At 72.5% G+C, this 42,009-nt stretch carries 38 protein-coding genes; 28 read left to right on the forward strand and 10 right to left on the reverse strand.

Translation table 11 applies throughout. The features are described from left to right. Positions 1-396: 396 nt before the first annotated feature. Positions 397-1,527 (reverse strand): FAD-dependent oxidoreductase, encoded by a 1,131-nt coding sequence (locus tag ACFY3L_RS35225; RefSeq protein WP_389334213.1) that lies wholly within the window; start codon positions 1,525-1,527, stop codon positions 397-399. Between the two features lie 157 nt (positions 1,528-1,684). Here ACFY3L_RS35225 and ACFY3L_RS35230 point away from each other — a divergent pair, with 157 nt between their 5' ends. Both ACFY3L_RS35230 and ACFY3L_RS35235 read left to right on the forward strand, forming a co-directional pair. After that, positions 1,685-2,275, forward strand: a complete 591-nt coding sequence (locus ACFY3L_RS35230) for a TetR/AcrR family transcriptional regulator (protein WP_389334858.1) — start codon at positions 1,685-1,687, stop codon at positions 2,273-2,275. A gap of 56 nt (positions 2,276-2,331) precedes the next feature. Next, the gene (locus ACFY3L_RS35235) at positions 2,332-3,180 is read left to right on the forward strand and encodes an NAD-dependent epimerase/dehydratase family protein (protein ID WP_389334216.1); all 849 of its coding nucleotides are present in this window, start codon (positions 2,332-2,334) and stop codon (positions 3,178-3,180) included. Positions 3,181-3,269: 89 nt separating this feature from the next. On the opposite strand, the gene ACFY3L_RS35240 is transcribed toward ACFY3L_RS35235, so the two are convergent. After that, the gene (locus ACFY3L_RS35240; RefSeq protein ID WP_389334219.1) at positions 3,270-4,430 is read right to left on the reverse strand and encodes a hypothetical protein; all 1,161 of its coding nucleotides are present in this window, start codon (positions 4,428-4,430) and stop codon (positions 3,270-3,272) included. Positions 4,431-4,619: 189 nt separating this feature from the next. On the opposite strand from ACFY3L_RS35240, the gene ACFY3L_RS35245 reads away from it, so the two are divergent. From ACFY3L_RS35245 to ACFY3L_RS35310, 14 genes are all read left to right on the forward strand, one after another. Then, entirely contained in the window at positions 4,620-6,290 is a 1,671-nt protein-coding gene (locus ACFY3L_RS35245) for a GspE/PulE family protein (RefSeq protein WP_389334222.1), read from the forward strand. A gap of 46 nt (positions 6,291-6,336) precedes the next feature. Further along, on the forward strand, positions 6,337-7,422 hold the full coding sequence (locus tag ACFY3L_RS35250) for a type IV pilus twitching motility protein PilT (protein ID WP_389334861.1): 1,086 nt from the start codon (positions 6,337-6,339) through the stop codon (positions 7,420-7,422). 60 nt (positions 7,423-7,482) lie between these two features. After that, on the forward strand, positions 7,483-8,715 hold the full coding sequence (locus tag ACFY3L_RS35255) for a type II secretion system F family protein (protein ID WP_389334224.1): 1,233 nt from the start codon (positions 7,483-7,485) through the stop codon (positions 8,713-8,715). A gap of 87 nt (positions 8,716-8,802) precedes the next feature. Continuing rightward, on the forward strand, positions 8,803-9,318 hold the full coding sequence (locus tag ACFY3L_RS35260; protein ID WP_389334227.1) for a prepilin-type N-terminal cleavage/methylation domain-containing protein: 516 nt from the start codon (positions 8,803-8,805) through the stop codon (positions 9,316-9,318). 80 nt (positions 9,319-9,398) lie between these two features. Continuing rightward, positions 9,399-10,175 (forward strand): prepilin peptidase, encoded by a 777-nt coding sequence (locus ACFY3L_RS35265; RefSeq protein WP_389334230.1) that lies wholly within the window; start codon positions 9,399-9,401, stop codon positions 10,173-10,175. 20 nt (positions 10,176-10,195) lie between these two features. Continuing rightward, complete coding sequence (gene pilM, locus ACFY3L_RS35270; RefSeq protein ID WP_389334232.1) at positions 10,196-11,218, forward strand: type IV pilus assembly protein PilM; 1,023 nt, start codon at positions 10,196-10,198, stop codon at positions 11,216-11,218. After that, the gene (locus ACFY3L_RS35275) at positions 11,215-13,236 is read left to right on the forward strand and encodes a hypothetical protein (RefSeq protein ID WP_389334234.1); all 2,022 of its coding nucleotides are present in this window, start codon (positions 11,215-11,217) and stop codon (positions 13,234-13,236) included. Before pilM ends, ACFY3L_RS35275 begins: the two co-directional genes overlap by 4 nt. After that, on the forward strand, positions 13,236-13,781 hold the full coding sequence (gene pilO / locus ACFY3L_RS35280) for a type 4a pilus biogenesis protein PilO (protein WP_389334236.1): 546 nt from the start codon (positions 13,236-13,238) through the stop codon (positions 13,779-13,781). The genes ACFY3L_RS35275 and pilO overlap by 1 nt, the downstream gene beginning before the upstream one ends. An 8-nt stretch (positions 13,782-13,789) precedes the next feature. Further along, positions 13,790-15,520 carry a putative Ig domain-containing protein gene (locus ACFY3L_RS35285; RefSeq protein WP_389334238.1) on the forward strand — a complete coding sequence of 577 codons (1,731 nt, stop codon included), beginning with the start codon at positions 13,790-13,792 and terminating at the stop codon, positions 15,518-15,520. After that, positions 15,517-16,125 carry a hypothetical protein gene (locus ACFY3L_RS35290; protein WP_389334240.1) on the forward strand — a complete coding sequence of 203 codons (609 nt, stop codon included), beginning with the start codon at positions 15,517-15,519 and terminating at the stop codon, positions 16,123-16,125. The genes ACFY3L_RS35285 and ACFY3L_RS35290 overlap by 4 nt, the downstream gene beginning before the upstream one ends. Beyond that, complete coding sequence (locus ACFY3L_RS35295; RefSeq protein ID WP_389334243.1) at positions 16,122-17,687, forward strand: ricin-type beta-trefoil lectin domain protein; 1,566 nt, start codon at positions 16,122-16,124, stop codon at positions 17,685-17,687. Before ACFY3L_RS35290 ends, ACFY3L_RS35295 begins: the two co-directional genes overlap by 4 nt. Positions 17,688-17,792: 105 nt before the next feature. Beyond that, positions 17,793-18,542: a phosphatase PAP2 family protein gene (locus ACFY3L_RS35300; RefSeq protein WP_389334246.1), complete on the forward strand. Its 750-nt coding sequence runs from the start codon at positions 17,793-17,795 to the stop codon at positions 18,540-18,542. 16 nt (positions 18,543-18,558) lie between these two features. Further along, the gene (locus tag ACFY3L_RS35305; protein ID WP_389334249.1) at positions 18,559-19,461 is read left to right on the forward strand and encodes a methyltransferase domain-containing protein; all 903 of its coding nucleotides are present in this window, start codon (positions 18,559-18,561) and stop codon (positions 19,459-19,461) included. Next, complete coding sequence (locus ACFY3L_RS35310) at positions 19,458-20,006, forward strand: VanZ family protein (RefSeq protein ID WP_389334252.1); 549 nt, start codon at positions 19,458-19,460, stop codon at positions 20,004-20,006. The genes ACFY3L_RS35305 and ACFY3L_RS35310 overlap by 4 nt, the downstream gene beginning before the upstream one ends. Here the strand turns inward: ACFY3L_RS35310 and ACFY3L_RS35315 are convergent. Further along, positions 19,938-20,843: a hypothetical protein gene (locus ACFY3L_RS35315; protein WP_389334255.1), complete on the reverse strand. Its 906-nt coding sequence runs from the start codon at positions 20,841-20,843 to the stop codon at positions 19,938-19,940. The two genes, ACFY3L_RS35310 and ACFY3L_RS35315, sit on opposite strands and share 69 nt — an antisense overlap. After that, positions 20,840-21,352, reverse strand: coding sequence for a SigE family RNA polymerase sigma factor (locus tag ACFY3L_RS35320; RefSeq protein ID WP_389334258.1), 513 nt, complete (start codon positions 21,350-21,352; stop codon positions 20,840-20,842). Before ACFY3L_RS35320 ends, ACFY3L_RS35315 begins: the two co-directional genes overlap by 4 nt. Positions 21,353-21,427: 75 nt before the next feature. On the opposite strand from ACFY3L_RS35320, the gene ACFY3L_RS35325 reads away from it, so the two are divergent. The 5 genes from ACFY3L_RS35325 to ACFY3L_RS35345 all read left to right on the forward strand — a co-directional run bounded on the left by ACFY3L_RS35325 (position 21,428) and on the right by ACFY3L_RS35345 (position 26,407). Beyond that, positions 21,428-23,479, forward strand: a complete 2,052-nt coding sequence (locus ACFY3L_RS35325) for a M3 family metallopeptidase (RefSeq protein WP_389334261.1) — start codon at positions 21,428-21,430, stop codon at positions 23,477-23,479. 112 nt (positions 23,480-23,591) lie between these two features. Next, a complete protein-coding gene (locus tag ACFY3L_RS35330; protein WP_389334264.1) occupies positions 23,592-24,218 on the forward strand; it encodes a hypothetical protein in 627 nt (208 codons plus the stop codon). A 73-nt stretch (positions 24,219-24,291) separates the two neighbouring features. Next, positions 24,292-24,993 (forward strand): FadR/GntR family transcriptional regulator, encoded by a 702-nt coding sequence (locus ACFY3L_RS35335; RefSeq protein ID WP_389334268.1) that lies wholly within the window; start codon positions 24,292-24,294, stop codon positions 24,991-24,993. Further along, a complete protein-coding gene (locus tag ACFY3L_RS35340; protein ID WP_389334271.1) occupies positions 24,990-25,817 on the forward strand; it encodes a sterol desaturase family protein in 828 nt (275 codons plus the stop codon). Before ACFY3L_RS35335 ends, ACFY3L_RS35340 begins: the two co-directional genes overlap by 4 nt. Beyond that, on the forward strand, positions 25,814-26,407 hold the full coding sequence (locus ACFY3L_RS35345) for a lysoplasmalogenase (RefSeq protein WP_389334274.1): 594 nt from the start codon (positions 25,814-25,816) through the stop codon (positions 26,405-26,407). Before ACFY3L_RS35340 ends, ACFY3L_RS35345 begins: the two co-directional genes overlap by 4 nt. A gap of 15 nt (positions 26,408-26,422) precedes the next feature. Here the strand turns inward: ACFY3L_RS35345 and ACFY3L_RS35350 are convergent, their stop codons facing one another. Then, complete coding sequence (locus tag ACFY3L_RS35350; protein ID WP_389334277.1) at positions 26,423-26,614, reverse strand: hypothetical protein; 192 nt, start codon at positions 26,612-26,614, stop codon at positions 26,423-26,425. Between the two features lie 128 nt (positions 26,615-26,742). Here ACFY3L_RS35350 and ACFY3L_RS35355 point away from each other — a divergent pair, with 128 nt between their 5' ends. Together ACFY3L_RS35355 and ACFY3L_RS35360 are read left to right on the forward strand one after the other, a co-directional pair. Beyond that, positions 26,743-27,885, forward strand: coding sequence for a sensor histidine kinase (locus ACFY3L_RS35355; protein WP_389334280.1), 1,143 nt, complete (start codon positions 26,743-26,745; stop codon positions 27,883-27,885). Beyond that, positions 27,882-28,541, forward strand: coding sequence for a response regulator (locus ACFY3L_RS35360; protein ID WP_389334283.1), 660 nt, complete (start codon positions 27,882-27,884; stop codon positions 28,539-28,541). Before ACFY3L_RS35355 ends, ACFY3L_RS35360 begins: the two co-directional genes overlap by 4 nt. A 524-nt stretch (positions 28,542-29,065) precedes the next feature. Here the strand turns inward: ACFY3L_RS35360 and ACFY3L_RS35365 are convergent. From ACFY3L_RS35365 to ACFY3L_RS35375, 3 genes are all read right to left on the reverse strand, one after another. Continuing rightward, positions 29,066-29,869: a DUF1996 domain-containing protein gene (locus ACFY3L_RS35365; protein ID WP_389334286.1), complete on the reverse strand. Its 804-nt coding sequence runs from the start codon at positions 29,867-29,869 to the stop codon at positions 29,066-29,068. A 244-nt stretch (positions 29,870-30,113) separates the two neighbouring features. Continuing rightward, positions 30,114-32,099, reverse strand: a complete 1,986-nt coding sequence (locus ACFY3L_RS35370) for a LuxR C-terminal-related transcriptional regulator (RefSeq protein WP_389334289.1) — start codon at positions 32,097-32,099, stop codon at positions 30,114-30,116. Beyond that, on the reverse strand, positions 32,099-32,758 hold the full coding sequence (locus tag ACFY3L_RS35375) for a hypothetical protein (protein WP_389334292.1): 660 nt from the start codon (positions 32,756-32,758) through the stop codon (positions 32,099-32,101). The genes ACFY3L_RS35370 and ACFY3L_RS35375 overlap by 1 nt, the downstream gene beginning before the upstream one ends. Before the next feature lie 165 nt (positions 32,759-32,923). Here ACFY3L_RS35375 and argS point away from each other — a divergent pair, with 165 nt between their 5' ends. Beyond that, a complete protein-coding gene (gene argS, locus ACFY3L_RS35380; RefSeq protein WP_389334295.1) occupies positions 32,924-34,684 on the forward strand; it encodes an arginine--tRNA ligase in 1,761 nt (586 codons plus the stop codon). 253 nt (positions 34,685-34,937) lie between these two features. On the opposite strand, the gene ACFY3L_RS35385 is transcribed toward argS, so the two are convergent. Continuing rightward, complete coding sequence (locus ACFY3L_RS35385) at positions 34,938-36,464, reverse strand: glycosyltransferase (RefSeq protein WP_389334298.1); 1,527 nt, start codon at positions 36,462-36,464, stop codon at positions 34,938-34,940. Beyond that, positions 36,461-37,627 (reverse strand): glycosyltransferase family 4 protein, encoded by a 1,167-nt coding sequence (locus ACFY3L_RS35390; protein WP_389334301.1) that lies wholly within the window; start codon positions 37,625-37,627, stop codon positions 36,461-36,463. Before ACFY3L_RS35390 ends, ACFY3L_RS35385 begins: the two co-directional genes overlap by 4 nt. A gap of 409 nt (positions 37,628-38,036) precedes the next feature. On the opposite strand from ACFY3L_RS35390, the gene ACFY3L_RS35395 reads away from it, so the two are divergent. The 4 genes from ACFY3L_RS35395 to ACFY3L_RS35410 all read left to right on the forward strand — a co-directional run. Beyond that, a complete protein-coding gene (locus ACFY3L_RS35395) occupies positions 38,037-39,383 on the forward strand; it encodes a DUF1996 domain-containing protein (RefSeq protein WP_389334304.1) in 1,347 nt (448 codons plus the stop codon). Between the two features lie 135 nt (positions 39,384-39,518). Further along, complete coding sequence (locus ACFY3L_RS35400) at positions 39,519-40,679, forward strand: sensor histidine kinase (protein ID WP_389334307.1); 1,161 nt, start codon at positions 39,519-39,521, stop codon at positions 40,677-40,679. Further along, entirely contained in the window at positions 40,676-41,323 is a 648-nt protein-coding gene (locus tag ACFY3L_RS35405; protein WP_389334310.1) for a response regulator, read from the forward strand. Before ACFY3L_RS35400 ends, ACFY3L_RS35405 begins: the two co-directional genes overlap by 4 nt. A gap of 79 nt (positions 41,324-41,402) precedes the next feature. Beyond that, positions 41,403-42,009 (forward strand): hypothetical protein (locus tag ACFY3L_RS35410; RefSeq protein ID WP_389334313.1); only part of this gene is annotated, 607 nt, incomplete at its 3' end.

The raw sequence follows: 42,009 nt of genomic DNA on the forward strand, positions 1-42,009 counted from the left end.
AAGCCTAGAGAACTCCCATCATCCCAGCCCAGAGGGCATTTCCCATACCCGCCGACTCGTCACATCTCGATGCCCCTCGGTGGATCGAGGCTAAGCAACGCCGAAACCAGTGCGCTGACCGCACTCCATCCGACGTCGCACCCGGCCACCGCCAAGTCGGCGCCGACGCGGTGGCCGCTTCCAACTCGACGCCGCAACCAACCACCGCCAGGCCGACGCCGAAGCCACAAACACCAACCACGTTCCATTCGACGCCGCACCCGACCACCGCCAAGCCGACGCCGAAGCCACAAACACCAACCGCGTGCTGCTCGATGCCGCACATGACCGCCGCAGAGTTGGCGGTGAAGGACGGTGTGCTGGCTGCAGGCTGCTCGGCGTGGCGGACGGGTGGGGTCAGGGGGACGGTGAAGGTGTGGCGGGGACGGTGTTCCATTCGACGTCGTAGTCGTGCATCCAGGCGCCGCCCTTGTCGGCGAAGCGGCGGAAGAGGAACGGCATCAGCAGGTCTCGTGCGCGGGCGGTGAACGGGCCGGCGACCTTCGCGTCGCGGTTTGCGCCGGCCACCTTCAGCATCTGGTCGGTGCGGGGGCGGCGCAGCTGCTCGTACCGCGCGAGGGCCGCGTCCAGACCGGAGGTGTCGCGCAGGCAGCGGGCGAGCACGACAGCGTCCTCGACGGCGAGGTTCGCGCCCTGGCCGGCACCCATCGGGTGGGCCGCGTCGCCGAGCACGACCATCCTGTCGCGGTGCCACCGTGGTACGCCACCCGGCAGCGCCTGCATCACGGTGCGCGGGTGCCATTGCTCGGTGTCGCGGACCAGTGCCGCCGCCGGTCCGTGGTCCCTGGCGAACAGGGCCGCGAGCGCGTCGTGGTCCACCGCGCCGGTCGGGGGCGTGGCCGAGGGCACCTGCGCCGCCCACAGGGTGCCGGCGGTGGTCGGCGCGCAGACCATCGTCGCCCGCGCGCCGAACGTGATCGTGAACGCGCCCGGCTCGACCCGGTGCGCCGATCGGCCGCCGACCGTCCACAGGCCGGCGTAGTGCGCGACCGGGGCGTCCGGGTCGATGACGGTCCGCAGCCGCGAGTGGATGCCGTCGGCGCCGACGATCAGGTCGGCGGTCGCGGTGCCGCCGTCCGCGAACACGGCCGTGCGGCCGGGGCCGACGCCGGTCAGCCGGCGGCCGGTGACGAGCCGCGCGCCCGACTCCAGGGCCAGGTCGCGCAGCGTCTCGACCAGGCGCCCGCGCATGAGCGTCACCCGGCCGCGGGCGGCCTCGCCGAGCAGCTTGCCCCGGCCGCTGCGCAGTCGTAGCAGCGGCAGCGCCGTGCCGCGGGCGGCGACCGCGTCCCGGCAGCCGATCGCGTCGAGGGCCCGCAGCCCGTTGGCGCCGAGGCTGACGAACGACCCGACGTCGCCCGCCGGGTCCGCGTACGCCTCGTGCACCGTCACGTCCCACCCGATCCGTCGCAGCGCGATCGCGGCGACCGGTCCCGCGACCCCGCCCCCGATGACCATGGCCTCCATGCCCGCCACTCCTTTACTGAATCCAGATTCGGTGAACTACGATTCAGTTTTACCGGCTGCTACGGTCGACCGTCAAGAAGGGGGCCGGCAACAGACCGGCCGGCAAGGGGAAGGCCGGTACGAGGGCAGGCCATCAAGAGGAGAGGTCGTGATCGCGATGGCCACGCGCAAGGAGAAGGCGGCCCAGACCTCCGCCGCCCTCAAGGAGGCGGCCAGGCAGCTCTTCGCCACCCGCGGCTACCTGAACACGAAGATCAGCGACATCACGGCCGAGGCCGGGCGCGCGGTCGGCTCGTTCTACGACCACTTCGCGAGCAAGGAGGAGCTGCTGCGGGCGCTCCTGGGCGACATGCAGGCCACCGCCGACGAGGCACTCCCCGACCACGACCCAGACCACGACCTGTCCGACGAGGCGCAGCTGCGCTTCCACGTCGCCGCGGCCTGGCACACGTTCAAGACCCACCTGCCGGTGATGGTCGCCCTCTTCCAGTCCTCGATGCTGGAGGCGCCGTTCAGCGGGCAGGCCCGCACCCGCCTCGCCGAGGACACGGAGATCCTCCGGCAGCACCTGGAGCTTCTCGCATCACGCGGCCACCCGCTGCCGGGCCGCCCCGCCGTGGTCGCCGAGGCGATGGGGGCGATGCTGGCGATGTTCGCCTACGCGCACCTCACCGCGCCCGAGCCGCGGCTGCCGGACGACGAGGCGATCGACACCCTCACCGCGCTGCTGCACCGCGGCCTGCGGTAGGACGGACGACGAGGCTGTCGACACCCTGCGCCGGGGCCTACGGTAGAAACGTAGGCATGGCAAGGATCGTCGTCACCGGAGCACACGGCAAGACCGGGCGGGCGGTCGTCGCCGACCTGCTCGCCCACGGCCACCACGTCGTCGCCACCGACGCCGTCGGCAAGGCAGGCCACCTCAGCGAGCTCGGCACCCCCATGGTGGTCGCCGACCTGACCGACTACGGCCAGGCGGTCGAGGTCGTCCAGGACGCCGACGCCGTCGTGCACCTCGCCAACATCCCGGCGCCCGGCATGCATCCGCCCGCGGTCACGTTCAACCGCAACTCGACGATGAACTTCAACGTGTTCCACGCCGCGCAGAACGCCGGCGTCGGCCGGGTCGTGTGGTCCTCCAGCGAGACGACGCTGGGCCTGCCGTTCGACACTCCCCCGCGCTACGCGCCGGTCGACGAGGAGCACTACCCGTTCCCGACGACGACCTACGCGCTGTCGAAGGTCGTCGGCGAGACCCTGGCCCGGGAGATCTCCGCGTGGAGCGGCATCCCGTTCGTCGGCCTGCGGCTGTCCAACGTCCACGCGCCCGAGGACTACGCCGCCGTCCCCGGCTACTGGAGCGACCCGCACTCGCGGAAGTGGAACCTGTGGGGGTACGTCGACGTGCGCGACGTGGCCACCGCCTGCCGGCTCGCCCTCGACGCGCCGGTCGAGGGCGCGAGCTCGTACGTGATCGCCGCCGCCGATACGATCATGGACCGCCCGTCCGCCGAGCTGATGCGCGAGGTATTCCCGGAGGTGCCGCTGACCCGCGAGCTCGGCGAGTTCGAGACGCTGCTCTGCATCGACCGGGCCCGCGAGGTCCTCGGCTACGACCCGCGACACTCATGGCGCACCGAACTGGACACCTGAAAGCCCGAAGCGCCGCCGAAAGCCCGAAGCACGGCCGGATGCCAGAAGCACGGCCGAAAGCCCGAAGCGCGACACCTGAAGCCGCAGCGCTAATCGGACAGCAGCGCCAGGAGCTCCGGCAGGGCGGTCGGTGAGACCGCGAGCTCGTGCAGATTGCACTCGGCGCCCGAGTCCGAGGTCAGGACGCCGGGCGTGGCGGGGTGGAGGCGGCGCCAGCCGCGGGAGGTGAGCGCGGCCTCCATCACCACGACCACGGACGGGGTCGCGTCGAGGTCCTCGGGCTCGGTCGGCGGTTCGGGCTGAGCCGGCCAGTTCGCGGCGACCAGCTCGTCGAGGCGGGTCAGCAGCACCTCGACCACCTCCGCGTCGCCGGTCGCCGGGCGGCCCAGCAGGGTGGCGACCTGGTCGTGCACGGCGCGCGCCTGCCGGACGACCCAGCCGGGCCAGGCGGTGGCCGGCACCGCGGCGAACGTGGTCCACTCCGCCGGCGAGCGGCGCAGGACGTGCCGGGCCAGGGCACGCTCGTCGGCGGCCGGGAGCGGGTCGACGGGCACGAGGTCCGCGGCCCGCAGCGCCAGGTGTGCGGCGGTCAGCGGCGCGATGGCGCCCGCGAGGTTCGGGTGCCGGTTCATCAGGGTGGTCCGGGTGTCGTCGTCGACGGACGCGAGGATCGCGCCGGCGCGGATCGCGGCGCGCCAGCCGTCGTGGACGTCCTGGATCGCCGCCGCCGCGTACTGCCACACCTGCTCCTCCAGGTCGAAGGCGAGGTCGGCGAACTCGAACTCGGCCAGGTCGGCCTTCACGACCGCGCGGGCCGCGGTGTGCAGCCCGGACGCGCTGCTGGCGGCCTGGTCGGCCTTGCGCTCCAGGGCACTGGCGAACTCACGGGTGGCGCGCAGCACCGCCGCCGCCCGCGGGGGCAGCTCGACGCGCGACGGGTCGGCGGCCTCCTCGTACAGGTCCCGCAGGCGCGCGACGAGGTGGGCGCGGCGGTGGTCGACGATGGCGAGCTCGTGCGCGACCAGTGCGCGGATCTCGTCGACGGTCAGGCAGTGCAGCAGCGGCAGGCCGACCAGCAGGACCCGCCGGCGGCGGCTGGCCCAGGCGCGGACGACGCCGTGGCCGGTGAGCAGGACCGCGTCGGGGGCTGCCACCCCGACACGCGTGGCGACCTCGGTGACCAGGGTCAACAGCTGGCCGCTGGCGGCGACTCCCTCCGGTGGGGCCCCTGGTGGGCGTCCGTAGCGCATCAGGACCCATCTCGCGCGCCACACACTGATTTTGCCGGGCAACGGATCTTCGACGACGGCAACCGACACAGCGAAGCATCCTCATGACGGCGGAGCTGCACGTCAACGAGCACCGGCCATCCAGCGGGGGTGAATCCCGAAAGTCACCCGGAGCGGTGCCGATGATGCCGTTGAGGACCCGGGGGTGAGATGTACCAGACGTTCAGTCCGTTGCTGGACGCGCTGAAGGAACGTGGAGCGGATCCGCAGGCGGTCGACCGGGCGGCGGAGGAGGCGGAGCGCACCGGGCGGTCGATCCGCGCCGTGCTCATCAACGACCACATCGTCACCGAGGATCAGCTCACCGAGGCGTCCGCCGACGCGTACGGGATCCAGACGCTGGACCTGGTGGGTTACCCCATCGATCCGGCGGCGATCACGAAGATCCCGATGGCGCTCGTCCTGAAGCACCGGGTCCTCGGCATCGCCCTCAACGACCTCGAGATCACCGTCGGCATCACCGACCCGGGTGACGTCCTGGCGCTGGATGACGTCCGCGCCGCGACGGGCCTCACGGTCCGCCCGGTCGTGGTGGCCCGCTCCGAGCTGCGCAAGATCATCGACCGGTTGAAGCGGGAGGAGAACGACCTCGGCGAGGTCGCGGAGAGCCTGCGGGCGGAGTCGACACCCGCCGTCTCGGCCCTGACGACGCTCAACGAGGACGCGCCGATCGTCCGGTACGTCAACTCGCTGCTCGAACAGGCGATCGTGAACCGGGCGTCCGACCTGCACCTGGAGCCGGGCGAGCACAACATGCGGGTGCGGTACCGCATCGACGGCGTCCTGCACGAGGTCGACACCGTGCCCAAGCACGTCCAGTCGGCGCTGATCTCCCGGTTGAAGATCATGTCGAACGTCGACATCACCGAGCGGCGCGTCCCGCAGAACGGCCGGATCACCGTCGAGATCAACCAGCGGGCGGTCGACCTGCGGACCGCGACGCTGCCGACGGTGTGGGGCGAGAAGATCGTGCTGCGGGTCCTGGACACCAGCGGCATGGACCTGAAGCTGGCGAAGCTCGGCTTCAGCAAGGCCAACGCGGAGCGCTTCGCGGCGTCCTACCACAAGCCGCACGGCATGCTGCTTGTCACCGGCCCGACCGGCTCGGGCAAGTCGACGACGCTCTACGCGACGCTCGCCGAGATCAGCAAGCCGACCGTCAACATCATCACCGTGGAGGACCCGGTCGAGTACCGGCTGCCCGGCGTCAACCAGGTGCAGGTGGACCACAAGGCGGGTCTGACGTTCGCGGCGGTGCTGCCCGCGATCCTGCGCTCCGACCCCGACGTGGTGCTCATCGGCGAGATCCGGGACCGCACGACCGCGCAGCTGGCGGTCGAGGCGGCGCTCACCGGCCACCTGGTGCTGTCGACCCTGCACACCAACGACGCGCCGAGCGCGGTCACCCGGCTCGTCGAGATGGGGATCGAGCCGTTCCTGGTCGGCTCGTCGGTCGACTGCGTGCTCGCGCAGCGGCTCGCGCGCCGGCTGTGCGACTGGTGCCGCACCGAGTACGAGCCGACCGAGGCCGAACTGGTCGGCGCGCGGTGGCCGTACGACATCCTCGGCACCCCCCGCACGCTGTGGCGTCCCGTCGGCTGCCGCTCGTGCGCCAACACGGGCTACCGGGGCCGGATCGCGCTGCACGAGGTCATGCCGGTCTCCGCGGAGATCGAGAAGCTGGCGATCGACCGGGCCTCGGCGCACGAGATCCAGGCCGTCGCCCGCCGGGAGGGCCTCGTCGACCTGCGGCTGGACGGCCTGGCGAAGGCCGCCGAGGGGCAGACCTCGATCCCGGAGGTCGTCCGGGTCGCCGTGTAACCCTCAACACAGCGGGGGCGCTGCCGATGGGCCGCGTGTGGAGACCATGGTGACCAGCGACGAGCGCGCCTCGCTCGACGCGATGCTGGTGTCGCTCGTCCGCGTCGGCGGCTCCGACCTGCATCTGACCGTCGGGGCGCCGCCGACGGTGCGGATCAACGGCGGGCTGCGGTACCTGCCGGGCTATGACGACCTCACGCCCGCCGACACGGAGATGCTGGTCCGCGCCGCCGTGCTCAACGAGAGCCAGTGGAAGCACTTCGAGCAGGTCCAGGAGCTGGACTTCGCCTACGCGATCGAGGGCGTGTCGCGGTTCCGGGTCAACCTGTACGCGCAGCGCGGCTCGTTCGGTGCGGCGTTCCGGGCGATCCCCCACAACATCAAGCCCCTCGACCAGCTCGGCGTGCCGGAGCAGGTGGCCCGCTTCGCCCACCTGCACCGCGGGCTCGTGCTCGTGACCGGGCCCACCGGCTCGGGCAAGACGACGACGCTCGCGGCGATCCTGGACCTGGCGAACCGGACCCGCTCCTCGCACATCGTGACGATCGAGGACCCGATCGAGTTCCTGCACGAGCACAAGCGCTGCCTGGTGAACCAGCGGGAGGTGGGCGCGGACACGACGTCGTTCTCGATGGCGCTGAAGCACGCGCTGCGCCAGGACCCCGACATCATCCTCGTCGGCGAGCTGCGCGACCTGGAGACGACGTCGACGGCGCTGACCGCGGCCGAGACCGGCCACCTGGTCCTGGCGACGCTGCACACGCAGAGCGCGGCGCAGACCGTCGACCGGGTCATCGACATCTTCCCGCCGCACCAGCAGCAGCAGGTGCGGGCGCAGATGTCCAACGCGCTGCAGGGCGTCGTCACGCAGACCCTCGCGCCACGCGCCGACGGGCAGGGCCGCACGATCGTCACGGAGATCATGTTCGCCACGCCGGCGATCCGGAACCTGATCCGTGAGGGCAAGAACCACCAGATCCCGTCGTTCATGCAGTCCAGCGGCAACGACGGGATGCTCTCGTTCGACCAGCACCTGGCCGAGCGGGTCCGCCAGCAGCTCGTCACGTACGAGACGGCGCTGGAGATGTGCCACTCGGCGGAGGAGTTCCGCCGTCTCGCCGGCCGGATGTGAGCCCGTCATGAGAGAGCGAAGCGAACGAGTCATGCCGTCGGCGCGAAGCGAGGTGACGGCATGAGTGCGACGAAGACGTACGACTACCAGTCGATCGACCACGACGGGAAGCGCGCCAAGGGCAAGATCGAGGCGTCCAACGAGCTCGCCGCCGCGCAGCTGCTGCGCCAGCAGGGCCTGACCCCGCTCGCCATCACCAGCGCCGACACGCTGATGAAGCGCGACATCACCATCCCCGGCCTCGGCGACCGGACCACGCTCAAGGACCTGTCGGTGTTCTCCCGGCAGTTCGCGACGATGACGCAGTCCGGCATGTCGCTCCTGCGCTCCCTGGCGGTGCTGGAGGAGCAGGCGCAGAAGCCGTCGCTGAAGAAGGCGGTCGGCGAGGTCCGGCTCGACATCGAGGGCGGCATGTCGCTGTCCGGCGCGCTCGGCAAGCACCCGAAGGTCTTCCCGGCGCTGATGGTGGCGATGATCCGGGCCGGCGAGACCGGCGGCTTCCTCGACAGCGCCCTGGACCGCATCGCCACGAACTTCGAGAAGGACGCCCAGCTGCGCGGGAAGATCAAGAGCGCGCTCACGTACCCCGTGATCGTGCTCCTCTTCACCGCCGTGATGATCAGCGCGGTGCTCATCTTCATCGTGCCGATCTTCGAGAAGATGTTCAAACAGCTCGGCGGCGAGCTCCCGCTCCCCACCAGAATCATCGTCAACGCCAGTCACACGCTCTTCTGGCTGGGCCCGCTCGTCATCGTCGTGTTCGTCGTGGTCACGGTGACGCTGCGGAAGATGATGGCGGTGAACCCCGCGGTACGGCTGCGGGTGGACAAGACAAAGCTGAAGCTGCCGGTCTTCGGGCCGCTGTTCACGAAGATCGCGCTGAGCCGTTTCTCGCGCAATCTCGGCACCCTGCTCGGCGTCGGCGTGCCGGTGCTGCAGGCCCTGGACGTGGTCGGCGCCACCACCGGAAACGCTGTCATCAGCAACGCCATGGCCGATCTCCAGAACGCGGTGCGCGAGGGCCGGCCGATGTCCTCGCAGCTCGGCACGCACAAGATTTTCCCATCGATGGTCGTGCAAATGGTCGAAGTCGGCGAAGAAAGCGGCCAAATCAGTCAGATGCTGGAAAAGGTTGCCGATTTCTATGACCGGGAGGTGGACAGCGCGGCCGACGCACTCACCGCGTCCATCGAACCGATCATGGTGCTCGTCATGGGTGGCGTGGTCGGCGGGATGATCGTCTGCCTCTACCTGCCGATGTTCTCGATCTACCAGAACATCCAGAGCAACTGAACGCAATTGCAAACGAACAGCGCGCCAGGCAGCGGAGCCTCGCCGCAACCACCACCACACCCCCATGCAGGAGCAGGAGGCTCACCCATGAAGGAAACGCTGCGCAGGATGCAGAAGAAGCGTGCCGCCGGAGACAGCGGATTCACGCTCGTCGAGCTCCTCGTCGTTGTCGTGATCATCGGCGTCCTTGTCGCGATCGCCGTCCCCATGTACCTGAACTACCGCAAGGGCGCGGCGAACAAGTCCGCCGAGTCCGACGTCCGCGCCGCCGTCAGCGCCGTCGAGCAGTTCTACACCGAGAACAACAACAAGTACCCGGACGACATCCCCGCGCCGGGCACCGAGGGCAACAACGTCATCTTCAAGCTCGGCTCGGCGACGACGGGGCAGCAGGTCGCGACCCTCTCGCCCGGCAACACCCTGGTCTACAAGCAGCTCGCCCCCGGCACCTACCGGATCTGCGGTATGAATGCGGACGGCGGGGTCGTCTACAAGTACGAGAGCGCCGTCGGCGGCTCGGTCAAGAAGACCAACGACAAGAACCTTCCCGACTGCATCGGCGCCGCCGCGCCGTCGGCGCCGTCGGCGCCGGCCACGCCCTGATCGGTCCAGTCCGACGCTGTGGCGGCCCGTCTCCAACGGGCCGCCACACCCGGCTCTGACGCAAGGAAAGGAGCACGCTGATGCTGTTCGCGCTCGTCGGCGTGCTCGGCCTCGCGATCGGGTCGTTCCTCAACGTCGTCATCCACCGCGTCCCCCGCGGTGAGTCGCTGCTGCGGCCGGCCTCGCACTGTCCGCGGTGCACGGCGCCGGTCCGGCCCTGGCACAACGTCCCCCTGCTCGGCTGGCTGCTGCTGCGTGGCCGCTGCGCCGACTGCAAGGCCCGGATCAGCGTCCGCTACCCCCTGGTGGAGCTCGGCACGGCCGCGCTGTTCGTCGCCGTCGCCGCCCGCCTGGGCTGGTCGGCGGCGCTGCCCGCCTGGCTGTACTTCGCCGCGATCGCGGTCGCCCTGGCCCTCATCGACCTCGACGTGCTGCGCCTGCCCAACGCGATCGTCCTGCCGTCCTACCTGGTGGTGCCGGCCCTGTTCCTGCCCGCCGTGGCGCTGGAGCGGGACTGGTCCGCGGGGCTGCGTGGCCTCCTGGGCATGGCGGTGCTCTTCGCCTTCTATCTGCTGCTGTCCCTGGTGTACCCGGGCGGCATGGGCTTCGGCGACGTCAAGCTCGCCGGTGTGCTGGGCCTGTACCTCGGCTGGCTGGGCTGGGCACCCCTCGCCGTCGGGACCCTGGCGGCGTTCCTCCTCGGCGGGATCGCCGGGATCGCGCTGATGGCCGGCGGCCGCGCGGAGCGCAAGACCGCGGTGCCCTTCGGCCCGTCGATGCTCGCCGGGGCGCTGGTCGCGCTCTTCGCGGCGGCGCCGATCGCCGACTGGTACACCTCCATCCTCCTGCCCGCCTGACGGTTTTTCTAAGGAGCACGATGGCTGCCGTCAACCTCATCGGACTGGACATCGGCACGACGTCCATCCGTGCGGCGGAGACCAGCAACAGCAAGGACGGGCCGGTCATCAGCAACTTCGGCCACATCCTGCTGGGCCCCGGCGTGGTGCAGAACGGCGCCGTGCAGGACGAGCAGGCCGTCACCACGGCACTGAAACAGCTGTGGGCGACGCATCGGTTCCGCAGCCGCAAGGTCGCGCTCGGCGTCACCCACCAGCAGGTCGTGGTCCGCGAGACCACGGTCGCCAACCTGCCGGCCAAGGAGATGCGCAAGTCGCTGCCCTTCCAGGTCCGCGACGCGCTGCCGCTCGCGCCGGAGAAGTCGCTCATCGACTTCCACCCCCTCGCCGAGCCCGACGGCGACACCGTGCGCGGGCTGCTCGTCGCCGCGCCGAAGGAGCCGGTCCTCGCCGCCATCCGGGCCATCGAGGCGGCGAAGCTGCGCGTGGTCCGGGTGGACCTGTCCTCGTTCGCGCTGCTGCGCGCCGCGTCCCGCCTCGACGAGAACGTGGAGGCCCTGGTCGACATCGGCGCCCACGCGACCAGCGTCATCGTGCACCACGACGGCGAGCCGCTCATCGTGCGCACCATCCCCCGCGGCGGCAACGAGATCACGAAGACCGTCGCCGACCGGCTCGACATCCCGGCCGAGCAGGCCGAGGAGCTCAAGTGCCGCATCGGCCTGCGCACCGACACCGACGGGCAGACCGCGTCGGCGCTCAAGGACGCGGTCCGGCCGCTCATCAACGAGATCGGCAGCTCGTTCGCGTACCTCACCGCCGGCGGCCGGCAGGCCCGGGTCAGCCGGCTCGCCCTGTCCGGTGGCGGCTCGCTGCTGCCCGGCCTCCTGGACGCCCTGCGGGCCCAGCTGCGCGTGGAGGTGATCGCCGTCGACCCCGTGATGCGGGTGCGCGGCCTGCGCCGGGTCCGGCACGGCAGCCTCGAGCAGGCCCGCGCCTCCGCCGCCGTCTCGGTCGGCATGACCCTGGCGGGCGCGTCGTGAGCGGCGCCTGGTGGGAGGAGGAGCCGGAGCGCAAGCTCACCGGCATCGTCCTGCCCTCGTGGAACGACGACCCGGACGACGACGACCGTGATCCCGGCCCGTCCGCGCCGCCCCGGGGTGGCTACCAGCCGTCCGGCTCCGAACCGCCCCCGGGCGGCTACCAACCGGTGCCGCCGGCCGGCCACCGGCGGATCGACCCGCTCACCGACCCGCTCACCGACCCCTTCACCGGCCCTCTCGACAGCGGCCGGTGGCAGGAGGCGCCGGCGACACAGCCGGAGCGTATCGTGCCGGTCGTGCCGCCGGGCCCGCCGCCGGCGTGGCCCCCCGCCACCCCCGAAGCCACGGATCCCGAGCTCACGGGCACCGGTCCCGAAGCCACGGGCCACCCGCAGGCGCGGGTCGAGCTGCCGTCGCTCCCCGAGGCGGCCCTCGTCTCGCAGACGGCGGCGGCGGAGGCGGCCCCGCCGCGGCGGGAGTTCCCCAGGTACATCGCCGGAGAGCTCATCCTGCCCGGCACCGGCGAGCCGGCCGCCGCCCTCGGCGCGCGCACCGAGCCCGTCGAGACCTGGGACCGCGCGGCCGAGGCCCGGATGCGGCCGGCCGAGACGTGGGCGCCCCAGCCGACCTCCCAGCCGACCTCCCAGCCGGGGGCCGACCGGTCCGCCGCCCTGCCGCCGCTCACCCCGCCGCCGGTCACGCCCGTGCCGCCGCCGGTCGCGCCCGCGCCGCAGCAGGAGGAGGCCGACGCCCCCGCGGGCCCCATCAGGTCGCTGCCCGGCGTCCAGTTCACCGCGCCCGCGAAGCCACGCCCGGCCCTCACGGCGCAGCCACCCGCCGCGGCCGCACGGACCATGCCACCCGCGACCATGCCACCCGCGACCATGCCACCCGGAGCCACGCCGCCGGGGACCACGCCACGCCTCGACCCCGCGCGCCAGGCCGCGCCCTCGCCGGGGCTACCGGAGGCCAGCGTGCCGCCGCCACCGCGGCCGGCCCCGCCGTCGATCCCGCCCACCGACCAGGCGATGCCGCCTGCCGCCACGCCCCCGGCCCCTGGCACCGCGCCCGCGCTGCCGCCCGCCGCGGGGCCCGGCGCGGCGCAGCCCGCCGCGTGGCCCACCCAGCCGTCGAACCACTCCGCCACAGGGCCCGCTCAGGACACCCTGCCGGCGGCGCTGCAGGCCGCCGTCCAAGCGGCACCGGCGCGGGCGGCCGCGGACGCCGCGACCGCCGTGCAGCCCGCCGTGCCCGCGGTCGTCCACGCCGCGCAGCAGAGCGCACCGGGTGCCGCGCAGGACGTGCAGGCGCCGCCCGTACAGGCGAAGAAGAGCCGGGAGAGTGCGCCGCACCCCGCGTTTCCCGACGCGACGGCACGGACGATGCGGATCCTGCCGATCGCCGCCGACCTGCTCCCCCTGGAGATCACGGACCTGCGGCGGCTGCGGATGGTGCGGCGGCTCGTGATCGCCGGGGTGGCGTTGTGCGTCGCCCTGCTGCTCGGGTGGTACGTGGTCGCCGACGGCAAGACCGGCGAGGCGCAGTCGGAGCTGACCGCCGTGCAGGACAGCCGGCGGGACCTGAACCGCAAGAAGGCGACCTACACGCAGCTGGAGTCGACCCGCCAGCAGATCACGGACATCACGACCCAACTGGGGATCCTGATGGAGCGGGACATGTCGTGGTCTGCCCTGCTCGTCTCGCTGCGCAAGGCGGCGCCGAAGAACGTCACGGTGGCGAACGTGACCGGTTCGCTGGACCTGGAGGGCACCGCCAACGCCCCCGGTGACGTGGTCGGCATGCTCACCCTGTCCGGCACGGCGCCGTCCAAGGACGAGGTCGCGGCCTACGTCGACACCCTCGGCACGGTCCCCGGGCTGGCCAACCCGTTCCCCTCCGAGACGACGCAGGACGACTCCGGGCTCCACTTCACCATCCGGGTCGACATCACCAAGGCGGCGCTCGGCGGGCGGTTCACCTCACCGAGCGCGGCCCCCAGCGCGTCAGGAGGCAAGTGATGCGACCCGAACGGCTCTGGATCCTCGGCGGCGCGTTCACCGCCGTCATCCTGCTGGTGGCCGGCTACTACTTCGTCATCCAGCCGCGGTACCAGGAGGCCGAGGACCTCAGGACGCAGGCCAACGACACGACCATCGAGGTGGCGAAGTTGCGCACCCGGATCGCGGACCTGGACAAGGACAACCAGAACCTCGGGCAGTACACCGCGCAGCTGGAGAAGGACCTCGACGCGCTGCCGGCGTCGGACTCGGTGGCGGCGCTGCTGCGCCAGGTGCAGACCGCGGGCGACGTCACCGGGGTCACCGTCAGCGGGGTCAGCGTCGGAGGCGCGACCGACGTCGCCGGCGCCGGGCCGCTGACGGTGCACGCGCTGCCGATCAGCCTGACGGCCGCCGGTCCCGCCGCGAAGATCGAGCCGTTCCTCGACCAGCTGCAGAAGGTGCAGCCCCGGGCGCTGCTCATCAGCGCCGCGAACCTGGCCACCACCGAGGGGCGCACCTCGCTGACCCTGACCGTCCAGGCGTTCTACGCCACCGGGAAGTAGCCGGCACCATGCGACGGACTCCCCCCTCCGACGCCGGGTTCAGCCTGGTCGAGACCCTCACGTCGATCGCGATCATCGGCGTGGTCATGACCGCGCTGACCACGTTCTTCGTGCGCACGACCACGACGCTCAACACGCAGCGCGGCCTGCAGACCGCGGTCCGGCTCGCCCACGACGGCGTCGACCTGGTGAAGTCGCTGCCCGGGTCGACCATCGTCGCCGGCCGCGGCGGGCTGGACGCGAAGCAGCAGCTCGACGACCTCAAGGCGGGCAACATCCCCGGCCTCGAGCTGCCGAGCCTCAAGAACCTGCTGGACACGATGACGCCGGCCTTCGACGCCGGCCTGGGCCCGCTCGCCAAGAGCGTGGCGGCCCCGGCGCTGCCGATCGGGGCGGAGCCGCTGACGGTCCTCAACGCCGAGTTCAGCCGGTACTGGTTCGTCGGCTCCTGCAACATGCCGCTCGGCAACCTGTCGATCCTGAAACCGGAGGAGCTCGGCGCCTGCAGCCTGGCGTCACTGCCCGGGATCCTGGTGCCGTTCTACCGGGTGATCGTCGCCGTGACGTGGAAGAACGACCGGGGCTGCGCGGGCACCGGCGGGGTCTGCCACTACGTGACGCAGACCCTGGTCAGCGCGTCGGCGACGGACCCGATCTTCAACCCGAGTGTGACCGTCACGCCACCGCTGCCGGACAACCCCGGCGACAGGACGGACGAGATCACGGTGCCGATGGCGGCACCGCTCACGCTGACCGCGACGACCGCCTACCCGCCGCTGGCCTGGGCGGTGGAGAACCTCCCGCCCGGCCTGGCGTGGACGCCCGCCGGCGTCATCAGCGGCACCCCGACGACCGCCGGCTCCTACGTGGTGCGCATCGTCGTCACGGACGCCATGTCGAGCAACGACGCGTCGTTCACCTGGACGGTGGCCCCGCTGCCGGCGCTCGCGCCGACCACCCAGGCGTGGGACCCGAACCTGCCCGTGTCCTATCAGGTGCCGCTGACCGGCGGGATCGGCCCGTTCACGTGGACGGCGACCGGTCTGCCGTCGGGCCTGTCGATCAATTCGACCACCGGCCTCATCACCGGCACGAAGCCGGCGAGCGCCGCGGCGACGAACACCGCGATCAAGGTGACGGCGGTCGACAAGAACGGGAAGAGCGCCACGGCGACGTTCCAGCTCAACTGGAAGGTGGCGGTGCAGTTCCCGAACTCGACGACGCCGATCGCGTTGGACAAGGACGCGCAGTACACCGGGAACGTCATCGGGTACGGCGGCACGGCACCGTACACCTGGAGCGCGTCGGACATGCCGTCCGGGTTGTCCATCGACAGCGCGGGAAAGGTCACCGGCAAGGTGTCCGGCACGACCCGCTACCTGGTCAAGCTGAACGTCACCGACAGCAAGGGCGTGACCAACTCGACCCTGGTGCCGGTCAACGTCTCCGCGACCACAGGGTTGCGAGTGACCTCACCGTCGTTCGATCCGAAGGTCTGGACCCCGGACCTGACCAGCGTCAAGGGCACGGCGGTCACCAACTTCCCGACCCTGGCGGCCACCGGCGGGACCGGCGCGCTGACCTGGGCCCAGGACGGCCTGCCCCCCGGCATGACCTTGAGCGGCGGCAAGATCACCGGTACGCCGACGACGGCGGGCACGTATCGGGTCGTCCTGACCGTGACCGACGGCAGCAAGGCCCAGTCGGTCTTCATGTTCACCTGGACGGTGACCGGATGAGCGCGCTGCGCCGGACCCTGGCCCGGCTGCGCCGCGACGACGGCGTCACCCTCGCCGAGATGGCCGTGACGACCGGCATCATGTCGGCGGTGATGGCCATCTTCACCACCGGGGTGGTGCAGCTGTTCCAGGCCGGCAGCAACAACGAGCTGGCGGCGTTGACCCAGACACAGCTCAACACGGCGTTCCTGCGGCTGGACCGCAACGTGCGCTACGCGGCGGGGATCAGCGGGGAGCACCACGACTCGGCCGGGAACATGTTCGTCGAGTACCTCAACACGGAAGTGGTGTCCGGCCAGCCGGAGTGCGCCCAGCTGGAGCTGAACAAGGCCACGAGGGTGCTGCGCCGCCAGGTGTGGCCGCAGGCGACGAAGCCGCCCGGCAAGTGGGTCGTGCTCGCCAACGAGGTCGACGTCGCGCAGAGCTCGTTCAAGCTGCTGGACCCGGGCAAGGACACCGGTTTCCAGCGGCTGAAGATCGTCCTGATGGTGGCCAGCAACCCGGGTCGCGGCCAGGCCAAGGCGAAGACCGAGCTCACGTTCACCGCACTGAACTCCACCAGGAACACCAAGCCCGACGAGATCTGCCCGGAGGCGCGCACATGAGTGTGCTCAAGCGGTTCCGTCTGCGCGGTGACCGGGGGTCGCTGCCCCTCGCCATGATGCTGACCCTGGTCGGGACGTCACTGTCCACGCTGATGGTGCCGGTGGTGATCGCCCAGCTGCGCGACACCGCGGCGACGGTCGACCGGGCGCAGGCGCTGCACGCCGCCCAGGCGGGCATCGACATCGTGATGGGCCGGATCCGCGGGTCGCTCGGCAACATCGCCAACCTGGTCTGCGTGCCGGCCCTCACGCCGCTGCGCGGCACGATCGGCGCCACGGTGTCCGGCGTGACCGACGTGCTGCCCGGCCGCTACCAGGTCTCCGTCGAATACCAGGACACGGTGAACAAACCCATCCCGTGCGTGGAGACGGCGGCCAAGATCCTGACGGTCCAGAAGGCGCCGGCCTACGCCGTCATCACGGCGCTGGGGACCGACAAGGAGGGCAAGGTCACCGACGTGATCGACCCCAAGGACCGGCGGACCCGGACGCTGACCGCCACGTACGTCTTCCGGTTCACCAACGAGAACATCGACGGCGGCCTGCTCCGCCTCCTGGGTGGGGCGTACTGCCTGGACGCCGGCTCCGGCTCGCCCGCGACGGGCACGATCGTCACCACCCAGCCGTGCAACACCGGCAGCTCGCGGCAGACCTTCGCCTACACGAAGGACCTGACGCTGCGGCTGGTCTCCTCGGTCACCGCCAAGAACCCGCTGGGCATGTGCATCGGCTCGAAGACCGAACCGGTCGCCGGCGACCTGCTGCAGTTCCAGACCTGCGGCATCAACCCGGTCATCCCGTACAACCAGCGCTGGAGCCTCAACGACAGCTCGAGCTTCCAGAACACCGCGAAGGACGGCACCAGCCTCGGCACGCTCTGCATGCACGCGAAGGCCGCCGCCACGAAGGGCGCCTTCATGGAGCTCGTCCTGTGCGGTGGCGCGGACAACACCCGCACGTTCGCGCCGGACGCGACCGTGGGCGCCGGCGCCGCCGACGCGCCCTACCAGCTGGTCAACTTCCAGCAGTTCGGCCGGTGCGTCGACGTCACCAACTTCAACGTGTCGCTCGGGTTCCTCATCGTGTGGCCGTGCAAGCAGGCACCGGTCATCACCGGCGTCGGCTGGAACCAGCGCTTCGTGGTGCCGGTCGCGCCCAACGAGCAGGGCACGGTCAGCGGCCGCATCACCACGTACGACAACAGGGCCAACAAGACCTACTGCCTGACGACGTTCAAGACGGGCGACGCGTCGCACTTCGTCACGATGAAGGCATGCCCGGCGCTCACCGCGAGCGACGAGGAGAAGAAGGCCGTCGAGTGGAAGGTGTCGTACCGGGAGAGCAGCTACGGGACGAGCTACGTCATCGTCGACGCATACGGCAAGTGCCTGAGCCCGACGAACCTCGACGACCCGAAGCTGCACAGCGACGACATCTTCACGGGCAGCACCGTGGTCAGCAAGCTCACCACCGCGCCGTGCGACGGCAGCAAGCTGCAGAAGTGGAACGCGCCGCCGAACATCGCGAACCCGACGCCCCTGAAGAACGTCGGGGAGAAGTAGCGATCCCGTAGGGGATGGCCTGACACCGGCCCGCGTCATAGATCAGGGTCGGGTCCGTGCATCGCCTGGATGGCTTCCGGCCTCGCGGTGACGAGGCTGAACGCCATGACCATCACCTGGGAGAAACCGGCGCTGCGGCCGGTCGGCCTCGGCCGGCAGGTCGGCATCGTGACGGCGGCGGTGGCCGCGTACTTCGGGGTCCGCGGCGCCACGGAGGCCGCCACGGACCAGGCCCTCGCCAACGCGGCGAAGGTCGTCGACTTCGAGAAGTCGGTGGGGCTGTTCCACGAGTCGTGGCTGCAGTCGACGTTCGCCGGCACCCCCGCCGTGGCGACGTTCTTCAACTGGATCTACATCTACGGGCACTGGCCGGTCATCGTCGCGACCCTCGTCTGGCTCGCGCGCACCAACCCGGCGATCTACTACCGCACCCGCAACGCGATGCTGCTGTCCGGCGGGATCGGCCTGGTCGTCTTCATGCTCTTCCCGCTCGCCCCGCCGCGCCTGGCGGAGCTCGGCCTGATCGACACCGTCACGCAGTCGGACGGCGCGTACCGGGTGCTGCAGCCGACGATGTTCACCAACCAGTACGCCGCGATGCCGAGCCTGCACGTCGGCTGGGACCTGCTCATCGGCCTGGCGATCCTGGCTGCGGCGCGCGGGCCGCTGCTGCGCGCGTTCGGCGCGGCGATGCCCGTGCTGATGGTGGCCGCCGTGATTCTGACCGCGAACCACTACATCGTCGACGCGATCGTGGGCGCCTCCCTGACCGCGACCTGCTGGTTCGTCCTGCGGTCCCGGGAGACGCAGCGGCGCCGTGGCTATGCCGGTTGGGACGGTCTGGCCCTGCGTTAGGGCCTACGCTTTGCACATGGAACACCTCGACTGGGAGCTTGCCGGAGAACATCTCGGGTTCCCGGCGGACGTGATCCCGCTGCAGTACCAGGCGCTGCTGCTGTCCGACGACCGCCGGATGGAGGCCTTCGCCGGCGCGATCGCCCAAGCCGTCCGGCCCGGAGACCGGGTCCTCGACCTCGGCTGCGGGACCGGCGTCCTGTCCTTCTTCGCCGCCCGGCAGGGCGCCACCGTGACCGCGATCGAGCGCGAGCCGCGGGTCTTCGCGACCGCCCGGGCGGCGCTGCGGGCGGCGGTCGGCGACGCCGTCACCGTCGTGCACGCCGACGCCCGCGACTACCTGCCCGAGGAGCCGGTCGACGTGGTGCTGTGCGAGATGCTGCACGTTGGCCTGCTCCGCGAGCGGCAGATCGAGGTCATCAACAGCTTCAAGCGCCGCTACCTGCGGCACGTCGGCGGGCCGCTGCCGCGCTTCGTGCCCGAGGCGTGCGTGCAGGCGGTGCAGCCGGTCGAGCAGGACTTCTCGTACTTCGGCTACACGGTGCCGGCGCCGGTGTTCCAGCTGCCGGAGAGCCTCCAGCCGCGCACCGTCGAGGCCGCCCCGCCGCAGGTGTTCCAGCAGTTCTTCTACACCGACCCGCTGCCGCACGACTGCGTCGGCGACCTGACCTTCGTCGCGGAGCGGCCGGCCGTGGTCAACGCGGTGCGCGTCATCACCAAGAACCTGTTGTCGCTACTGTACGAGCCGCCCGCCTCCGTCGACTGGACCATGAACTACCTGGTCGTGCCGATGCGCGAGCCGGTCGAGGTGCTCACCGGCGACGAGGTGCGGATCCGGTTCGACTACTGCCCCGGCGACGAGATCACCGTCCTCGCCGACAGCCTGACGGCCAGCGTCCCGGCCCACGCGCACCGGTGATCCGCTGGCTCGCGGTCCTCGCGGTCTTCCTGGTGCTCGGCGGCCTCTGGTGGGTCGTCGCCCGGCGCCGCTCCCCCGACCGGCGGCGGACGTTCGGCCTGGTCGCGTCGGTGTCGGGGACGCTGCCGTGGATCTGGCTGATCCTCACGCCGTCGTCGCACGCGCGGCGGCTGCAGCTGGACCCGGTCAGCGGCCTCGGCGGGATCCTGGCGTCCGGGTTCGCCGAGGCCACCGTGCAGATCGTCGGCAACCTGCTGGTCTTCGCGGCGTTCGGCGCGTTCGCCCCGCTGCGCTGGCCGCGGCTCACCCTGGGCCCGGTGCTGCTGCTGGCGGCCGCCGGCTCGGCGACCGTCGAGGTGCTCCAGTACGTCCTGGACCTGGGCCGGGTCACCGCCACCGACGACGTGCTGATCAACGCCCTCGGCGCGGGTCTCGCGTACGGGGCCGGGCGGCTGCTGCGGCCCGGCCCCGCGCCGTCACGACGCCTTGATGTGGAACCGCTCGTCGACCACGAGGGCGGCGAGCCGGTCCTCGGGCAGCGGTAGCGCGGCGAGGCCCTGGTCGCCGCCGCCGGGCCGGTCGTCCGTCTTCGACTGGGCCAGGAACACCACCGTGCCGTCGGGGTGCCGGTAGGCGGCCCACTGGTCGTAGCCGTGGCCGGGTCCGCCGGTCGCGACGCCGACGGTCACCCCGGCCGTCGTCACCAGCCTGCAGCTCGCCGGTCGGGTCCAGAACCCGCCCGCGACCGCGCACGCGTCCCCGGTGGCGGCGATCAGGCCCGGCTCGTACACGGTGACCAGCAGCTGACCGACGCCGCCGCCCTTGCCGAGCTGGGTGGCGGCGAGGTAGGACCAGGCGTCCTTGCCGGCGACCTTCCCCTCGTACTGGGCCTGCGACATCCGTGACGACACGAGCTGGTCGGTGCCGGGGTTGTCCAGTGCCGTGTACCCCGCCGGCACGACCGCGAGGAGGTCCCGCATGAGCTGCTCGCCCTGGTCGAACTTGTGGCCGGCGCGGGCGGTGCGGTCCTGCTGCGGCTGCCCGTTCGGGCCGGTCGGCCACACCTCCTTGCTGTCGCCGGGGGCCGGCGAGGTCGGCAGGGTGGCCGGCGCGGTCGGCGGGGCCGACCCGGCGGTCGCGGCGACGCTCGGCGGGGCACCCACCTGCTGCGGCGCGGCCGAGCCGGACCCGCCGCCGGCGACCGCGACCGCCACGGCGGCGACGACCGCGGTCACCCCGAGGCCGGCGCCGCCGGCGACGAGGTTGCGGCGGCGGACCGCCTGGCGGCCGGTGGCCACCGCCACGGCCGGTGACATCGGCGGCGGTGGGGTGGAGCTGTCGAGGGCGCCGCGCAGCGACACCCGGAAATCGTCCTCGTTCATGTCTTCGTCCTCGTCGCTTGCGAGTGGCTGCTGGTCTGCAAGTGCGTGCGAAGGGTCTGCAGCCCCCGCGCGGCCTGGCTCTTCACGGTGCCGGTCGTGCAACTGAGCAGAGCCGCCGTCTCCTCGACGGACAGGTCCTCCCAGTACCGCAGGATCAGGACCGCCCGCTGCCTGGCCGGCACGGCGGCGAGGGCGGCGAGCAGCGCGATCCGGTCGTCGGGCTCCCGGTCGTGGCTGACGACGTCCAGCGGCCGGTCGGTGACCCGCACCCGGTGCCACCAGCCCAGCCGGCGATCGTCCAGGAACACCCGGAAGAGCGTCTGCCGCACGTACCCGTCGAGGGCCTCGTGCCGGCTGACCCGGTCCCACGCCAGGTACAGCTTGGTGAACGCCACCTGCGTCAGGTCCTCGGCCCGGTGCCAGTCGCCGCACAGCAGGAACGCCGTGCCGCGCATCGCGTCCGACCGCGCGGCGAAGTACTCGGCGAACGCCGTGTCCCGATCCGTCATGCGTAACTCACGGGTCCGGCTGTCCGATCGGTTGCACGGAGCGCCGGAAAACATCCGTCCCGATACAGTCGGTACGTGACCACGGACAACCCGTTCTTCGCCGCGAGTGACCTGCCATATCAGCTGCCGCCCTTCGACCGCATCGCGACCGGGCACTACCTGCCCGCGTTCGAGCGGGGCATGGCCGAGCAGCGGGCCGAGGTCGAAGCCATCGCCAGCCTGCCGGAGCCGCCGACGTTCGACAACACCCTGGTCGCGCTGGAGCGCTCCGGACGCGTCCTGCAGCGCGTGTCGGCCGCGTTCTTCAACGTCACCAGCTCCGACACCAGCCCCGAGCTGCAGGAGATCGAGTCGCGGGTGGTGCCGCTGCTGTCCGCGCACGGCGACGCGATCATGCTGGACCGCCGGCTCTTCGGGCGCGTCGAGCAGCTGTACGCCCAGCGCGACGCCCTCGCCCTCGACGCCGAGTCGGCCTGGCTGCTGGAGCGGTACCACACCGAGTTCGTCCGGGCCGGGGCGCGGCTGTCCGAGGAGGAGCACGTGCGGCTCCGCGAGCTCAACGCGGAGCTGGCGGCCCTCGCGACCGAGTTCGGCAACAAGGTCCGCGACGGCATGAAGGCCGCCGCCGTCGTCGTCGAGGACGCCGCCGACCTGGCTGGGCTGTCCGCCGACGCGATCGCCGCCGCCGAGGTCGCCGCCCGCGACCGGGGGCTGTCCGGTGGGTACGCACTGAACCTGATCCTGCCGACGGCCCAGCCGGCGCTCGCGTCGCTGCACAACCGGGCGGTCCGCGAGCGGCTGCACACCGCCTCCGTCGGGCGCGGCTGCGCGGGTGACGACCACGACACCACCGGCCTGGTGCTGCGCATCGTGCGGCTGCGGGCGGAGCGGGCGCGGCTGCTCGGCTTCGAGCACCACGCGGCCTACAACATCGCCGACAACACCGCCCGCAGCGTCGGCGCGGTCCAGGAGATGCTGGCGAAGCTCGCCCCGGCCGCGGTCGCCAACGCCCGGATCGAGGCCGAGGACCTGCAGGAGGCGATCGGCGACGCGTTCACCCTGCAGCCGTGGGACTGGGCGTACTACACCGAGCAGATCCGCCGGGACCGCTACGCGATCGACGAGGCGGAGCTGCGGCCGTACTTCGAGCTGGAGCGGGTCCTGCACGACGGCGTCTTCCACGCCGCCGGCCGGCTGTACGGCATCCGGTTCGAGGAGCGGCCGGACCTTCCCGCGTACCACGACGACGCCCGGGTCTTCGAGGTCTTCGACCGCGACGGCGGGCCCCTCGGGCTGTTCATCGGCGACTTCTTCACCCGGCCGTCGAAGCGCGGCGGGGCGTGGGCCAACGCGCTGGTCCCGCAGTCGCGGCTGTTCGGCACCGCGCCGGTCGTCGTCAACAACCTCAACATCAACCGGGCGCCGGAGGGCGAGCCGACGCTGCTGACGCTCGACGAGGTCCGCACCCTGTTCCACGAGTTCGGTCACGCGCTGCACACCCTCTTCTCGCAGGTGCACTTCCCGAAGTTCGCCGGCACGCGGGTGCCGCGCGACTTCGTCGAGTACCCGTCGCAGGTCAACGAGGTGTGGATGCTGTGGCCGGAGGTCCTGGCCAACTACGCCACGCACCACCGGACGGGCGAGCCGCTGCCGTCGTCGGTGGTGGAGCGGCTGCAGGCCGCTGAGCAGTTCAACAAGGGCTTCGCGACCACGGAGTACCTGGCGGCGACGCTGCTCGACCTGGCCTGGCACACGCTGACCGTCGAGGAGGCCGCGGCCGTCACCGACGTGCTCGCCTTCGAGGCCGCGGCGCTGGAGCGGGCCGGCGTCGCGGTGCCGTTCGTGCCGCCGCGCTACCGGACCGCGTACTTCGCGCACATCTTCAGTGGCGCCGCGTACAGCGCCGGCTACTACTCCTACATCTGGAGCGAGGTCCTCGACGCCGACACCGTCGACTGGCTCACCGAGCAGGGCGGCCTGCGCCGCGAGCTCGGGGACGCGTTCCGTGACGGGCTGCTCGCCAAGGGTGGCAGCGCGGACTCGATGGAGGTCTATCGGGCGTTCCGCGGTCGCGATCCGTTGATCGAGCCGCTACTCAAGCGTCGCGGACTGATCAGCGTTCCTTAGGTTTAGTTAAGACGACTTCCGGATGGGGCGCCGTGTTCCCTAAGCTTGCGCGGTGCGTGGCGCCACCCCCCGGCGTAGGCCCACCGCCGCACGCCGCCTGCACTTCAGCAGGATGGTGCTGCTCGCAGCGGTCAGCCTCGTCGCCTCACTGATCAGCGTCGGTGTCTCCTGGGCGATCTTCCCAGCGGAGCCGGCGGTCTCCGACGACACCTCCTTCGATGCCGCCAAGTTCTACGAGGCGAACGCCCGGGCCAACGCGGCCCGCGGGGTCGAGCTGGCCTCCGCCCCGGGCGCGTCCCTGGTGCCGAAGCCGGTCGCCGGGCTGACCCAGGCGGCGACCAACAACGCGTTCATCGTGATCGAGGTCGGCCGGCAGATGGGGCTGCCCGAGCGCGCGTACGTCGTGGCGATCGCGACCGCGCTGCAGGAGACGTACCTCAAGAACCTGGCCAACCCGAAGGTGCCCGCGTCGCTGAAGCTGCCACACGAGGGCACCGGCACCAACTACGACTCGGTCGGCATCTTCCAGCAGCGGGTCAGCATCTGGGGCACCGTCGAGCAGCTGATGGACCCGGCGTTCGCGTCGGCGAAGTTCTACACGAAGCTGATGAAGGTCCCCGGCTGGCAGTCGATGAGCATCACCGGCGCCGCACAGGCCGTGCAGCGCAGCGCCTTCGCCAGCGCGTACGCCAAGCACGCCGGCACCGCGCAGAAGATCGTCGACCAGCTGACGCAGTGAGCCTCCCGCACCCGGCGGAGCTTTCGCCGTGCGGACACTGGTCCAACCAGTTGATGTGTGAGACAGTCACCGCGTGACGTTGACGCCGGCCCCGCGCAGCTCCGTGTCCGACCACGTGTTCGCGCAGCTGCGCGACGCGATCCTCAGCGGCGCCTACGCGCCCGAGTCCTCGCTCCCCAGCGAGCGGGACCTGGCGGCGACGTTCGAGGTGAACCGGCACGCCGTCCGGGAGGCGCTGCGCAGGCTGCAGCAGCTGGGCCTGGTGAAGGTCAGCCAGGGCGGCGCGACCAGGGTCCTCGACTGGCGGGCCCACGCCGGCCTGGACCTCGCGATGTCCAGCGGCGACGTCCTGCCGGTCGGCACCCTCGTGCGCGACATGATGGAGATGCGCGCCTGCCTGGGCGCCGACGCCGCCAGGTTGTGCGCGCTGCGCGGTACACCCGCCGCGAAGGAACTCGTGACGGCCTGCGTCGACGCGGTCGCCGCCGCCGCGCCCGACCTGGACCGCATGGGCGAGGCGAACATCGCGCTGTGGCGGGCGATCGTGGCCGGCAGCGGCAACGTCGCCTACCTCCTCGCGTTCAACAGCCTCGTCAGCGGCGCGCTCGCCGTGGGGCACGTCCCGCCCACGCTGCGCACCGCCGAGCTGCTCGACGTCGCCGGGCACCGCCGGCTCGGCGCGCACATCACCGCCGGCGCCGCCGACTCGGCCTTCGCCGAGGCCCAGGCGCTGCTCACCGCCCCGCTCTCGGATCGCAAGGAGTCCCGAGCATGATCCCCGCCGTGCTCTACGCCGTGCCCGCGTTCCTGCTGCTCATCATCCTGGAAGCGATCTCCTACCGCTTCCTGCCCGACGACGACGAGCGCGGCTACGCGGTCCGGGACACCACCACCAGCCTGTCCATGGGCCTCGGCAGCCAGATCATCGGCGTGCCGTGGAAGATCCTGGTCGCGCTCGCCTACGCGGGCCTCTACGTCCTCACCCCGCTCAAGCTCGACCCGCACAGCCCGTGGACCTGGGCGTTGCTGTTCTTCGCCGACGACTTCGCGTACTACTGGTTCCACCGCCTGCACCATGAGGTCCGCCTCTTCTGGGCCGGCCACGTCGTGCACCACTCGAGCGTCTTCTTCAACCTGTCCACGGCGCTGCGGCAGAGCTGGACGCCGATGACCGGCACCCCGTTCTGGCTGTTCCTGCCGCTGCTGGGCATCCCGCCGTGGATGGTCTTCCTGCAGCAGTCGATCAGCCTCGCGTACCAGTTCTTCCTGCACAGCGAGCGGGTCGGCCGCCTGCCGGCCGTCATCGAATGGTTCTGGAACACCCCGTCGCACCACCGGGTCCACCACGGCGCCAACCCCGAGTACCTGGACCGCAACTACGGCGGCATCCTCATCGTCTGGGACCGGCTCTTCGGCACGTTCGAGCCCGAACGGGCCCGCGTCGTCTACGGCCTGACGAAGAACATCACCACCTACAACCCGCTGCGCGTCGCCACCCACGAGTACCGCGACATCTGGCGCGACGTGCGGACGGCGGCGACGTGGCGGCACCGGCTGCGGTTCGTGTTCGGCCGTCCCGGCTGGCAGCCGGCCGCATGAAGCTGTGGCTCTTCCTCGCCGCCGCCGCGGTGGAGCTCACGGGCGTCGCGCTGTCGTGGGAGCCGCTGCAGTGGGTCGCCAAGCCGCTCCTCGCGCCGCTGCTGCTCTGGCACCTGGGGCGCCGCTGTCTCGTCGGGTGGGGGTTGGTCTTCGCGACCGCCGGCGACGTGGCGCTCCTCGTGCCGGGCACCGTGCCCTTCCTGCTGGGCATGGCGTGCTTCCTCGGCACGCAGATCTGCTTCCTGCTCGCCTTCCTGCGCCACGGCCGGCCCCGGTGGTTCGTCGCGCTCGGCTACGGGGTCCTGTGGGCCGTCCTGAACGCCGTGCTCTGGCCGTCGCTGGGCGACCTGCGGGTGCCGATCCTGGTGTACAGCCTGGCCCTGACCTCGATGGCGGCCGCGGCGTGCGCGGTCTCCCCCGCCGTCGCCACCGGCGGCTTCCTGTTCCTGCTCTCCGACCTGCTCATCGGCCTGGGCGCCGCCGGCCTGGACTTCCCGGGCCGCGATCTGGTCGTCATGGCGACCTACATCGCCGCGCTGTTCCTCATCGTCTCGGGCATCGCCGCACGCCCCGCTCCAGGCCCCGGCTGACGCCTCCTGCCCGGGCTACAGCATGCCGTGTTCGATGATCCAGGACAGGTTGGCGGTCTCCTCGTAGGAGAAGTCCAGGGTCATGATGACGGCGAAACGGCGGTCGATCTGGTACGGGGTGTAGCGGTGGACCGCGCACTCCATCCAGATCGGGATGCGCGACGCCGGGTTGGCCAGGACGGCGTGCTTGCCACAGCGGTGCTCCATGGGCCGAAACGCTAACCAGAGGCGGCGGGCATGCGTCAGCCTGCTGCCTGATACTCCATTTGGTGTACGAGACGGTGCCTCCGCACGGACGACGACCTGGCGACGCCGGGCTCATAGCGTCCGGCACCATGACGAAGAGGAAGATGGTCGCCGCGTTCGCCGCGGTCACGTTCATCGCCGTGCTCAGCGGGTCCGGGGAGCACCTGGCGGAGGGGTCGCTGCCGCTCGCGACGGCGCTGGCGGCGCTGCTCTGGGCGCAGCTGCGGTGGCCGCTCACCGGGCTGGTGACAGGCATCTGCGGCGTCGTGGCGATGCGCGTGGCGGAGCTGACGACGGGCGGCTGGCTGTGGCCGGTGACGCTGCTGTACGTGTGGGCGACGCTGCACGGTTCGGCGGCCGTGGACGGTTCGGTGACGCTGCTCCCCAGGGCGCGGCTGCGGGTCGTCGTCGCGATCGGGGCCGTGCACGCGGTCATGGCGTTCAACCTGGAGTGGACGGTCCTGCAGCACAGCGCGGTGTGGACGCTGCAGCACGTCGGGCCGGACGCGTTGTGGCTGACGGCCGCGCTCGCCGTGACCGTCGCGGCCGGCGGCTGGCAGCGCTGGACGCGGACGGCGATCGAGCAGCAGCGGACCGCCGAGCGGCTGCGGGTCGCGCGGGAGGTGCACGACACGGTGGCGCACACGCTGACCGTCGTCGGGGTGCACCTGAACGTGGCCGCGGACGCCCTGGACAGCGCGCCGGACGAGGCCCGGGAGGCGCTGCGCCTGGCGCAGGACGTGCGCCGCAAGGCGATGGGCGACCTGTCCTCGCTCGTGGGGGTGCTCCGCGACGACCGCCGCCCGCCCGCCGAGCCGCTGGACCTGTCGGCGTTGGTGTCGCAGGTATGCGAGGCGGGGCTCGACGCGCGGCTCACCGTCACCGGCGACGGGGCGCCGCTGCCGGTCCGCACGGCGGTCGGCCTGGTGGTGCGGGAGGCGCTGACGAACACGGTCCGGCACGCCGGCGCGCGCACCGTCACCGTCGACGTCCACTACGGGCCTGTGACGGAGGTGACGGTCACCGACGACGGCGCGGGCTCCCAGCGGGCCTCTCAGCGGACCTCCGAGCGGACCTCCGAGCGGACCTCCGAGCGGACCTCCGAGCGGGCCTCCGAGCGGGGCGAAGGGCACGGGCTGACCGGGATGCGTGAGCGTGTCGAGGCGCTCGGCGGGTCGCTCACCACGCACGGCGACGGGGGCTTCACCGTGCACGCGAGAATCCCCGCATGACGGTCAAGGTGCTGCTCGCCGACGACCAGGCCCTCGTGCGGGCCGGGTTCAGCAGCCTGCTGCGGCGCACGAGGGACATCACGGTCGTCGGCGAGGCGTCCACCGGCGACGAGGCGGTCCGGGAGGCGCGGCGGCTGCGCCCCGACGTGGTGCTGATGGACATCCGGATGCCGGGCCTCGACGGGATCGCCGCGACCGGGCGGATCGTCGCGGACCGGGAGCTCACCGGCACGCGGGTCGTGATCCTGACGACGTTCGAGACGGACGAGAACGTGTTCGCGGCGCTGCGGGCCGGTGCGAGCGGCTTCCTCACCAAGGAGGTCGAGCCCGACGAGCTGCGCCGGGCGGTCCGGGTCGTGGCGGCCGGCGAGGCGCTGCTGTCGCCGAGCGTCACGGCCCGGGTGATCGGGCAGTTCGCGCACCGTCCGGCCGGGCCGTCGGGCACGCCCGGCGACCGGCTCGCCGGCCTGACCCCGCGGGAGGTCGAGGTGGTCCGCCTGGTCGCCGCCGGCCTGTCCAACGAGGAGATCGCGCGGCAGCTGTTCATCAGCCCGCTGACCGCGAAGACCCACGTGACCCGGGCGATCGCGAAGGCCGGCGTCCGCGACCGGGTGCAGCTGGTAATCCTCGCCTACACCACCGGCCTGACCCCCTGACCGCCACTCGCGCGCCCCTTCAACCGCCCGGTACCGGCGAGCCGGATGACAACGTCGTCCGCGGCCCCCTGCCCTGCCCTGCCAAATAGGTCGGCACCGCCCCCCGGATAGTTCGGCACAAGTGGCGAACCTCTGTCCCGCCCCCGGGTATGTCGGCACAAGTACCGGACTCCTGCCCCCCGGATAGGTCCTGCCCTGCCCCCGGATAAGTCCGGCACAAGTGCCGGACTTATCCGACATTTCGTATTTATCGGGTAGGTATGACTGGAGCGCATACCAACTCGTTGATAGCCGCGTGGCCGCCGTGATCGAAGTCGTGCCGTGGTCGTCCGGGCGACCAGGGCTGTCCTTCGATCACGGCGACGGTCGGCTCGCCGTCTGTGTCGTGGCTGCGGCGTGCTTCCCGGCCACCGTTCTCGCATGGTTCAGCGCCGCCGAGGACGCCATTCGGCGCGTCCATGCCATCGCCGGCTCACCACCGCGGCGCACCGGCGGATCGTGGCCGGTCGGTGCGGCACGCACGGTCAGGGCTTGTGCTGGTCGATGCCGTAGCCGTTGCACTGGCGTCCGCCGTTGATGCAGTGGGCGACGAGCGCGGCCTGGCGGGCGGCGTCCCAGCCGTTCATGAAGTCGTAGTGGAACGAGGAGCCGTTGCCCGAGGAGTACTGCAGGCCCGAGGTGTCGCCGCCGGGCAGCTTGTAGGGCACCTTCATCTCGAACATGGGCAGCGGCACCGGGTTGCTCGCGGGGCACACGCCCTGCACCGGCCAGACGACGTGCGACTTGTGGTCGGCGCTGTCGAGGCTGCGCCCGTCCCAGCAGCTCGGCGCCTGCATCCGCACGATCAGCGACGAGCCGGCCGGGCACGACGGCGGGATGGCCTTGCCGAGGTAGCTCCCGCAGTTCCAGGTGCCGGTGAACTGCTCGGCGTCCTGCAGCCGCATGTCGCCGACGATGAGCCGGAACCCGGCGGGGAACGGCTGCACGGTCCGGTAGTCCTTGACGCCGGACTTGTAGTAGATGGTGACCTTCTCGGGCTGCACGACGGTGCCGTTGCGGGTCAGCGTCGGGAACCAGTAGGACGACGCGTCGAGCGTGTCCTCGCAGGACGTCCTCCCCTTCAGCAGGGTCTGCGGAGTGGAGGTCGCGTTGGCGGCGGGGTTGCCGACGAACGTGTGGTTGTGCGCGGCGCCGGCGAGCCCCGGGAAGACGATCGGGTCGTCGCTGAGACGGTGCGTCTCGGTGCAGTTGGCGTGGAACTCGCGGTACTGCGCCTGCGGCGGCTTGTCGGTGAACGTCTTGACCGGCGAGGCGGTGGCCGTCGGCACAGGCGTCGCGGACCCTGACCTGGACGGAGAAGGACTCACCGGATTTGTCGGAGTTGTCGAGTTCGCTGGTACGGGCGACGAAGGCGCCGGCTGCCCGGTCACGATCGGGCCCTGGTTGGGATCGCAGGCGGCGAGCAGCAGGCCCGCCGCCAGGAGAAGCCCGAGTTGTCTGCGCACGGTTGTGGTGCCTTTCGGTTCGACGGTGCCACCCGCCGCCGAACCTACGACCGGGCCACCCGGGCGGTCATGAGTCGAAAGTCCCAGTGGTCCAGCGGACGACCGCCTCGGTGCGGCTGCCGACCTGGAGCTTGGCGAAGATGTTGTACAGGTGGTTCTTCACCGTCTTCTCGGTCAGCCGCAGCCGGTCGGCGATCGCCGCGTTGGACAGCCCGTCGCAGAGCAGGTCGAGGACGTCGCGCTCGCGGTCGGTGAGGCCGAACCGGTCCCGGGCCGCCCGCCGGCTGCCCTGCTCGCGCAGCGCGGACGTGGCGACGGACGCGGCGACCGGTGACAGCCAGCCCTGCCCGGCGGCGACGGCGTGGACGGCGCGGAGCAGGTCGGGCGGGTCGAAGTGGCCGTGCACCAGGTAGCCGCGGGCGCCGCCGCGCAGCATCGAGGCGATCACGCCGGGGGTGGCGTCGCTGGTGAGGGCGAGGACCGCGGTGTGCCGGGCCAGTTCGTCCACGATGGACAGCCCGTCGGCGATCGGCATCCGGTAGTCCAGGAGCGTCACGTCGGGGCGGTGCCGCAGCGCCAGGGCGAGCGCGTCGCGGCCGTTGCCGGCCTCCCCCACGACCCGGACGTCGTCGCTGAGGTCGAGCACGCCCCGCAGCGCCTCCCGCACGACCGGGTTGTCGTCCACGACGAGCACCGTCGTCACCCCGCCACCGCCCGAGAAAGGATGCGTCATGCGCGGACCCCCACCGCCGGCGGCGGCACGGCCGGGTGCGTCATGCGTAAGATCCCCACCGCCGGCGGCGTACCGGCCGGCCGCGTCATGCGTAAGACTCCCACCGCCGGCGGCGGGCCGGCCGGGTGCGTCGGGTGGGTCATGCGTGGACCTCCATCGGGGTGACGGCGACGACCTCGTGCCGCCGCCCGGAAGGGCCGAGACCCGCAGCGAGCCGCCGACCGCCCTGGCCCGCTCCGCCATCCCGACGATGCCGAGGTGCCCGTCGGCCTGCAGCACGGCGAGGTCCCGCGGGGTGAAGCCACGGCCGTCGTCCCTGACCCTGAGTTCCAGGCGGCCGCCGGTACGACGGACCGCGACGTCGACCCGCCACGCGCCGGCGTGACGGGCGACGTTCTGCAGCGCCTCGGCCAGGATGCGCACCAGCTCGTAGCGCACCTCGACGCCGGGCTCCGCCGGCTCGGCGTCGACGCGGACCGCGATCCCGGACCGGTCGGACCAGTCGCGGGCGGTCGCCCTGACCGTGTCGGCGAAGCTGAGGTCGAGGTGGTCGATCCGCAGCCCTTCGAGGAGCTCGCGGGCCTCCCGGGCGGCGGCCTCCGCGCCGCGGGAGACGGTGCCGGCGAGCCGTTCGGCCAGGGCCGGGTGGCGGCGCAGCGACTGCGGCAGGGCGAGCGCGGCGAACGACACCCCGCGCAGCGTCTTGGCGACCGAGTCGTGCAGCTCCCGGGCCAGCCTGGCCCGTTCGGAGGCGGCCGCGGAGCGCTGCGCGGCCGCGATCACGTCGACGGCGAGGTCCAGGTGGCGCTGCAGGGCGCCGGCCGCGGCGGCCGCCCCGATCCCGGCGAGCACGCTGATCATCGGGAACGCGACGACGAACGCCGCCACGTCCGGCGGCGGGTCGTTGGCGCGCAGGACCGCTCCGGCGGCGGCGAACCCGAGGGCCGCCTGCACCACCCACAGCAGCAGCGCCCGCATCCCGAGCAGCGCCCCGCCGAGCGCGGCCGACCCGGCGACGTAGCAGAAGAACGCCATCCCGCCCCGGCTGAGCGCCAGCACCGCCACGGCGACCGCAAGGTCCACGGCGAGCGCCGGCCACGGGTGCCGGGTCACCGCGGGCCACCGCGTCAGGGCGCTCACCTCGGCGACGGTGCCGGCCGCGACCGTCGCGATCACCGCCACGATCCGCCACCAGTCGTCGACGAGCAGCAACCCGGCCGCCGCCGCGGTCGACGCGATCGCCGCCCGCCCGAGCAGCACGGCTCGCGCGATCGCGGCGGGCGCCGCGCTCGCGGCCGGTGGGGCCGGGTGCGGAGGCATCAGTGCAGCTGCAGGTCGTCGATGAAGAAACGGTAGGCGTTGGGCAGCATGTCGGTCGCGACGACCAGGTCGATGCGGCGGACCGGGCGGCCGGGGGCGAGCTCGCGCAGGTCGACGTCGAACGGGGTCCACACGTCGACCGGGGCGGTGAGCACGAGCGGTGGCGTGCCGGCCGGGTCGGGGGTCGCGGACACCGTGACGCGCAGGACCGTGCCGTGGACGCGGCCGCCGTACACGCGGAACGTGAGGCGGGTCGCGGCCACCGGGGTGGCGGCGACGAGGGCGACGGCCGCGGTCTTCTCCTTCGGCTCGACCCGCAGCGCCACCTGGTCGGTGCCGGGCACGACGCCGTTGGTGACGACCTTCACCCCGACGCTGCGGACGCTCCATCCGGTGCCGACGGCGGCGCCGTAGACGGTGCAGGCGGGCCTGGCGCTGCCGGCGGTGCCGCACGGCGACGCCGCTGGAGCGGCCGGCGACACGGGCGGCGACGGCGACGCAGACCGGCCCGCGGTGCCGACCGCGGACGTCGAGGCGTCGGCCGCCGGTACCGGCGAAGAAACCGCTGAAGGAGCTGCCGCGGGCGACGGGTCGTGGTCGCGCGGGAGCAGCAGCGGTGGCACACCGACCGTCACCAGGCCGATGGCGACCGCCAGCATGCCGAGCCTGACCCGTCGCGAGAATATGCGGCGACCCTACTGGAATCCGCGGGTAGGGTGGACGCACCATGACGACGACGAGCGCGGCCACGCGACGACGACGGTAACGACACCGCCGTCCGTCCCTGCTGCCCGCCTTCTGCCGTCGTCGTTTGGAGCCTCACGATGGTCGTGCCGTCGTTCGCCACGCTGCTCACTGCCCGGATCACCGCCGCCCTCCCCGCCGGTTTCGACGTCCCGGCCGGTTTCGACCCGCAGGTCCGCCTGTCGGAGCACGCCGACCTGCAGGCCGACGGCATCCTGGCGCTCGCCCGGCCGCTGCGGCGGTCACCGCGGCAGCTCGCCGCCGAGGTCGCCGCCTCGCTGCCCGGCGGCTTCGTCGCGGACGTGCGGGTCGCCGGGCCGGGCTTCCTCAACGTCACGCTGACCGGGGAGGCGCTGCTCGGCCGGGTCGCGGAGCGGCTCGCCGACCCGCGGCTCGGGGTCGGGCTGCCGGAGACCGGCGTGCGGACCGTGCTGGACTATTCGCATCCGAACGTGGCCAAGGAGATGCACGTCGGGCACCTCCGGTCGACGATCATCGGCGACGCCCTCGCCCGGGTCCTGACCCACCTCGGCGGCACCGTCGTCCGGCAGAACCACATCGGCGACTGGGGCACCCAGTACGGGATGCTCATCCAGTACCTGGCGGAGCACCCGTCGGACACGTCGGCGCTCACCGTGCGGTACAAGACGGCGTACGCGCTGTTCCAGGACGACCCCGCGTTCGCGGCACGGTCGCGGTCGCGGGTCGTGGCGCTGCAGGGCGGCGACCCGGACAGCCTCGCCGTCTGGCGCGCGATGGTCGAGGAGTCGGCGCGCTACTTCTCCGACGTGTACGAGCGGCTGGGCGTCCTGCTCACCGCCGCCGACATCGCCGGGGAGAGCAGCTACAACCCGATGCTGGCCGGCGTCGCCGAGGACCTGGCCGCCTCGGGCGTGGCCCGGGTCAGCGACGGTGCGCTGTGCGTGTTCACCGACGGCGCCGATGGAGCCGACGGTGCCGACGGTGCCGGCGCGCCGCTCATCGTGCGCAAGAGCGACGGCGGGTTCGGCTACCCCGCCACCGACCTGGCCGCGGTCCGGCACCGGGTCACGACCCTGCGGGCCGACCGGATCGTCTACGTCGTCGACGCGCGGCAGGCGCCGCACTTCCGGATGGTGTTCGACGCCGCCCGGCGGGCCGGGTGGCTGCCGCCACACGTCGAGGCGGTGCACGCCGCGTTCGGGATGGTGCTGGGCGCGGACGGGCGGCCGTTCAAGACCCGGTCCGGTGACACCGCCCCGCTCGTCGGGCTGCTCGGCGAGGCGGTCGAGCGGGCCACGGCGGTCGTCGCGGCGAAGAACCCGTCGCTGCCCGCGGACGAGCTCGCGGAGCGGGGCCGGGAGGTGGGGATCGGCGCGGTGAAGTACGCCGACCTGTCCACCAGCCGGACCCGCGACTACCTGTACGACCCCGACCGGATGATGGCGCTGACCGGCAACACGAGCGTGTACCTGCAGTACGCGCACGCGCGGCTCCGGTCGGTGCTGGCGAAGGCCGCCGCCGCCGTGCCACCGGTCCAGGTCGACGCGCCGCCGGTCCGGGTCGACGCGCCGCCGGTCCGGGTCGACGCGCCGCTGGAGGACGTGGAGCGGGCGCTGATCCTGCGGCTGGACGGGTTCGGCGACGTCGTCGCGGGCGTCGCGGCCGGTTGCGAGCCGCACCGGCTCTGCACGTACCTGTTCGAGCTCGCCCAGACGGTGACCGCGTTCTACGAACGGTGCCCGGTCCTCAAGGCACCCGAACCCGTGCGGGGCAACCGGATCGCACTGTGCGCGCTGACCGCCTCGACGCTGGCGGCCGGGCTCGGCCTGCTCGGGATCGCCGCCCCCGAGCGACTCTGAGCCGCTTTTCCGGCTGCCCTTCGCCGCTCCCGCTGCTGTTTCCGCTGCGGTACTGCCATGCGCCCCTCCACGACGACACGACGGTGCGCAGCCCCTCACGGCGACACAACAACGCGGCGACACCGCAGTCCTTCACAGCGACACGACGACGCGGCGGCGAGGCAGCGCTTCACGGCGGCGAGGCCGGAGCGCACCGACGGTGGACAGGCACCTCACCGGCGGCCGCCCGGCCCGGCGTCAGCCGCGCCCGGCGTCAGCCGCGCTCGGCGTCGACGAGGTCGCTCTCGTGCGGAAGGCCCCGGTCGGCGGCGCGCGATTCGGGGACCACGGCACCGCCGGCCGTCACGCCGGAAGCCATGTCGGACGTGTCGGCTGAGTCGGGTGTCGCGCCGGTCGCGGGCGCAGCCCCGTCGACACCGCCAGCCGCCGGGACGTCAGCATCGCCCGCCACCGGGACATCGGCATCAGCCGCCGAAACATCAGCATCGCCAACCGCCAGAACTTCGGCGCCGCCGGCCGCCGAGACACCGGCATCCCCCACCGCCGGGACGTCAGCACTCCCCGCCGCCAGGACATCGACCTCACCCACGGCCGGGACGTCAGCATGAGCCGCCGAAACATCAGCACAACCCACGGGCGGGACGTCGGTGTCGTTCTGGTCGGCGACGGCGTCGCACGTCGGCGGCGAGGCCACGGCACACGGCGAGGCAGGGCCGGTGGGGCTGAGTTGCGACGGGACGGTGGGCGTCGTGTTCGTGAGAGCCGCGGGCTGGAGAGCCGCCGCCTCGCCGCGCCACGGGCGGCCGAGGCGGGCGTGGCGGTGGCGGTCGGCGGCGCGGGCGGCGCGGTAGAGCCGGACGTACAGTGCGGGAGCCGCCCTGATGAGCAGCACCGCCGCGGCGAGGACGACCTGCCGGTGCCGGAGCGCGGCCCAGGCGTCGCGGGGGCGCAGGCCGCGGCGGGCGGCGCCGACCGCGTTCCAGGCGTCGGCGGACAGCTCCCCCTCCGACGAGCGGGCCGCGGCGCCCGCGACCGCCAGGGCGCCGGCCCGGAGGCGGAAGTGCTGCCGCGCGGCGGGCGAGCCGGTGCCGTCGAGGACGAACAGGGCCTCCTCGACGGCGGCGGCGCGCTCGGCGGTGCGCGGGTTGAAGCGGGACACGGGGCGGTGCAGGTGGAAGTACGCGGGGCCGGCGACGAACGCGACCGTCCGCGCCCGCAGCAGCAGCCAGGCCATGACGGCGACGTCCTCGTGGCGCGGCCCGTGCGGGAAGGTGAGCCCGTCGAGCAGGTCGCGGCGGACGAGCTTGTTCGTCACGCCGGAGCGGATGCGGCGGAACAGGAACTCCTCGACCGCCTGCGGGCCGGTCCAGACGGTGGCGGTGTCGCGGGACGGCAGCGGCGGGCCGCTGACGCCGTCCTCGGTGACGGGCACCGTGCCGGCCACGACGATGTCGGCACGGTGCCCGTCACCGAACACGGCCGACGTGAGCGAGGCGAGCAGCTCCGGGTCGACCCAGTCGTCGCCGCCGACGAACCAGACGTACTCCCCAGTCGCCGCGGCCAGGCCCGTGTTGCGGGCCGCGGCCAGCCCGCGCGGGGCGTCGTGCCGCAGCACCCGCACCGGGAACGGCGCGTCGTCGGGCACCGGGCTCAGCTCGTCGGTGTCGTCGACGACGATCAGGTCGACGGTGACGCCGTCGGGCACCCGGGTCGCGAGCAGTGAAGGCAGGGCGCGAGCGGTCCTGCAGACGGGCATGATGACGCTGACCGTGACACTCATCGCCTGGTCACCTCCACTTCGGTCAACGATCCAGCCGCGTGGTGCGACGCGCGCGGGACCGGGGCTGGAATCGTGCCGAGGGCCGTGGCGTAGGCGTCCGCGAGCGCGGCGGCCTGCGCCTGGGGCGTGTGCCGGGCCGCGAACGTCTCCTGCAGCCGCGGCCGTGACGGTCGACCGGTGGTGAGGACGGTGGCGAGCTCTGCGGCGACGGCCTCGGCGGTGCCGAGGTCCGGGTCGAGGCCGAGGGAGTCCAGGGCGGGGATGCTGCGGGCGACGATCGGCAGCCCGGCGGCGGCCGCCTCCAGCAGCGGCAGCGGGCAGCTCTCCCAGGCGGCCGTGTGCAGGTACACGTCGGCGCCGGCGAGATGGTTGCGCACCTCCGTCGGCGACCGCCAGCCGGTGACCCGGACGCCGGCGGCGCGCAGGGCGGCCTCACCGCGCGGGTCGCCGCCGCCGACCCACGCCCAGGTGACCTCGGGCGAAGCGGGCAGCAGGGCCTTGACCCGCAGGAGGAAGTCGAAGTCCTTCTGCGCGCCGACCCGGCCGACGGTGACGACCGACCCCGTGTGCCGGGCGCGGTCCGGGCGGGCGGTGCGCGCGCGGGTCGTGTTGGGCACGACGACGGCGGGAATGCCGAGCTCGGTAGCGAGGTCGGCCTCCCGCGGGCTGACGCAGACGGCGAGGTCGGTCGAGGCCGCGACGGCCCGCTCCGCGCCGCGCAGCAGGCGCAGGGCGGCGGCCGGCAGGTCGGTGCGTTCGAAGCCGAAGCAGTGCGGCGTGTAGAGGATCGCGGGCCCGGTCGCGGACCGGGCGACCGCCGGGATCACGGTGCGCCCGACCAGGCCGGCCCGGCCGCCGTGCAGGTGCACGATGCGCGGCGCGACGGCGGGCAGCATCTCGCGCAGCGCCCGGCCGAGCCGGACCAGGCCGCCGCCCAGGCCACCCCCGCCGCCGGCGTCGCGGCTGCCGGCGAACAGGTCCTCGAACCGGATCGGAAGGTCGCCGGGGGCCGCCGTCCGGGCGCGACCCCTGCCGGCGCCGCGGCGGAAGAGCAGATGGTGCTCGAACTGGGGCGTGGAGCGGACGAACTCGACGATCGCGGCGGCCGTCCCGCCGCTCATCGACTCGGTGACGTGCAGGATCCGCGGGGTCTCTCGCCGCATGGCAACCTCCCGTTCAGCCGTGCACGGAGAGTATCAGTCAAACCACGCTATGTAGGCGCAAACCGGGCGTGCGACACGATCGACTGGAGAGCGCTCTCCATCCATGCCTTAAGTTCCGCTGAGATACGCCCGATATGTGCGCTTTCGCACCCGCCGGACGTCGCCACGTATTGACGGACCGGCCACACGGGCGCAACATTTGGGAGAGCGCTCTCCAAGGCGCTTCCCGCCACCCGGTTCCACCGCCGGCACCGGCGACGCGCGTGACCGCCTCACGCGCGTCGAGCACCACCGGACCGGCGACGGCGCCCGCCCACACCCTGGGAGCTCGATGAGTACACGACCGAGTACAAGACGGCTCAGAAGAATCCTGGCCCCCATCGGGGTCACCACCGCGGTGGTCGCATCGATGGTTGTCGGCGCGTTTCAGCTGACCGCCGCCGACGCCGCCGACGCCACCCTGCTCTCGCTCAACAAGCCCGCGCTGGCCTCCTCGCAGGAGCTCGGCGAGTCGCCGCCGGCGGGCGCGTTCGACAACAACCCGAGCACCCGCTGGGGCAGCCAGTGGAGCGACCCGCAGTGGCTGCGCGTCGACCTCGGCGCCACCGCCACCATCACGCAGGTCGTCCTGCAGTGGGAGAACGCCTACGGCAAGGCGTTCCAGATCCAGACCTCGCCCGACGGCAACGCCTGGACGAGCATCTACAGCACCACCACCGGCACCGGCGGCACGCAGACGCTCAACGTCAACGGCTCCGGCCGCTACGTGCGGATGTACGGCACGCAGCGCGGCACCGGCTACGGGTACTCGCTGTGGGAGTTCAAGGTCTACGGCACGTCCACCGGCACCCCGCCGCCGACCAGCGGCCCCGGCTGGGTCGACGCGCCCAACCCGGTCACCGGCGTGACCCCGTCGACGGCGACCCCGCCGGCGACGAACCCGCCGACGACGCACCACGAGTTCCAGGCGAACTGCTCGGTGAGCCGCAGCAACCTCAACGACGACCCGATCGTGTTCTTCGGCCTGCCGGGCGCGTCGCACTCGCACACGTTCATGGGCAACACCACCACCAACGCCAACACGACCCTGTCGTCGCTGCAGGCCGGTGGCACCGCCTGCATCACGCCGGGCGACAAGACGGCGTACTGGATGCCGACCCTGCTCAACAACGGCGTCGCCGTGCAGCCCGTCGGCCGCCAGGTCATCTACTACAAGAGCGGCGTCCTCGACTGGCGCAGCGTCCGGCCGATGCCGGCCGGTCTGCGGTTCGTCGTGGGCAGCCCGTCCTCGACGCTCGACCAGTTCAAGAACCACCCGGGCGCGGTCGAGGGCTTCGAGTGCGGTGACCTGACCCGCCAGTGGGACATCCCCGCCAACTGTGTCGCGGGCAGCCAGCTCAACGTCCGGTTCCAGGCCCCCAGCTGCTGGGACGGCCTGCACCTGGACTCGCCCGACCACAAGGCGCACATGGCCTACCCGGTCGTGGGTGTCTGCCCGTCGTCGCACCCGGTCGCCGTCAACATGATCGAGTTCAAGATGGCGTGGCCGGTCAGCGGCAACATGGCGAACGTGGCGTTCTCCAGCGGCCGCGGCTACTCGTTCCACTACGACGTGTACAACGCCTGGGACCCGCCGACCCTGGCCGCACTGACCACCCACTGCATCAACGGTGGCCTGCAGTGCAACCCGCGCGGCTTCGACCAGTACAAGCCGGAGCGCGGCGCGGCGCTCAACGAGAACTACGTCCTGCCGTAACCGGAAGGCCGTAACTCGGAAAGTCGTAACCGCAAGGCCGTAACGAACGAAACACCGGTCGGCGCCCCGTTCCGTCATGGCGGGGCGCCGACCGCTGTCTATGCGACCAGCGCCGGAACGCGTAGAGTCCCGGCCGTGGGGCAGCATGTCGACAGGGTCGTGGCACCGGCCGCCCTGGGACGTGCGGTGCTGCTCGCCCGGGCCGCCGCCACGCTCACCGCCGGCGCCGTCGGGGTCCGTCTCGTCGCCGACCCCCGCCCGCTCCTGGCCGCCCTGGCCGTCGTCGCCGTCACCACCGCCGCCGGGCTGGCCGTGCTCTCCCGGCACCCGCACGTCGCGGGGCACCCGATCCCGGTCCTCGCCGCCGACGCGCTCACGGTCGCCGGTGTGCTCGCCCTCGACGGTGGCGGGGTCGCCTTCCACTGCTGCGCCGTCGGCGCGTCCGCCCTCGCCGGGGTCCTCGCGGGCATGCGCGCGCTGCCGCTGGCCGCCGGCTACACCGCGCTCGGCTACACCGTCGCCGCCACGGTCCTGCCCGCCGGTGCCGACCCGGAGCTGGCCGGCTTCATGCTCACGTTCCCGATCGCCTGCGTCCTCGCCACCGCCGGCGCCGCCGTCACGACCGCCGCCCTGCGCCGCCACATGGAGCTGTCGGTGCGGGTCGTCGCCTCGGCACAACGTACCGCCGCCGCTTCGGAACGCGCCCGCCTGGCCCGGGAGCTGCACGACTCCGTCACCAAGACCCTGCGCGGGGTCACCTTCGCCGCGCTCGCGCTGCCCCAGTCCCTGCGCCGCCACCCCGACCTCGCCGAACAGCTCGCCGGCACCGTCTCCCGCGGCGCGGAGGTGGCCGCCCAGGAGGCCCGCGAGCTCGTCGACGGCCTGCGCCTGGACACCCTCGACGGCGACTTCGCCGACACCGTCCAGGCGATCTGCCGGCGTTGGTCGCAGGTGTACGGCATCCCGGTGCGACTCGTCACCGCCCCGGCCGACCCGCCGGTCGCGGTCCGGTACGAGCTGTGCCGCATCCTCCAGGAGGCCCTGCAGAACGTCGCCCAGCACGCGTCGGCGAACGGGACCACCGTCAGCCTGCACCAGGGGCGCCGGCACCTGCTCCTGCGCGTCCACGACGACGGTCGCGGGTTCGGGCTGCCCGCCGACCTCTCCGAGCTGCGCACCGCACAGCATTTCGGGCTGATCGGCATGTACGAGCGGGCGAGCGCCATCCAGGGGAGCCTGCACGTCGCGTCCGCGCCTGGCCGCGGCACGACCATCGAGGTGACGGTGCCGGCATGATCGAGGTCCTGATCGTCGACGACAACCCGATCGTCCGCGCGGCGCTGCGGGGCTACCTGGACGGCCTCGACGGCGTCCGGGTCGTCGCCGAGGCCGCGGACGGGCGCGAGGCCGTCACGCAGGCGCGGGCACACCGCCCGGCCGTGACGCTCCTCGACCACCGGATGCCGGTCGCCGACGGCCTGTCCGCGCTCGGCGAGCTGACCCGGCTGAGCGGCGTCCTCGTCATCACCAGCGACGCCGACCCCGGCCTCATCGGGCGGATGCTGCGCGGCGGCGCCCGCGGGTACCTCGTGCACGGCGCGTTCGACCCCGACGAGCTGCGCCGGGCCGTGCTCGCCGTCGCCGCCGGGCAGGGGTGGCTGTCACCGGCCGCGGCGGCCGTCGCGACGGCGACCGTCCGGGCACAGGCGTCGCGGGAGGAGCTCGCGGAGCGGCAGGAGGAGACGCTCGCCCGGCACCGGCTGACCCGCCGCGAAAAGGACGTCCTGGACCTCCTCGCGGAAGGGCTGTCCAACGCGGCGATCGCACACCGCCTGCTGCTGACCGAGAAGACGGTGAAGAACCACCTCCACCACATCTTCGCGAAGCTGCACGTCCGGGGCCGCATGGAGGCGGTACTGCTGTGGACCGGCCGCCGGTGAGCGACGCACCCTCGACGCCCGGCACGCCCGGCACGCCCGCTGCCCCTGGGGCGTCCACTGCCTCAGGGGCCTCCGCTGCATGTGGGGCGTCCGCTGCTTCGGCGGCGCCCGGCACGCCCTCCGCGCCCCGGCCGCCCTCCACGCCCGGCACGTCCGCCGCCTCGGGAACGTCCGCTGCCCCTGGGACCTCCGCTGCTTCTGCGACGCCCGTTGCTTCCGCGGCGCCCGGCACGTCCACTGCATCCGCGGCGCCCGTTGCTTCCGCGGCGCCCGGCACGTCCACTGCATCCGCGGCGCCCGGTGCGCCCGGCACCTCCGCTGCCCCTGGAGCGTCCGCCGCGTCCGCCGCCTCGGGAACGTCCGCTGCTTCTGCGGCCTCCGCTGCTTCTGCGACGCCCGTTGCTTCCGCGGCGCCCGGCACGTCCACTGCATCCGCGGCGTCCGCTGCGCCCGGCACCTCCGCTGCCCCTGGGGCGTCCGGCGCGTCCGCCGCCTCTGGGGCGTCCACTGCCTCTGGAGCGCCCGCTGCGCCCGGCACGACCACTGCGCCCGGCACGACCACTGCGCCCGGGGCGTCCACTGCTTCTGCGGCGCCTGTGTCCGGCGCGCTCACTGCTTCCGCGGCGCCCGCTGCACCCAACGCGTCCACTGCATCCGCGGCGCCCGGCATGTCTGCTGCATCTGCG

It is taken from the genome of Dactylosporangium sp. NPDC000521 (genome assembly GCF_042898305.1).
Taxonomy (GTDB): Bacteria; Actinomycetota; Actinomycetes; order Mycobacteriales; family Micromonosporaceae; genus Dactylosporangium.

Coding starts and splice junctions, on each gene's coding strand:
- ACFY3L_RS35315 (WP_389334255.1), bottom strand. CDS start 20,843: ATGAACGAGGACGATTTCCGGGTGTCGCTGCGCGGCGCCCTCGACAGC.
- ACFY3L_RS35255 (WP_389334224.1), top strand. CDS start 7,483: ATGAGTGCGACGAAGACGTACGACTACCAGTCGATCGACCACGACGGG.
- ACFY3L_RS35330 (WP_389334264.1), top strand. CDS start 23,592: ATGGTGCTGCTCGCAGCGGTCAGCCTCGTCGCCTCACTGATCAGCGTC.
- argS (WP_389334295.1), top strand. CDS start 32,924: ATGGTCGTGCCGTCGTTCGCCACGCTGCTCACTGCCCGGATCACCGCC.
- ACFY3L_RS35230 (WP_389334858.1), top strand. CDS start 1,685: ATGGCCACGCGCAAGGAGAAGGCGGCCCAGACCTCCGCCGCCCTCAAG.
- ACFY3L_RS35350 (WP_389334277.1), bottom strand. CDS start 26,614: ATGGAGCACCGCTGTGGCAAGCACGCCGTCCTGGCCAACCCGGCGTCG.
- ACFY3L_RS35405 (WP_389334310.1), top strand. CDS start 40,676: ATGATCGAGGTCCTGATCGTCGACGACAACCCGATCGTCCGCGCGGCG.
- ACFY3L_RS35355 (WP_389334280.1), top strand. CDS start 26,743: ATGACGAAGAGGAAGATGGTCGCCGCGTTCGCCGCGGTCACGTTCATC.
- ACFY3L_RS35385 (WP_389334298.1), bottom strand. CDS start 36,464: ATGAGTGTCACGGTCAGCGTCATCATGCCCGTCTGCAGGACCGCTCGC.
- ACFY3L_RS35375 (WP_389334292.1), bottom strand. CDS start 32,758: ATGCTGGCGGTCGCCATCGGCCTGGTGACGGTCGGTGTGCCACCGCTG.
- ACFY3L_RS35295 (WP_389334243.1), top strand. CDS start 16,122: ATGAGTGTGCTCAAGCGGTTCCGTCTGCGCGGTGACCGGGGGTCGCTG.
- ACFY3L_RS35305 (WP_389334249.1), top strand. CDS start 18,559: ATGGAACACCTCGACTGGGAGCTTGCCGGAGAACATCTCGGGTTCCCG.
- ACFY3L_RS35290 (WP_389334240.1), top strand. CDS start 15,517: ATGAGCGCGCTGCGCCGGACCCTGGCCCGGCTGCGCCGCGACGACGGC.
- ACFY3L_RS35245 (WP_389334222.1), top strand. CDS start 4,620: ATGTACCAGACGTTCAGTCCGTTGCTGGACGCGCTGAAGGAACGTGGA.
- pilO (WP_389334236.1), top strand. CDS start 13,236: ATGCGACCCGAACGGCTCTGGATCCTCGGCGGCGCGTTCACCGCCGTC.
- ACFY3L_RS35320 (WP_389334258.1), bottom strand. CDS start 21,352: ATGACGGATCGGGACACGGCGTTCGCCGAGTACTTCGCCGCGCGGTCG.
- ACFY3L_RS35240 (WP_389334219.1), bottom strand. CDS start 4,430: ATGCGCTACGGACGCCCACCAGGGGCCCCACCGGAGGGAGTCGCCGCC.
- ACFY3L_RS35285 (WP_389334238.1), top strand. CDS start 13,790: ATGCGACGGACTCCCCCCTCCGACGCCGGGTTCAGCCTGGTCGAGACC.
- ACFY3L_RS35370 (WP_389334289.1), bottom strand. CDS start 32,099: ATGCCTCCGCACCCGGCCCCACCGGCCGCGAGCGCGGCGCCCGCCGCG.
- ACFY3L_RS35360 (WP_389334283.1), top strand. CDS start 27,882: ATGACGGTCAAGGTGCTGCTCGCCGACGACCAGGCCCTCGTGCGGGCC.
- pilM (WP_389334232.1), top strand. CDS start 10,196: ATGGCTGCCGTCAACCTCATCGGACTGGACATCGGCACGACGTCCATC.
- ACFY3L_RS35260 (WP_389334227.1), top strand. CDS start 8,803: ATGAAGGAAACGCTGCGCAGGATGCAGAAGAAGCGTGCCGCCGGAGAC.
- ACFY3L_RS35345 (WP_389334274.1), top strand. CDS start 25,814: ATGAAGCTGTGGCTCTTCCTCGCCGCCGCCGCGGTGGAGCTCACGGGC.
- ACFY3L_RS35235 (WP_389334216.1), top strand. CDS start 2,332: ATGGCAAGGATCGTCGTCACCGGAGCACACGGCAAGACCGGGCGGGCG.
- ACFY3L_RS35395 (WP_389334304.1), top strand. CDS start 38,037: ATGGTTGTCGGCGCGTTTCAGCTGACCGCCGCCGACGCCGCCGACGCC.
- ACFY3L_RS35225 (WP_389334213.1), bottom strand. CDS start 1,527: ATGGAGGCCATGGTCATCGGGGGCGGGGTCGCGGGACCGGTCGCCGCG.
- ACFY3L_RS35300 (WP_389334246.1), top strand. CDS start 17,793: ATGACCATCACCTGGGAGAAACCGGCGCTGCGGCCGGTCGGCCTCGGC.
- ACFY3L_RS35390 (WP_389334301.1), bottom strand. CDS start 37,627: ATGCGGCGAGAGACCCCGCGGATCCTGCACGTCACCGAGTCGATGAGC.
- ACFY3L_RS35340 (WP_389334271.1), top strand. CDS start 24,990: ATGATCCCCGCCGTGCTCTACGCCGTGCCCGCGTTCCTGCTGCTCATC.
- ACFY3L_RS35250 (WP_389334861.1), top strand. CDS start 6,337: ATGGTGACCAGCGACGAGCGCGCCTCGCTCGACGCGATGCTGGTGTCG.
- ACFY3L_RS35265 (WP_389334230.1), top strand. CDS start 9,399: ATGCTGTTCGCGCTCGTCGGCGTGCTCGGCCTCGCGATCGGGTCGTTC.